General features: G+C 71.8%; 53 protein-coding genes, 2 tRNA genes and 2 pseudogenes (2 of these 57 running past the window's edge). 25 read left to right on the top strand and 32 right to left on the bottom strand.

Annotated features, from left to right (window positions below; genetic code table 11):
- Window positions 1–1,139, bottom strand: partial view of an NAD(P)-dependent malic enzyme gene (locus GUI43_RS09320; RefSeq protein WP_112698557.1) — the 5' portion only. The gene continues 40 nt to the left of window position 1, outside the view; 1,139 of the gene's 1,179 nt are visible here — the first part of the coding sequence; its start codon is at window positions 1,137–1,139; its stop codon lies off the left edge, out of view.
- 145 nt (window positions 1,140–1,284) lie between these two features.
- The gene (locus GUI43_RS09315) at window positions 1,285–1,635 is read right to left on the bottom strand and encodes a S24/S26 family peptidase (protein WP_220090464.1); all 351 of its coding nucleotides are present in this window, start codon (window positions 1,633–1,635) and stop codon (window positions 1,285–1,287) included.
- Between the two features lie 84 nt (window positions 1,636–1,719).
- Between GUI43_RS09315 and sodN the strand changes: the two genes are divergently transcribed.
- Genes sodN through GUI43_RS09300 form a run of 3 tightly spaced genes read left to right on the top strand, consistent with a single transcriptional unit; the run spans window position 1,720 to window position 3,082 of the window.
- The gene (gene sodN, locus GUI43_RS09310; RefSeq protein ID WP_112583661.1) at window positions 1,720–2,124 is read left to right on the top strand and encodes a superoxide dismutase, Ni; all 405 of its coding nucleotides are present in this window, start codon (window positions 1,720–1,722) and stop codon (window positions 2,122–2,124) included.
- Entirely contained in the window at window positions 2,121–2,642 is a 522-nt protein-coding gene (locus GUI43_RS09305; protein WP_112583662.1) for a GNAT family N-acetyltransferase, read from the top strand. Before sodN ends, GUI43_RS09305 begins: the two co-directional genes overlap by 4 nt.
- Before the next feature lie 32 nt (window positions 2,643–2,674).
- Window positions 2,675–3,082, top strand: a complete 408-nt coding sequence (locus tag GUI43_RS09300; protein WP_091406059.1) for an ATP-binding protein — start codon at window positions 2,675–2,677, stop codon at window positions 3,080–3,082.
- Window positions 3,083–3,104: 22 nt separating this feature from the next.
- On the opposite strand, the gene GUI43_RS09295 is transcribed toward GUI43_RS09300, so the two are convergent.
- Window positions 3,105–3,494: a hypothetical protein gene (locus GUI43_RS09295; RefSeq protein WP_112583663.1), complete on the bottom strand. Its 390-nt coding sequence runs from the start codon at window positions 3,492–3,494 to the stop codon at window positions 3,105–3,107.
- A gap of 43 nt (window positions 3,495–3,537) precedes the next feature.
- On the opposite strand from GUI43_RS09295, the gene GUI43_RS09290 reads away from it, so the two are divergent.
- Window positions 3,538–4,488 carry a diacylglycerol/lipid kinase family protein gene (locus GUI43_RS09290; RefSeq protein ID WP_091406065.1) on the top strand — a complete coding sequence of 317 codons (951 nt, stop codon included), beginning with the start codon at window positions 3,538–3,540 and terminating at the stop codon, window positions 4,486–4,488.
- 450 nt (window positions 4,489–4,938) lie between these two features.
- Window positions 4,939–5,196, top strand: a complete 258-nt coding sequence (locus GUI43_RS09285; RefSeq protein WP_088950012.1) for a WhiB family transcriptional regulator — start codon at window positions 4,939–4,941, stop codon at window positions 5,194–5,196.
- Window positions 5,197–5,286: 90 nt separating this feature from the next.
- Here GUI43_RS09285 and GUI43_RS09280 read toward each other — a convergent pair whose 3' ends face one another.
- The 5 genes from GUI43_RS09280 to GUI43_RS09265 form a co-directional block, all read right to left on the bottom strand.
- A complete protein-coding gene (locus GUI43_RS09280) occupies window positions 5,287–6,090 on the bottom strand; it encodes a sirohydrochlorin chelatase (protein ID WP_425271095.1) in 804 nt (267 codons plus the stop codon).
- Window positions 6,072–6,833, bottom strand: coding sequence for a phosphoadenylyl-sulfate reductase (locus GUI43_RS09275; protein ID WP_112600967.1), 762 nt, complete (start codon window positions 6,831–6,833; stop codon window positions 6,072–6,074). The genes GUI43_RS09280 and GUI43_RS09275 overlap by 19 nt, the downstream gene beginning before the upstream one ends.
- Window positions 6,830–6,991, bottom strand: a complete 162-nt coding sequence (locus tag GUI43_RS33800; RefSeq protein WP_165435836.1) for a hypothetical protein — start codon at window positions 6,989–6,991, stop codon at window positions 6,830–6,832. The genes GUI43_RS09275 and GUI43_RS33800 overlap by 4 nt, the downstream gene beginning before the upstream one ends.
- Window positions 6,988–8,700 (bottom strand): nitrite/sulfite reductase, encoded by a 1,713-nt coding sequence (locus tag GUI43_RS09270; RefSeq protein WP_112583665.1) that lies wholly within the window; start codon window positions 8,698–8,700, stop codon window positions 6,988–6,990. The genes GUI43_RS33800 and GUI43_RS09270 overlap by 4 nt, the downstream gene beginning before the upstream one ends.
- Before the next feature lie 292 nt (window positions 8,701–8,992).
- Window positions 8,993–9,904 carry an ArsR/SmtB family transcription factor gene (locus GUI43_RS09265; protein ID WP_112600966.1) on the bottom strand — a complete coding sequence of 304 codons (912 nt, stop codon included), beginning with the start codon at window positions 9,902–9,904 and terminating at the stop codon, window positions 8,993–8,995.
- A 63-nt stretch (window positions 9,905–9,967) separates the two neighbouring features.
- On the opposite strand from GUI43_RS09265, the gene GUI43_RS09260 reads away from it, so the two are divergent.
- Together GUI43_RS09260 and GUI43_RS09255 are read left to right on the top strand one after the other, a co-directional pair.
- Entirely contained in the window at window positions 9,968–10,993 is a 1,026-nt protein-coding gene (locus GUI43_RS09260; RefSeq protein WP_112600965.1) for an aldo/keto reductase family protein, read from the top strand.
- Window positions 10,994–11,029: 36 nt separating this feature from the next.
- Complete coding sequence (locus GUI43_RS09255; protein ID WP_112698556.1) at window positions 11,030–12,538, top strand: glycosyltransferase family 39 protein; 1,509 nt, start codon at window positions 11,030–11,032, stop codon at window positions 12,536–12,538.
- A 398-nt stretch (window positions 12,539–12,936) separates the two neighbouring features.
- Here the strand turns inward: GUI43_RS09255 and GUI43_RS09250 are convergent, their stop codons facing one another.
- Together GUI43_RS09250 and GUI43_RS09245 are read right to left on the bottom strand one after the other, a co-directional pair.
- The gene (locus GUI43_RS09250; protein ID WP_112600963.1) at window positions 12,937–14,529 is read right to left on the bottom strand and encodes a PAS domain-containing sensor histidine kinase; all 1,593 of its coding nucleotides are present in this window, start codon (window positions 14,527–14,529) and stop codon (window positions 12,937–12,939) included.
- 25 nt (window positions 14,530–14,554) lie between these two features.
- Window positions 14,555–15,586, bottom strand: coding sequence for an SIS domain-containing protein (locus GUI43_RS09245; RefSeq protein ID WP_112583670.1), 1,032 nt, complete (start codon window positions 15,584–15,586; stop codon window positions 14,555–14,557).
- Between the two features lie 189 nt (window positions 15,587–15,775).
- Here GUI43_RS09245 and GUI43_RS09240 point away from each other — a divergent pair, with 189 nt between their 5' ends.
- Window positions 15,776–17,617 (top strand): tetratricopeptide repeat protein, encoded by a 1,842-nt coding sequence (locus GUI43_RS09240; protein ID WP_112698555.1) that lies wholly within the window; start codon window positions 15,776–15,778, stop codon window positions 17,615–17,617.
- A gap of 31 nt (window positions 17,618–17,648) precedes the next feature.
- Here GUI43_RS09240 and GUI43_RS09235 read toward each other — a convergent pair whose 3' ends face one another.
- Entirely contained in the window at window positions 17,649–19,235 is a 1,587-nt protein-coding gene (locus GUI43_RS09235; protein WP_091406083.1) for an MDR family MFS transporter, read from the bottom strand.
- Window positions 19,236–19,346: 111 nt separating this feature from the next.
- Here GUI43_RS09235 and GUI43_RS09230 point away from each other — a divergent pair.
- A pseudogene (locus GUI43_RS09230) lies at window positions 19,347–20,066 on the top strand (TetR/AcrR family transcriptional regulator).
- On the opposite strand, the gene GUI43_RS09225 reads toward GUI43_RS09230, so the two are convergent.
- Both GUI43_RS09225 and GUI43_RS09220 read right to left on the bottom strand, forming a co-directional pair.
- The gene (locus GUI43_RS09225; RefSeq protein WP_112583673.1) at window positions 19,967–20,476 is read right to left on the bottom strand and encodes a GNAT family N-acetyltransferase; all 510 of its coding nucleotides are present in this window, start codon (window positions 20,474–20,476) and stop codon (window positions 19,967–19,969) included. The pseudogene GUI43_RS09230 and the gene GUI43_RS09225 overlap by 100 nt on opposite strands.
- Window positions 20,473–20,694: a biotin/lipoyl-binding carrier protein gene (locus tag GUI43_RS09220; protein ID WP_181518367.1), complete on the bottom strand. Its 222-nt coding sequence runs from the start codon at window positions 20,692–20,694 to the stop codon at window positions 20,473–20,475. The genes GUI43_RS09225 and GUI43_RS09220 overlap by 4 nt, the downstream gene beginning before the upstream one ends.
- A gap of 182 nt (window positions 20,695–20,876) precedes the next feature.
- On the opposite strand from GUI43_RS09220, the gene GUI43_RS35115 reads away from it, so the two are divergent.
- Window positions 20,877–20,990 carry a 50S ribosomal protein bL37 gene (locus tag GUI43_RS35115; RefSeq protein WP_370453046.1) on the top strand — a complete coding sequence of 38 codons (114 nt, stop codon included), beginning with the start codon at window positions 20,877–20,879 and terminating at the stop codon, window positions 20,988–20,990.
- A 140-nt stretch (window positions 20,991–21,130) separates the two neighbouring features.
- Here GUI43_RS35115 and rsrA read toward each other — a convergent pair whose 3' ends face one another.
- The 5 genes from rsrA to GUI43_RS09195 form a co-directional block, all read right to left on the bottom strand.
- On the bottom strand, window positions 21,131–21,418 hold the full coding sequence (gene rsrA, locus GUI43_RS09215) for a mycothiol system anti-sigma-R factor (RefSeq protein WP_030490399.1): 288 nt from the start codon (window positions 21,416–21,418) through the stop codon (window positions 21,131–21,133).
- 1 nt (window position 21,419) lies between these two features.
- Entirely contained in the window at window positions 21,420–22,244 is an 825-nt protein-coding gene (locus GUI43_RS09210; RefSeq protein WP_112583674.1) for a sigma-70 family RNA polymerase sigma factor, read from the bottom strand.
- Window positions 22,245–22,478: 234 nt separating this feature from the next.
- Window positions 22,479–23,096, bottom strand: coding sequence for an alpha/beta hydrolase family protein (locus tag GUI43_RS09205; protein ID WP_112698554.1), 618 nt, complete (start codon window positions 23,094–23,096; stop codon window positions 22,479–22,481).
- A 51-nt stretch (window positions 23,097–23,147) separates the two neighbouring features.
- On the bottom strand, window positions 23,148–23,540 hold the full coding sequence (locus GUI43_RS09200; protein WP_091406097.1) for a WhiB family transcriptional regulator: 393 nt from the start codon (window positions 23,538–23,540) through the stop codon (window positions 23,148–23,150).
- A 195-nt stretch (window positions 23,541–23,735) separates the two neighbouring features.
- A complete protein-coding gene (locus GUI43_RS09195) occupies window positions 23,736–24,446 on the bottom strand; it encodes an SOS response-associated peptidase (RefSeq protein WP_112583676.1) in 711 nt (236 codons plus the stop codon).
- A gap of 103 nt (window positions 24,447–24,549) precedes the next feature.
- Between GUI43_RS09195 and aroA the strand changes: the two genes are divergently transcribed.
- The 4 genes and pseudogenes from aroA to GUI43_RS09175 all read left to right on the top strand — a co-directional run bounded on the left by aroA (window position 24,550) and on the right by GUI43_RS09175 (window position 28,835).
- Complete coding sequence (aroA, locus tag GUI43_RS09190) at window positions 24,550–25,851, top strand: 3-phosphoshikimate 1-carboxyvinyltransferase (protein WP_112583677.1); 1,302 nt, start codon at window positions 24,550–24,552, stop codon at window positions 25,849–25,851.
- Window positions 25,852–25,906: 55 nt separating this feature from the next.
- Window positions 25,907–26,983 (top strand): ribosome small subunit-dependent GTPase A, encoded by a 1,077-nt coding sequence (gene rsgA, locus GUI43_RS09185; RefSeq protein ID WP_112583678.1) that lies wholly within the window; start codon window positions 25,907–25,909, stop codon window positions 26,981–26,983.
- A 28-nt stretch (window positions 26,984–27,011) separates the two neighbouring features.
- Window positions 27,012–27,830 carry a histidinol-phosphatase gene (gene hisN, locus GUI43_RS09180; RefSeq protein WP_112600960.1) on the top strand — a complete coding sequence of 273 codons (819 nt, stop codon included), beginning with the start codon at window positions 27,012–27,014 and terminating at the stop codon, window positions 27,828–27,830.
- 59 nt (window positions 27,831–27,889) lie between these two features.
- Window positions 27,890–28,835, top strand: a pseudogene (locus GUI43_RS09175) (DMT family transporter).
- On the opposite strand, the gene GUI43_RS09170 reads toward GUI43_RS09175, so the two are convergent.
- On the bottom strand, window positions 28,793–29,992 hold the full coding sequence (locus GUI43_RS09170; protein WP_112583680.1) for a glycosyltransferase: 1,200 nt from the start codon (window positions 29,990–29,992) through the stop codon (window positions 28,793–28,795). The pseudogene GUI43_RS09175 and the gene GUI43_RS09170 sit on opposite strands and share 43 nt — an antisense overlap.
- Window positions 29,993–30,216: 224 nt before the next feature.
- On the opposite strand from GUI43_RS09170, the gene GUI43_RS09165 reads away from it, so the two are divergent.
- The 3 genes from GUI43_RS09165 (at window position 30,217) to GUI43_RS09155 (ending at window position 32,667) form a co-directional block, all read left to right on the top strand.
- Window positions 30,217–31,215, top strand: a complete 999-nt coding sequence (locus GUI43_RS09165; RefSeq protein ID WP_112583791.1) for an SDR family oxidoreductase — start codon at window positions 30,217–30,219, stop codon at window positions 31,213–31,215.
- Entirely contained in the window at window positions 31,215–32,006 is a 792-nt protein-coding gene (locus tag GUI43_RS09160; RefSeq protein ID WP_112583681.1) for an ATP-binding protein, read from the top strand. Before GUI43_RS09165 ends, GUI43_RS09160 begins: the two co-directional genes overlap by 1 nt.
- Before the next feature lie 88 nt (window positions 32,007–32,094).
- On the top strand, window positions 32,095–32,667 hold the full coding sequence (locus tag GUI43_RS09155; RefSeq protein WP_112583682.1) for a DUF5709 domain-containing protein: 573 nt from the start codon (window positions 32,095–32,097) through the stop codon (window positions 32,665–32,667).
- A gap of 7 nt (window positions 32,668–32,674) precedes the next feature.
- Here GUI43_RS09155 and GUI43_RS09150 read toward each other — a convergent pair whose 3' ends face one another.
- Entirely contained in the window at window positions 32,675–33,328 is a 654-nt protein-coding gene (locus GUI43_RS09150) for a response regulator (protein ID WP_112583792.1), read from the bottom strand.
- A gap of 14 nt (window positions 33,329–33,342) precedes the next feature.
- Window positions 33,343–34,473 (bottom strand): MacS family sensor histidine kinase, encoded by a 1,131-nt coding sequence (macS, locus tag GUI43_RS09145; RefSeq protein WP_112583683.1) that lies wholly within the window; start codon window positions 34,471–34,473, stop codon window positions 33,343–33,345.
- Window positions 34,474–34,592: 119 nt separating this feature from the next.
- Between macS and GUI43_RS09140 the strand changes: the two genes are divergently transcribed.
- Window positions 34,593–35,048, top strand: a complete 456-nt coding sequence (locus GUI43_RS09140; protein WP_112600981.1) for an ATP-binding protein — start codon at window positions 34,593–34,595, stop codon at window positions 35,046–35,048.
- A 111-nt stretch (window positions 35,049–35,159) separates the two neighbouring features.
- Here GUI43_RS09140 and GUI43_RS09135 read toward each other — a convergent pair whose 3' ends face one another.
- The gene (locus tag GUI43_RS09135; protein ID WP_112600958.1) at window positions 35,160–36,098 is read right to left on the bottom strand and encodes a ribose-phosphate diphosphokinase; all 939 of its coding nucleotides are present in this window, start codon (window positions 36,096–36,098) and stop codon (window positions 35,160–35,162) included.
- 101 nt (window positions 36,099–36,199) lie between these two features.
- Between GUI43_RS09135 and glpK the strand changes: the two genes are divergently transcribed.
- A complete protein-coding gene (glpK, locus tag GUI43_RS09130; protein ID WP_112583684.1) occupies window positions 36,200–37,684 on the top strand; it encodes a glycerol kinase GlpK in 1,485 nt (494 codons plus the stop codon).
- Between the two features lie 15 nt (window positions 37,685–37,699).
- Here the strand turns inward: glpK and GUI43_RS09125 are convergent, their stop codons facing one another.
- Complete coding sequence (locus tag GUI43_RS09125; protein WP_112600957.1) at window positions 37,700–38,533, bottom strand: phosphoribosylaminoimidazolesuccinocarboxamide synthase; 834 nt, start codon at window positions 38,531–38,533, stop codon at window positions 37,700–37,702.
- A gap of 138 nt (window positions 38,534–38,671) precedes the next feature.
- Here GUI43_RS09125 and GUI43_RS09120 point away from each other — a divergent pair, with 138 nt between their 5' ends.
- Window positions 38,672–39,991 carry an ABC transporter substrate-binding protein gene (locus GUI43_RS09120; RefSeq protein WP_112583686.1) on the top strand — a complete coding sequence of 440 codons (1,320 nt, stop codon included), beginning with the start codon at window positions 38,672–38,674 and terminating at the stop codon, window positions 39,989–39,991.
- Between the two features lie 57 nt (window positions 39,992–40,048).
- On the opposite strand, the gene GUI43_RS09115 is transcribed toward GUI43_RS09120, so the two are convergent.
- On the bottom strand, window positions 40,049–40,297 hold the full coding sequence (locus GUI43_RS09115) for a hypothetical protein (RefSeq protein WP_030336617.1): 249 nt from the start codon (window positions 40,295–40,297) through the stop codon (window positions 40,049–40,051).
- Window positions 40,298–40,460: 163 nt separating this feature from the next.
- Here GUI43_RS09115 and GUI43_RS09110 point away from each other — a divergent pair, with 163 nt between their 5' ends.
- Window positions 40,461–44,234, top strand: coding sequence for a S8 family serine peptidase (locus GUI43_RS09110; RefSeq protein ID WP_112698553.1), 3,774 nt, complete (start codon window positions 40,461–40,463; stop codon window positions 44,232–44,234).
- Between the two features lie 115 nt (window positions 44,235–44,349).
- Here the strand turns inward: GUI43_RS09110 and GUI43_RS09105 are convergent.
- The 6 genes from GUI43_RS09105 to GUI43_RS09080 all read right to left on the bottom strand — a co-directional run bounded on the left by GUI43_RS09105 (window position 44,350) and on the right by GUI43_RS09080 (window position 50,448).
- Window positions 44,350–44,426, bottom strand: a tRNA-Met gene (locus GUI43_RS09105).
- 135 nt (window positions 44,427–44,561) lie between these two features.
- Window positions 44,562–44,635: transfer RNA gene (locus tag GUI43_RS09100), tRNA-Met, on the bottom strand.
- A gap of 87 nt (window positions 44,636–44,722) precedes the next feature.
- The gene (locus tag GUI43_RS09095; RefSeq protein WP_112698552.1) at window positions 44,723–45,661 is read right to left on the bottom strand and encodes a hypothetical protein; all 939 of its coding nucleotides are present in this window, start codon (window positions 45,659–45,661) and stop codon (window positions 44,723–44,725) included.
- Window positions 45,651–46,160, bottom strand: coding sequence for a SigE family RNA polymerase sigma factor (locus GUI43_RS09090; RefSeq protein WP_112698551.1), 510 nt, complete (start codon window positions 46,158–46,160; stop codon window positions 45,651–45,653). The genes GUI43_RS09095 and GUI43_RS09090 overlap by 11 nt, the downstream gene beginning before the upstream one ends.
- A 190-nt stretch (window positions 46,161–46,350) precedes the next feature.
- Window positions 46,351–49,338 (bottom strand): UPF0182 family membrane protein, encoded by a 2,988-nt coding sequence (locus GUI43_RS09085; protein ID WP_112600954.1) that lies wholly within the window; start codon window positions 49,336–49,338, stop codon window positions 46,351–46,353.
- 96 nt (window positions 49,339–49,434) lie between these two features.
- On the bottom strand, window positions 49,435–50,448 hold the full coding sequence (locus GUI43_RS09080; RefSeq protein ID WP_181518365.1) for a YlbL family protein: 1,014 nt from the start codon (window positions 50,446–50,448) through the stop codon (window positions 49,435–49,437).
- Window positions 50,449–50,563: 115 nt separating this feature from the next.
- Between GUI43_RS09080 and GUI43_RS09075 the strand changes: the two genes are divergently transcribed.
- On the top strand, window positions 50,564–51,898 hold the full coding sequence (locus GUI43_RS09075) for a zinc-dependent metalloprotease (protein ID WP_249037689.1): 1,335 nt from the start codon (window positions 50,564–50,566) through the stop codon (window positions 51,896–51,898).
- Window positions 51,899–51,980: 82 nt separating this feature from the next.
- Here GUI43_RS09075 and GUI43_RS09070 read toward each other — a convergent pair whose 3' ends face one another.
- Both GUI43_RS09070 and GUI43_RS09065 read right to left on the bottom strand, forming a co-directional pair.
- A complete protein-coding gene (locus GUI43_RS09070) occupies window positions 51,981–52,589 on the bottom strand; it encodes a hypothetical protein (protein ID WP_112583691.1) in 609 nt (202 codons plus the stop codon).
- Window positions 52,590–52,775: 186 nt separating this feature from the next.
- On the bottom strand, window positions 52,776–53,309 hold the full coding sequence (locus GUI43_RS09065) for a M48 metallopeptidase family protein (RefSeq protein WP_091406137.1): 534 nt from the start codon (window positions 53,307–53,309) through the stop codon (window positions 52,776–52,778).
- Window positions 53,310–53,822: 513 nt separating this feature from the next.
- On the opposite strand from GUI43_RS09065, the gene GUI43_RS09060 reads away from it, so the two are divergent.
- The 3 genes from GUI43_RS09060 to GUI43_RS09050 all read left to right on the top strand — a co-directional run.
- A complete protein-coding gene (locus GUI43_RS09060) occupies window positions 53,823–53,993 on the top strand; it encodes a DUF5679 domain-containing protein (protein WP_167457767.1) in 171 nt (56 codons plus the stop codon).
- Between the two features lie 222 nt (window positions 53,994–54,215).
- Complete coding sequence (locus GUI43_RS09055; RefSeq protein WP_112698550.1) at window positions 54,216–55,328, top strand: TOMM precursor leader peptide-binding protein; 1,113 nt, start codon at window positions 54,216–54,218, stop codon at window positions 55,326–55,328.
- Window positions 55,325–55,832, top strand: the beginning of a protein-coding gene (locus GUI43_RS09050; protein WP_112698549.1) for an ABC1 kinase family protein. It continues 839 nt past the right edge of the window; the window shows 508 of its 1,347 coding nt (coding positions 1–508); its start codon is at window positions 55,325–55,327; the stop codon falls past the right edge of the window. The genes GUI43_RS09055 and GUI43_RS09050 overlap by 4 nt, the downstream gene beginning before the upstream one ends.

The following is a 55,832-nucleotide window of genomic DNA, read 5'->3' as shown; positions in this document are numbered from 1 at the left end:
ACCGCCTCGGCCACGGCCGGCGCGACGCGCGGGTCGAGCGGGGACGGAACGATCGCGTCGGCGGTCAGGGAATCGGCCACCACGCCGGCGATGGCGTCCGCGGCGGCGACCTTCATCGCCTCGGTGATCCGCGTGGCACCGGCATCGAGCGCACCGCGGAACACACCGGGGAAGGCCAGCACGTTGTTGATCTGGTTGGGGTAGTCGCTGCGCCCGGTGGCGACCACCGCGACGTGCCGGGCGGCCACCTCGGGGTGCACCTCGGGGGTCGGGTTCGCCAGCGCGAACACGATCCCGCCGGGCGCCATCCCGGCCACCGCCGCTTCGGGGATCTGCCCGCCGGAGACCCCGACCAGCACGTCCGCGCCGCGCAACGCCTCGGTGATGTCGCCTTGGCGGCCGTCGGCGTTGGTGCTCGCCGCCAGCTCAGCCTTGGTGCCGGTGAGCTCGGTGCGGTGCCGGCCGATGATCCCCTTGGAGTCACAGACCACCACCTGGTCGGGGTTGACGCCCCCGGCGATCAGCATCTTCGTCACGGCCACGCCGGCCGCGCCCGCGCCGCTCACCGCCACCCGCAGATCACCGAGCTTGCGGTCGAGCAACGTCGCGGCGTTGCGCAGCGCGGCGAGCACCACGATGGCGGTGCCGTGCTGGTCGTCGTGGAAGACCGGGATGTCCAGCGCCTCGTCGAGCCGACGCTCGATCTCGAAGCAGCGCGGCGCGCTGATGTCCTCCAGGTTGATCCCACCGAACGAGGGCGCCAGCGCCCGCACCACCGCGACGATCTCGTCCACGTCCTGGGTGTCCAGGCACACCGGCACCGCGTCCACCCCGGCGAACTGCTTGAACAGCACCGCCTTGCCCTCCATCACCGGCAGCGCGGCCCGGGGACCGATGTTGCCCAGCCCGAGCACCGCCGAGCCGTCGGTGACCACCGCGACCGTGTGCGACACCCAGGTGTAGTCGTCCACCAGGGCGGGGTCGGCGGCGATCGCCTCACACACCCGGGCCACCCCCGGGGTGTACGCCAGGGAGAGGTCCTCCCGGCTGGTGAGCGGCACGGTCGAGGTGACGGCCATCTTGCCGCCCCGGTGCAGCAGGAAGACGGGATCAGCGGGGTCCACGGTGGACGAAGGCATGGTGGTGACTCCAGGATCTGTCGAGCAGATGTGAGGCGGCCGGCCCCGCCGCGAGGTGGGCGGCGAGCGGTGGCACGCGGTGCGGGGGGTCACCCGGGCACTTTCCGAGCATAGTGTCGACACCACCCCTCGGATGTGAGCAGGGTCATAACTGACGACGGGGTACCCGCCCGGGGCGCGGCCAGTAGCGGGCCACCACGCGTCCTCGTACGTCGGCCACCCCGTACGCCCGGGAGTCGTCGGTGATCAGGTCGTTGTCGCCGCGCAGCCACCAGCCGCCGTCCTGCGGCCGGACCGCACGCTTCACCACCAGCAGATCGGGGCGGGTCCGGAAGACCGCGACCACCACGTCGCCGGCTCGGATCGGGCGGCCACCGGGACGAACCAGTACCGCGTCACCGTGCCGCAGGGTCGGGGCCATGGACGGCCCGGTCACCAGAACGGCGGTCAGCGGCCTCCGCAGCCGGGGCACCTCAGCCGGGTGATCGGCGGCCACTGGTTTCACCTCCACCCGGTTCGGGGAGCATTCCCAGGAGTAATGTCGCCTTTGATCATCGCAAACTTCCCATGGAGGATCCCGATGCGACTTCCGCGCATCCTTGCGCCCCGCGTCACCGCGAGCGCTCACTGCGACCTGCCGTGCGGTGTCTACGACCCGGCTCAGGCCCGGATCGAGGCCGAATCGGTCAAAATGATCTGCGAGAAGTACCAGGCGAACACCGACCCGGAGTTCCGCACCCGCGCCATCATCATCAAGGAGCAGCGCGCCGAGCTGGTCAAGCACCACCTCTGGGTGCTGTGGACCGACTACTTCAAGCCGCCGCACTTCGAGAAGTACCCGAACCTGCACAGCCTGTTCAACGAGGCCACCAAGCTCGCCGGCGCCGGTGGCGTCAAGGGCAGCCTCGACCCGGCCACCGCCGACAAGCTGCTCGCGAAGATCGACGAGATCTCGAAGATCTTCTGGGAGACCAAGAAGGCGTGACCTCCCCGGTCATCCCGACGATCCGGCCGGCACGTCCCGAGGACGTGCCGGCCGTCGTCGCCATGGTGCACGAGTTGGCCGAGTACGAGCGTGCCGCGGAGCAGTGCCACCTCACCGCCGAGCAACTGACCTCGGCGCTGTTCACGACTGCTCCGGCGCTCTTCGGTCACGTCGCGGTGGACGAGCGCGACGAGCCGGTCGGCTTCGCGTTGTGGTTCCTCAACTTCTCCACCTGGGCCGGCGTGCACGGCATACACCTGGAGGACCTCTATGTCCGGCCGGCCGCCCGGGGCACCGGAGCCGGTCGACTTCTGCTCGCCGCGCTGGCCGACATCTGCGTACGGCGCGGCTACCAGCGGCTGGAGTGGTCGATGATCGACTGGAATCCGGCCGCCGGTTTCTACGCCTCGATCGGCGCCGAGCAGATGAGCGAGTGGGTTCCCTACCGACTCAGCGGCGCCGCGCTCCGCGAGCTGGCCGGGCACGCCACCACCGCCGGCACGCGTATGGACGGCTGACCGGGTAGAGTCCCCGACCGGGGGGATGAGGCGTGACTCAACTGACTGGCCAGCCAGCAATCGACGACGACGTGGTGCACCTCACGGTGCCCGCCGACGGCGGTTACCTCGGCGTGCTCCGCACCGCCACCGCCGGTCTCGCGGCCCGGTTGCAGTTCGCGCTCGACGAGATCGAGGATCTGCGGATCGCTGTCGACGAGGCGTGCGCCATGCTGCTCGCCATCGCCACCCGCGACGCCGAGTTGGAGTGCCGCTTCGCGGTCACCGAGGACGCGCTGACAGTCGAGGTGACAGTGCCGACCGTGCGCGGTGCCACCCTGCCCGCCGAGTCGTCCTTCGCCTGGAAGGTGCTCACCGCGCTGACCACCTCGGCGTCCGCCACCTCCGCCGACGATCGGGCCACGATCGCGCTGCTCACCCGCCGCTCCGGCGGCTACTGACCGGTCCGACGCACCGGCGCGGTCACTCGAAGCCGAGGGCGCGGGTCGTCGGAGGGCAGATCAGCAGCCAGGCCACGCCCAGGCCGAGCGCCATCAGCGGCACGCCCAGCCAGCCCAGGCCAGCCTGGATCATGAACCACCCGATCGGCAGCAGCATCAGCTGAAGCACGATCGCGGGAGCTCGTGCGCCCGCCTGACGGCGCAGCAGCGCGCGACCCAGGGCCCAGAGCACGACGGCCGCCCCGATGGCGAACGCGGTCACCAGCAACGCCGCCAGCAGGTCGGTACGGGTGGCCGTGAGGTCGGCCCAGACCAACCAGACGGCGATCAGCCCGACGACGGCCGCCTCCGCCCACAGCAGCCGGACCGCCCAGCGGAGCGTGACGGGGATCGGGTCCGAGTCGATGGTCACGCGCGCCACGATACCCGGGCTGCCGGAAGGTACAGTGCCGCCCATGCGGGCCGTCCTGGTGGTCAATCCGAAGGCCACCACCACCAGCGAACGCAGCCGGGACGTGCTCGTCCGGGCGCTGCGCAGCGAAGTCGATCTCAGCGTGCGCTACACCCGTCGGCGTGGGCACGCCGTGGCGCTGGCCCGGGAGGCAGCCGCTGAGGGCGTCGACCTGGTCGTCACCCTGGGTGGCGATGGCACCGTGAACGAGGTGGTGAACGGCCTGATGACGGCCGAACCGCCGACTCGCGCCGGCGACGCGCCGATGGCCGAGCGACTGCCCGCGCTGGCGACCGTTCCCGGTGGCTCGACAAACGTGTTCGCCCGTGCGGTGGGCCTGCCCCGGGAGTGGCCGGAGGCGACCAGCATGATCCTGGAAGGACTGCGGCTGGGCCGGAGCCGGACGGTGGGGCTGGGCCTCGCCGACGACCGCTACTTCACCTTCTGCGCCGGCTTCGGCCTGGATGCCGCGGTGATCCACCGGGTGGAGCAGGCCCGGCGGAAGGGGCGGGTCTCCACACCGTCGCTCTATCTGCGTTCGATCATGAATCAGTACTTCTTCGCCTCGGACCGGCGGCACCCGGCGATCGTGCTGGAGCGTCCGGGGGAGCCTGCGGAGGCCGAGCTGGCCACCGTCATCATCCAGAACACGGCCCCCTGGACGTACCTGGGCGACCGGGAGGTCAACCCGAACCCGGCGGCGTCGTTCGATCTCGGGCTGGATGTGCTGGCGTTGCGTCAGCTCCGGGTGGCTAGCACAACCCGGACAGTGACGCAGTTCCTGTCCCGGCAACCGGATCCACGCGGTCGGCAGGTGTTACGACTCCATGACACGGCGGAGTTCACGCTGGTCTCCAGCCGTCCACAGGCGTTCCAGCTGGACGGGGACTATCTCGGCGAGCGGGAGAAAGTCAGATTCACCTCCGTTCCGGCCGCACTGAGAGTAATCTGCTAGGTCTCGGGTACTGCCCTTGGTCGACACGGTGGCCACAACCGATCGACCTGGTCGCCGCCACACCGAGGGGCAGGTGCCGGAAATGTCAGCAATGTCACGCGGACTGTACTATATTGATCCTCGGCTGTGGCACGGCGGGTAACCAGGAAAGCACTGGAACCCGGACAAAGGGGTTGTGGGCTTGCTCACCGACCGGAGTTTTTCCGAGCGTCACCCTTGACATCGCGACTGTTCGTGAAAGTATTCACAAGCGAACTTGAGTTACCGGGACATTGCCTGGATATGCTCGTCAGGTTGAGCTGTTCCAGCAGGTCCCCGGCGCTGAACGCCTGCTCACGCACTGCCGAATGGACGGACGCTAACTGTCACCATCGGCACTGCGGATGCATATAGGAAAAGCACGACCAAGCAATTGTTCGCCACCCATCCAGAATGAGGAGTGTTGCCGCCATGGACTGGCGTCACCATAGTGTCTGCCGCGACGAAGACCCGGAGCTGTTCTTCCCGATCGGGACGTCTGGACCGGCTCTGCTGCAGGTCGAGCAGGCCAAGGCCGTCTGCAGGCGCTGCTCCGTGACCGACCAGTGCCTTCAGTGGGCACTCGAGTCTGGTCAGGACGCCGGCGTCTGGGGCGGAATGAGCGAGGAGGAGCGGCGCGCCGTCAAGCGGCGTGGCGGTCTCCGGGTGCTGCGCGCTCACTCCGCCTGATCCCCAACACACAGCTGTACGCCCCGGTGGGTTCGCCCACCGGGGCGTTCTGCTGTCCGGCACCGGATCACACAGTGCCAGCACGGGTTATCAGCCCGTAGACGCCAGCACGGGCCGGTCGTCGACCCGACGCAGCACCAGCTCGACCAACTCCGGTGCGTCGGTCAGCGGCGCGGCGACCGCCACCGCACCCGCCGCCCCGGCCGCCTCGGTCACCGCGTCGTGGAACAGCCCCGGCGCCAGGAAGTACGCGGCCACCGCGACCCGGCGCGCGCCGGACGCCCGCAGCCGGGACACCGCCACACCGGTCGCCGGTGGAGCCGCCGAGGCGTACGCCACCCGGCAGGGCACCCCGAACTCCACGCCGAGCGCGTCGGCGACCCGGCCCACCGATCGTCGCGCCCGCGCGTCCCGGGTGCCCGCCGCGGCCAGCACCAACGCGTCGAAGCGGCCCGGACGCGTCTCACCCAGCCGCCGGCACAACCCGGCCAGCAGCGCAGGATCGGGCGTGTCGTCCGCCGGGCCGAGCACATCGGTCACCCGTACCGACAGCGGTGGCCCGGACCGCGCCGCTGCGGCGACCGCCGCCGGGATGTCCACCCGATGGTGGTAGGCGGCGGTCAGCAGCAGCGGCACCAGCACCGCCCGGCGATGGCCGGCCACGGCCAGGTCGCGCAGCACCTGGGTCGGCCCCGGCTCGGTGTGGTCCAGCCAACTCGCCCACACCGGTGTGCCCGGCCGGGCCGCCGACACCGCCCGAGCCAGCGCCCGGGTGGCATCGGCCGCCCGCGGGTCACGGCTGCCGTGCGCGACCAGCACCACCGGGGCCGCCCCGCCAGCGGCACCGGAGCCGGTCAGGGTCGCCGCCGGGGAGGTCAGACGTGCAGCCCGCACTCGGTCTTCTCGAACATGGCCCACCGGCCGGCCCGCGCGTCCTCGCCGGCCTTGGTACGGCGGGTGCACGGCCAGCAGCCGATCGACCCGTAACCCTGCTTGAACAGCTCGTTGACCGGCACGTTGAAACGGGCGATGTAGGAGTCCACATCCTTCTGCGACCAGGCCGCGATCGGGTTGACCTTGACCTTGCCCCGACGCGCGTCGAAGGTCACCACCGGTGTGTTGGCCCGGCTCGGCGACTCGTCCCGACGCAGGCCGGCAGCCCAGGCGTCGTACCCGGTCAGAGCCCGTTCCAGCGGCTCCACCTTGCGCAACTGGCAGCAGTCGTCCGGCGACTTGTTGAACAGCCGGGGCCCGTACTGGCCGTCCTGCTGGCCGACGGTGAGCCGGGGCCGGATCGACCTGACGTTCACCGGCAGCGTCCGGGCGACCTCGTCGCGTACCCGCAGCGTCTCGGGGAAGTGCAGGCCGGTGTCGAGGAAGACCACGTCCACCCCGGGGGCCACCCGGGAGACCAGGTGCGCCAGCACGGCGTCGGCCATCGAGCTGGTCACGCAGAACCGCTCACCGAAGGTCTGCGCCGCCCAGCGGGCGATCTCCAGTGCCGGGGCGCCCTCCAGGTCCCGAGCGGCCTGCTCGGCCAGGGCCCGCAGCTCCTCCGGGTCGCGCCGGGCCGGGTCGGCCGGCGTCGAGCCGCCCGGGCCCACCAGTCGCAGGCTCGCGGCCGAGACGAGACTCATGAGGTCACCGCCCGACTCAGCAACCCGGTGAACTTCACCGAGAAGACCCGGGTGCAGGCGTGGCACTCCCAGGCGCCGTGACCCGCCTCGTGCGGCCGCAGGTCCTCCTCGCCGCAGTACGGGCAGTACAGAGGTGCCGCTCGGTTCTCGCTGCTCACCGCAGTTCCTCCTCGTCGACTCTGATCACCCAGTTGGCGAACGTCTCGCCCTCGCTCCGACCGGCCAGGTAGCGACGGGCCAGCCGTTCCACGTACTCCGGAAGTTCGTCGGCGGTGGTCTTCAGGCCGCGAAGCTTGCGGCCGAAACCGGCGGTCTGCCCCTGGGCCATGCCCAGCCCGCCGCCCAGGTGCACCTGGAAACCCTCGACCTGCCGGCCGTCCGGGCCGACCACCAGTTGACCCTTGAGCCCGATGTCGGCCACCTGGGTGCGTGCGCACGCGTTCGGGCAGCCGTTGATGTGGATCGAAATGTCCGCGTCGAAGTCGCGCAGCCGCTGCTCCAACCGGGCCACCAACTCCTCGCCGCGGGCCTTCGTCTCGACGATGGCGAGCTTGCAGTACTCGATGCCGGTGCACGCCATCGTGCCGCGCCGCCAGGCCGACGGCCGGGCCTCCAGACCGATCCCGCGCAGCGCGTCGATCAGTGACTCCGTCCGCTCCGACGGCACGTCGAGCACCAGCAGCTTCTGGTACGGGGTGAGCCGCACCCGATCGCTGCCGTGCGCCTCGACCACGTCGGCCAGCTGGCTGAGCTGCGCGCCGGAGACCCGCCCCACCACGGGAGCGGCGCCCACGTAGTGCCGCCCGTCGGACTGCTCGTGCACGCCCACGTGGTCGACCGGCTTCGACGGCAGGACCGGCGGCGGGCCGTCGAGCAGCGTACGACCGAGGTAGTCCTTCTCCAGAACCTCGCGGAAGCGCTCCACGCCCCAGTCGGCCACCAGGAACTTCAACCGGGCCCGGTTGCGCAGTCGGCGGTAGCCGTAGTCGCGGAAGATCCCGACCACTCCGGCCCACACGTCCGGCACCTCGGCCAGCGGCACCCAGACGCCGAGCCGCTTGGCGAGCATCGGGTTCGTGGAGAGGCCCCCACCGACCCAGACGTCGAAGCCGGGCCCGTGCTCCGGGTGGTCGACACCGAGGAAGGCGATGTCGTTCGACTCGTACGGGGTGTCCACCAGCCAGGAGATCGACGTCTTGAACTTGCGGGGCAGGTTGGAGAACTGCTTGTCGCCGACGTACCGGGAGACGATCTCGTCGATCGCCGGAGTCGGGTCGAGCAGCTCGTCGCGGGCCACCCCGGCGACCGGGCTGCCCAGCACGATCCGCGGGCAGTCGCCGCACGCCTCGGTGGTCTGCAAACCGACCGACTCCAGCCGACGCCAGATCTCCGGCATGTCCTCGACCCGGATCCAGTGGTACTGGATGTTCTGCCGGTCGGTGATGTCGGCGGTGTCCCGCGCGAACTCCCGGGAGATGTCCGCGATCACGCGCAGCTGGGCAAGGCTGAGCTGCCCGCCGTCGATGCGGACCCGGAGCATGAAGAACTCGTCCTCCAGCTCGTGCGGCTCCAGCACGGCGGTACGCCCGCCGTCGATGCCCGCCTTGCGCTGGGTGTAGAGGCCCCACCAGCGGAACCGGCCCCGCAGGTCCTGCGGGTCGATCGAGGCGAAGCCGCGGTGCGCGTAAATGGTCTCGATGCGGGCCCGGACGTTGAGCGGGTCGTCGTCCTTCTTGATCCGCTCGTTGGGGTTGAGCGGCTCGCGGTGGCCGAGCGCCCACTGACCCTCACCCCGTGGCCGGCGCGGCGCTCGGGTCGGGCGAGCCGTCGGGTCCTCGGAACGGGCCGGGATGCTGCTGACCGCCATCGCGGCGTCCTCCGTTGTCTGCTGTGCCTCGGGATACGCGGGGCGCGGCGGCCGGCCCGGCGAAGCGGGCGGGACAACGGTGTCTTCAGACAGCCGGCGCGGAGCGCGCCCGAGACAGAATGGTCGGGCGTCGTCAGTAGGCCGGACAGATCGCGCTGCGCACGCGGCCGTAATCGACGTGGCGACGTGCCACGAAGCGGCGGACGACTGCGGCGGTCATGGGCCCATGCTGCCACACCCCAAGGGGGCCGGCCAATGTCCGCGTGCTGGATCCCACATCACGGGCCGCGGCTCAGCCGACCAGCTGGTCACCAAGGGCAGTTCGGGCATAACGCACCACCCGCCCCTGTCGTACGCCGACGATCAGGCCGTTGTCCCGCAGCGTGGTGAGGTGGTGCGACGCTGTCGCCGGCGCGAGACCCAGCATCGCGGCCAGCTCCCCGGTGCTCAGCGGCGAGTCGAGCAGGGAGAGCGCCGCCGCCCGGGTACCGCCGAGCAGGGCGCCGAGCGCCGCGCTGGGCGCCGGCGAATCCCACAGCCCGCCCAGCCCGGTCGGCGGATAGCAGAGGGCGGGCCCGGCGTCGCCCTCCATGATCGCGTGCACCGTCGGCCCGGAGAACGCGGTGGGCAGCAGCGTCCACGGGCGTCCGTCCAGGCCGGCCGGCACTGTCGTGCCGACGGCGACCCGCAGCGCCGCGCCGTCCCACCGGATCAACGGGTGCACCTCGCGAAGCAGGGTCCGCCCGCCCTGCTCGGCGGCGAGCAGCGTCCGCCGCCGGATGTCGGCCAGCGCGAGCGCCCGCAGCCGGGGCCAGTCCGGTGCGATCAGCACTGTGAAGTACCTGTGGAGTTGCGTGACCAACTCGTCCGGGGACAGCCGGGGTGCGCCGGCCCGCTCCAGTTGCCGGCGCATCCGGGACGGATCGGTGCCGGCGACCGCCCGCAGCTCGGCGGCCAGGTTCGGTGCCACTCCGATCGGGGTGAGGAAATCCGGCACGTAACCGTTGGACGACCTGAGCACCGCCAACAGCGGTTCCAGGCCGGCATCCGGCAGCAACCGCTCCGCACGCTCCCGCCATGGCCGGTGCATCCAGTACTTCGCCGGCTTGCGTAACGCCCAGGAGCTGGCCACCAACTCGGCCAGGGGCGAGTGCACGAACCTGACCCGGCTCAGGTCGTCGGGCGAGAACCGGACCTCGATCACCCACCGATTCGACCACGTTCGAACGGTTCGGCGACAGCGCCGGGCGGCCCGACGATTCTCGCCATGGAGTACAGGCAACTGGGCCGGTCGGGCCTGCGCGTCAGCGCGGTCGCGTACGGCAACTGGGTCACCCACGGCAACCAGCTCGACGACGACGCGGCGGCCGCGTGCGTGACCGCCGCCCTGGACGCGGGCATCACCACGTTCGACACCGCCGACCGGTACGCCCAGGGGCGGGCCGAGCAGGCGTTGGGCAAGGCGCTGAGGGGCGTCCGGCGCAGCTCGATCGAGCTGTGCACGAAGGTGTGCCTGCCGGTCGGGCCGGGGGCCAACGACGCCGGGCTGTCCCGCAAGCACATCATCGAGGGCTGTCACGCCTCGCTGAGCCGGCTGGGCACCGACTACCTCGACCTCTATCAGGCGCACCGGTACGACGACAGCGTGCCGCTGGCGGAGACGATGCTCGCCTTCGCCGACCTGGTCCGCCAGGGCAAGGTGCTCTACGTCGGCGCCTCCGAGTGGACCGCCCCGCAGCTGCGCGCGGGCCTCCGGCTCGCCGCCGAGCTGCACATCCCGTTCATCGCCAACCAGCCGCAGTACTCCATGCTGTGGCGGGTGGTGGAGGCCGAGGTGTCGCCCGCCTGCGCCGACCTCGGCCTGGGCCAGCTCGCCTGGTCGCCGCTCGCGATGGGCGTGCTGACCGGTCGGTACGAACCTGGCCGACGCCCGCCCGCCGGCTCCCGGGCCACCGACGGTTTCGGTGGCTCGTTCATCGCCCGCTACTCGTCGGATCTGCTGCTCTCCCGGGTACGCCAGCTCCGGCCGATCGCCCAGGCCGCCGGCTGCACGATGGCCCAGTTGGCGGTGGCGTGGGTGCTGCGCCGGCCGACCGTGGCGGGCGCGATCGTCGGCGCGTCACGGCCCGAACAGCTCGCCGAGACGGCCAAGGCGGCCACGGTACGGCTCGACGACGAGCTGATGGCCGAAATCGACGCCGTTCTCGACGAACTCGTGGAGCGTGATCCGGCGAAGACCGCCCGGCCGAACGACGTGATGCCCGCCTGGCGCCCGCCACCTGCCGCCGGCTGACGCCCACGGAGGGGGTGGCCGTGGCAGGCTCGGACCGTGGGGCAATTGTCCGAGAGGTCGGCCGGAGCGGCGTGGGAGCACCTGCGCCGCCTGCCGGTCTGGCTCCCCCCGGCGCTGTTGACAGTGGCGGTGACAGTGACCGGGCTGGGATCCGCCCAGCTCTGGCGCGACGAGCTGGCGACGTGGAGCGCGGCCACCCGGTCGCCCGGCGACCTGGCCCGACTGGCCGGCACCATCGACGCCGCCACCGGGCCGTACTACCTGCTGATGCACCTCTGGGCGAGGGTCTTCGGCGACTCCACGATCGCCCTGCGCGTACCGGCAGTGTTGGCGATGACAGTGGCCGCCGGGTTGCTCGCCGTGCTCGGCGCGCGGCTCGTCGACCGGCGCGGCGGCCTCTTCGCCGGGCTGCTGTTCGCGGTGCTCCCCGGCACCTCCCGTTACGGGCAGGAGGCTCGCCCGTACGCGCTGGCCACCATGCTCGCCGTGCTCGCCACAGTGCTGCTGGTGACCGCGCTGCGTCGACCGAGCTGGGCCCGTTGGGCCGGTTACGCCGCTGCCGTCGCCGCTCTCGGGCTCATTCACCTGATCGCGCTCACAGTGCTCGCCGCCCACGCGCTGGTCGTTCTCATCGCCTGGTGGCGGGGCCCGGCCCCGGCCGGCATCGCCACCCCGTACCAGCCCGACGCCGGGCGGGACCGGCGGGTGTGGCGGTGGCTGGTCGCCGTGGTGCCGGTCGCGCTGCTGACCGGCCCGCTGCTGGTCAAGGCCCGGGCCCAGCAGTCCCGGCAGTTGAACTGGGTCCACCTGGCCCGGCTGGACGACCTCACCGCCTTGCCCGGCGGCGTCACCCAGAGCAGTGTGGTCGGTGGACTGCTGGTCGGGGTCGCCGCGCTGGGCGCGGCCCGACTCGGGCGACGCGCACTGCTGCCGGTCGGCGCGGTGCTGCTGCCCGTACTGCTGCTCTTCGCCGCCGGCACTGTCGTACCGCTGTGGGTGCCCCGGTACCTGGTCTTCGTGGTGCCCTTCGCGTGCCTGCTGGCGGGCGCGGCGCTGGCCGCCGTGGCCGCTCCCGCCGCGCTCGTCGTGGTGGTCCTGGCCGGGCTGCTCGGCCTACCCGACCAGGCCGCGCTGCGACGGACCCACGAGTGGCCACGCAGCGCGCCGGTGGACTACGCGGGGGCGGCCCGGGTGATCGCCGACGGTCAACGCCCGGGGGACGCGGTGGTCTACTCGCCCCGGCACAGCTGGCTCTTCCTCGATCTCGGCATCGAGTACCACCTCAGCGACCCGCCACGCGACGTGCTGGTCACCGAGGACGAGGTCCGCCGCGGCGATCTGTGGGCCGCCGAGTGCTCACAGCCAGCACAGTGCCTGGCCGGTACGACACGGGTGTGGCTCGTCGTCTCCGGCCGGCCCACCGAGCCGCTGGCCGCCGTGCCCGGCGCCAAGGGCGACGCGCTGCGCAGGGACTTCATCGTCACCCAGGTCTGGCAGCGCCCCGGCCTCACCGTCGCCCTGCTGACCAGCCGCCCGGACCGTTGACCCGTTGACACAGCCCCGGGTTGCCGCCTCGGGCCCGTCGCTGCTCGGGCCATTCCCACTCGGCCCGTCATTCCCTCGGGCCCATCACCGCCTGGGGCGGCCGCGGCCGATCACCCGGTCTGGCGGCGCAGCCCGGCCGGCGGTCCGCCGGAAACCCCGGCCGGTCGCCCCGCCAGCCGTCAAACCGCCACCACTTCAGTAGCCGATATACCTGTGGGTCATAAATATGACCCACAGGTATATCGCTCACAACGGCAAGACCGCTCGGGCCCGACACGCCGCCACGTCGGGCCCGCGAACGCGTCGCGCGCTGCCAGCGCTCTGGCTACGGCTAGGCGCGCCTCCGCCGGGCCGGCCGCCGGTCCGCAGCACGCGGAAGGAGGCGGGCGGCGCGGCGGTCAGGCCTGCGAGCGGCCGTCGTGGGTGCTGCGGGCCAGCGGGACCACCAGCATGGCCTCGGTGCCACCGTTGGCGCCGGCGCGCAGTTCGATGGTGCCGCGCAGCTCCCCGGTGATCAGGGCTCGGACGATCTGGAGGCCGAGCCGGCTGCCGCGTTCGGCGTCGAAGTCCGGGGGAAGGCCGCGCCCGTTGTCGGTCACCGAGACGTGCAGCATCTTGCGGAACCGGTGCGCGGAGACCACCACCTCGGGCCGCAGCGACGGGTCCACCTCGGGAGCGGCGACCGGCACCATGCCGGAGGCGGCGGCCACCGGCGCCTCGTCCGCCTCGTCGGCCGGCGGGAAGCCGTGCTCGACGGCGTTGAGCAGCAACTCGTTGAGGACCATCACCAGCGAGGTGGCGATCTCCGCCGGCAGTACACCGAAGCTGCCCCGCCGGCGCATGCCGACGCTCACCTCGGTCGCCGCGACCTCGGTCGCCGCGCTGGCCACCCGGTCGACGATCCCGTCGAACTCCACCGCCTCGTCGCTGGACATCGAGAGCGTCTCGTGCACCAGGGCGATCGAGGCGACCCGACGGACCGATTCCTCAAGCGCGACCCGGGCCTCCGGCATCGCCACCCGGCGGGCCTGCAACCGCAGCAGCGCTGCCACCGTCTGGAGATTGTTCTTCACCCGGTGGTGGATCTCCCGGATGGTGGCGTCCTTGGTGATCAGTGCCCGGTCCCGGCGGCGGACCTCGGTGATGTCCCGGACCAGCACCAACGCTCCGATCGGCACCCCGGCCGGCATCAGCGGCAGCGCCCGGGTGAGCATCGTGGCACCTCGTGCGTCGATCTCCCGGCGGGGTGGCGCCTCACCGCGCAGCGCGGCCAGGATGCCGTTCGAGGCCTCGGTGCCGTCCAGCGGGTCACCGGCCAAACGGCGGTGCAACGCGGCCAGGTCCTCCCCCACCAGGTGCGAGGCGTAGCCCAGTCGGCGGTACGCGGACTGCGCGTTCGGGCTGGCATAGGTGACCTTGCCGCCGGCGTCGAGCCGGACCAGGCCGTCGCCGACCCGGGGTGCCGAGGTGGTCTCGCCCGGATGCCTCGGCGGCGGGAAGGTGCCGTCCGCGATCATCTGCGCCAGGTCGTCGGCCGTGGTGAGGTAGTTGAGCTCCAGCTGGCTGGGCGTACGCGCGGTGGAGAGGTTGGTGTCCCGCCCCACCACGGCGATCACCTCGCCGGCCTCCCCCTCGGCGGTACGCAGCCGAACCGGGATCGCCTCGTGCCGGGCAGGCACGTCGCCGTACCAGACCGGGTCGCCCTCGCGCCAGATACGGCCCTGGGAGTACGCCACCCCCAGGTGGGCCACCTCCGGCCCGCCGACGATCCGACCCACCTGGTCGTCCTGGTAGGCGGTCGGTGCGGTGGTCGGGCGCACCTGGGCGACGCAGAGGAACGTGCCGTCGGCGTCGACCGGCACCCAGAGCAGCAGGTCAGCGAAGGACAGGTCGGAGAGCAGTTGCCAGTCGCCGGCAATCCGGTGCAGGTGGTCGATGTCGGCCGGACGGAGATGGGTGTGCTCCTCGGCGAGGTCGCGCAGCGTGGACACGGTGACCAGGGTGCCACGCCGCGTCTCACATCGTCGCGGTGACCTTCTTCAACCCGCGCGGCGCGTCCGGGTCCTCGCCTCGGGTGAGTGCCAGTGCCAGCGCCAACCGCTGCATCGGCAGGATGTCCAGCAGCGGGGCGTACCGCTCGTCGACCTCGGGGACGGCCAGCCGGGTGGCGCCCGGCACGTCGGCGGAGCCGACCACCACGACGTCGGCGCGGCGTTCGCCGAGGCGGGGCAGCACCTCACCCATCGACCGGCCACCGGGGCCGGAGCCGACCACGGCGAGCACCGGGACCTCCGGGTCGGTCATCGCGAGCGGGCCGTGCAGCAGGTCGGCACCGGAGAAGGCGAGCGCCGGCAGGTACGAGGTCTCCATCAGCTTCAGCGCGGCCTCCCGGGCGGTCGGGTACGCGTACCCCCGGCCGGTGGTGACCAGCTGACGGGCGAACCGGTAACGCGGGGCGAGCTGGGCCGGGGTGCCGTCGGCCAGGGTGCGGGCGGCCAGCTCGGGCAGTGCGTCGAGCGCCTCCCGTTCGGCCTTCGGGAGCACGCCGTCGCCGGCCCGGATCCCCTCCACCAGCATCAGCAGGGCGAGCAGCTCGGCGGTGTACGTCTTGGTGGCGGCCACCGCCCGCTCGTGCCCGGCGGCGATGTCGACGCTCAGCTCGGCCACGTCGACCAGCGGCGAGTCGGGGGCGTTGGTCACCGCGAGGGTCAGCGCACCGGAGGCTCGGGCGGCGCGCAGCACCTCGGCCAGGTCGGGCGAGCCGCCGCTCTGGCTGACCCCGACGACCAGCGCATCGGAGAGGTCGGGGCGGGCCCCGTACAGGGTGACGACGCTGGGCGACGCCAGCCCGGCGGGCAGGCCGAGCCGGATCTCGGTCAGGTACGCCCCGTAGAGCGCCGCGTGATCGGAGGTGCCCCGCGCGGTGAAGACCACGTGCCGTGGCCGACGTTCCGCGATGACCGCCGCCACCCGGGCGATCTCGGCGGCGTTGGCAGCGGAGAGCAGGCGCGCGTAGCCAGCTGGCTGCTCGTCGATGTCGGCGGCCATTCCAGCCCCTGCACGTGTCACGGAAACCCCTCCCCCTGCGCGGTTGCCGCGCGATTCTTGCTCAGTCTTGCACTTTTGAGCGTATCTCAGCAATCGAACGAGCAGGACTGCGCAGGTGATCACCAGTTGATCTCAATATCAACTAGGCTTTACCCGTTGTGCCCGGTCTAACTGCCACGAGAGGACGACGTGCCCGAGGGAACGGACGATCCCGCGCTCTCCGCGACGGAGGAGCTGGCGCTGGCCCGGCTGGCACTCGACGAGGGCGACCTGCACCACGCCGCCGGCCACCTCGCCGGCGCTCTGGCACGGGCCCCCACCCTGCCGGAGGTGCACGAGACGCTGGCCCGGCTCGCCGCGACGAGCGGCGGCGGCCTCGACCTCTTCCCGATCAATCACCACACCTTCGTCGGTGCGGTCGTCGCCCGCGCCCACCTCCTCGCCACCGCCGGGCGCCCTGCCGAAGGGCTGGAGCTGCTGGCCGCGGCGACGTCGTACGCCCCCGGCACCGAGTGGGCCGGCGTGCCCTGGGTCACCGCGCCCGAGCTGGCCGAACGACTGGACCCGGAGCACATCGCCCGCGTCCTCATGCAGGTCTGCGCCGCACTGCCCGACCCGGTGCCACGGATGGGCCGGGCCCCGCTGACCCCGTACCTCACGCTCGCCCGCAACGCCGCCACCGTGCACCCCGAACACGGCCTGCTGCTGGGCGCGGCGTCCGCGCTGGCCCGGCGCCTCGGTGAGGTCGAGCTGGCGGTCCGCTGGGCCACCCGAGGGGTACGCGCACAGCCCTCGAAGATGGGCGAGGTGTGGCTCGGGTACGCGTACCGCAGCTCGGGCCGGACCCGCGACGGCCTCGCGGCCCTCGGTCGGGCCGTCGAGCTCGACCCCGACGACCTGGCGATCTACGCGGACATCGCCGGCACCCTGGCTGAGATCGGCCGGCTGGACGAGGCGTTGGAGTGGACCGAGCGGGCGCTGGCGCGCGATCCGTCGTTCGACTGCGCTGTGCACACCGCCCACCGCCTGCGGCACCTGCGCGACGGTGACCTCGCCCACCTGGTCGCGCTCGCCGACTTTGTGCGGGACCATCCGGACGACAGCCACGAGCACGGCGACCTGGCCCAGTGCTGCCGAGGTCGGCCCTGGCTCGGCCAACTCACCCCGGCCGGTGGGCCCCTGGTCGACGCGATGCGCCAGGCGGTGGCCGATGACGACAACGGTCTCGGCGGTGCCGTCCGCCTACCCGCCGCCGCCCCGCCGAGCGCGGTCGGGACGGCGATCTCCACCGCCCCCGGGCTGCGGATCGAGGTCGTCGGCGCGCCGGAGCCCGACCCGCGCGAGCCCCGGCGGGAGACCGCTGCGCGGTTGTGGCACTACGCGGACGCGGTCCCCACACCCGCGCTGGCGGCGCCATCGGCGACGGCGGTCGAACGGATCGGGCAGATCGCTCACCCGGCGTGGGCACACCCACCGGCGGCGTACGACGCGGCGGTGGGCCTGGCCGGCCTCGACCTGGGCGACCTGCTCGGCCTGTTGGTGCACCCGCCGGCGGCGCCGGCCAACGCGGTGGGTCGGCTGCTGGCGGCCCACGACCCGTCGGTCTGGGTCCGTGGCGTGCAGGTGTGGGCCTGTCTGGGGCTGCTGCACCACCGCACCGACGAGCCGTGGGAGGGCTCGACCCGGCGTCGGGTGCTGCTCGATCTGATCTGGGGCGTCGAGGACTGGGTCACCGAGGCGGCACTGTTCGCCCTGGTCACCGCCGCCTGGGTGGACCCGTCGGTGCGGTCGGACGTGGCCCGGGTTGTGGCGGAGCGGCTGGCCGACGCGGCTGCCGTGGCGCGGAGCCGACCGGTCCCGATCGCCGCTTCGCTGGCTCACCTGGCACTCGCCGCCCCGCAGTTGGATCCGGCGACGGCGGCACTGGCCACCGAACTGCTGGCCGCCCACTCCCCCCGGCTCCCCCGCCCCCGCAACCCTCTGCGCCGCCTCTGGCAACGCCTGAGCAGGCGCGCGCCGCGCCGACCGTGACGGTCGACGCGGCGCGTGTCGCGCGGTTGGGTCAGGCGACCGGGGCCTTGCCGAGGGCGACCTCGGCGTCCTCCTCCGGGGTGGCCTGCGGCGGCGCCTCGTTCGCGGTGCGCAGCGGGATCTCCTTGATGAACCAGGCGAGCACCGGGATCACGATGGTGAAGAGCACCGCCCAGAGGAAGACGTGCGAGATGGCGTCGGAGAGGCCACCGAGCACCGCCTCGCGCGCCTGAGCGGGCAACTCCTTGAGCTTCTCCAGGTCCATGCCGGCGCCGGCCTCGCCGCCACCGAAGGCCCGACCGCCCTCGGAGCTGGCCAGCCGGTTGGCGAAGATCGCGCCGAACAGCGAGATGCCGAACGAGCCGCCGATCGACCGGAAGAAGGTGGCCGCGCCGCTGGCAGCGCCAAGGTCCTTCTGCTCCACGCTGTTCTGCGCGATCAGCATCGACGTCTGCATGAGGAAGCCCATGCCGACGCCGAGCACGATCATGTAGAGCGAGGACATCAGCTTGCTGGTGTCGGTGTCGAGCATGGACAGCAGCGCCATGCCCGCGGTCATCACCACACCACCGATGATCGGGTACGCCCGGTACCTGCCGTTGCGGGTGATCGCCCGGCCGATGACCAGCGAGACGACCAGCATGCCGAACATCAGCGGCAGCAGCAGCAGACCGCTGTTGGTGGCCGATGCCCCCTGCACGGTCTGCTGGTAGAGCGGCAGGAAGTTCATCGCGCCGAACATCGCGAAGCCGAGCAGGAAGCCGATCACCGAGATCAGCGCGAAGTTGCGGTTGGCGAAGAGCGCCAGCGGCAGGATCGGCTCCTGGACCCGGCGTTCCACCAGGCCGAACGCCACCAACGCGACGACGGCCAGCACGGCCAGACCGAGGATCTGCGGCGACGTCCAGTCGTACTCGTTGCCGCCCCAGGTGGTGATGAGCACGATCGCGGTGATGCCGACCGAGAGCAGCCCGGCGCCGAGCCAGTCGATCCGGTGCTCGGTGCGGTACTTCGGCAGGTGCATGGTGGTGATCAGCACGAGCAGCGCGATTCCGCCCAGCGGCAGGTTCACGTAGAACGCCCAGCGCCAGGAGAGGTGGTCGGTGATGAATCCGCCGGCCAGCGGGCCGGCGACCATGGCGATGGCCATGATGCCGGCGATCATGCCCTGGTAGCGCCCGCGCTCGCGGGGCGGGACCAGGTCACCGATGATCGCCATCACGCCGACCATGAGGCCGCCGGCGCCGAGGCCCTGCACGGCCCGGAAGGCGATGAGCTGGACCATGCCGTCCTCCGGACCGCCGAGCATCCCGGAGCCGGCCATGCCACAGAGGGCGGAGCCGACCAGGAAGACGACGACCGAGGTCAGGAAGACTGACTTGCGGCCGTAGAGGTCACCGAGCTTGCCCCAGATCGGGGTGGAGACGGTGGTGCCCAGGACGTACGCGGTAACCACCCAGGTGAAGTGGTTGAGCCCGCCGAACTCGCCGACGATCCGCGGTAACGCGGTGCTGACGATCATATTGTCGAGCATCGCGAGCATCATCGCGATCATCAGCCCGAACAGCACGACCCGGATGTTGTTGGGTCGCGTGCCGGCCTGGGTTGCCTGAGTCATGGGTAAGCTCCCCCCGAAGATTGCCGTACTTACTTGCCGCCCGGCTAGTCACCTTACTAGCCGCACGGTAAGTTGGGTACGAGTAACGGTCAAGCCATTTGGAGGGCGTGCGTGAGCGAGAGCACAGGCGGCGGAACGCGGGAACGGATCAAGGCCGTCGCGCTCGAACTCTTCACCGAGCAGGGGTACGAGAAGACCTCGCTCCGGGAAATCGCCGAGCGCCTCAACGTCACCAAGGCCGCGCTCTACTACCACTTCAAGAGCAAGGACGACATCGTCGCCAGCTTCGTCGAGGACCGGCTGGAGGGGATGGACGCACTGATCGCCTGGGCCGCCACCCAGCCCGCCACCCTGGCCACCCGGCGCGAGCTGATCTCCCGGTACGCCGACACGATGTTCGACGGCACCCAGCCGTCGGTGATGCGCTTCTTCGAGCAGAACCAGACCGCGCTCAAGAGCCTCTCCTCCGGGCAGAAGATGCGCGGTCGGATGTTGGAGCTGGCGGACGCGCTCTGCCGGGGCGATGAATCCCCCGCCGCCCAGCTACGCGCCGCGCTGTCAATCTTCGCGGTGCACACCAGCTGGTTCGCGGTCCGCGCGCCGCACATCAGCGACGACGAACGCCGCAAGCTCGCCCTGGAGGTGGCCGACGAACTGCTGGCCGCCATCGGCACGCAGCCCAACGCCTGACCGGGCGTGACCGCGCCGGCCCGGGCTCGTCGGTCGCCGGCTCAGCCGCGCGTCAGCTCCAGCCGAAGGCCGAGCAGGTCCACACCCGGCAGCGGCGACCAGTCCTTCTCCGGCGAACGGACGAAACCGCGCCGCGAGTAGAGCCGGTGCGCCGGATCAGCCATCCCGGCCCGTACGCAGATCACCACCGCCGTGCAACCCAACACTGTCGCCCGGTCGACACACGCCTCGACCAGCGCGGCACCCACACCCCGCCCCTGAGCGCCCGGGTCGACCGCGAGCATCCGGAACTCCGCCTCGCCCGGCCCGGCCAGCTCGGCGAACGGGGTGCCCGGCAGCACGAACGTCACCGAGCCGAGCACCGCCCCGGTCACCTCGTCGACCGCGACCAGCACCTCGCCACTGGCGGCTCGGGTCGACACGTCGGCCAGCACCTCGCCGTACCCGTGCTCGCCCTTGAGCTGGCCGTCCGCCTCGTACGCGGCCACGGTCAGCCGGGCCACCGCCGGGAAGTCGGCCGACTCGGCCGGACGGACCCGCAACCCGGTCAAGCGATCACGGCGATCAGGTCACCGTCCTGCACGACGTCGCCCTCGTTGACGACGAGCTGCTGGAGCACACCATCGGACTCGGCGACGACCGGGATCTCCATCTTCATCGACTCGAGGATCACCAGGGTGTCGCCCTCGGTCACCGTGTCACCCGCCGTGGCGACGACCTTCCAGACGTTGGCCACCATCTCGGCGCGGATCTCCTCGGCCATGTCCAGGCCCTCCCTCTTCGCGACGTGCCTGCCGATGTATCCAATCATGCGTCGACCGGTGGTGGGCGCGCAGCGGCACAGCCGGGATGGCAGGCCCGCCCTGGGGAAGGCGGCGGGTGTCGACAGCACTACCATCAGCGGGTCGGACCCGACGCCGGACCGCCGGTGGCCGCATCCGCGCCGAGGTCGTGCGCAGGACGGATCCGACCCATCACGAGGAGGTCAGCATGGCGAAGAAGTCCCGGAAGAAGAAGGCTCGTAAGAAGAACGCCGCGAACCACGGCAAGCGTCCCAACTCCTGAACGGGTCGACGGGCCGGTTGCCCGTCGCCGCTCAGCTCGACCCGGCCGGAGGCCGGGCACACCGGTGGCCCGGGTCAACATCGACCCGGGCCACCGGTCTTGCCAGCTCGTGCCGACGCTCGGTCGGCCAGCTCAGACGATCAGTCGGCCAGCTCACGGGAGTCGCTGGTCTCGAAAACGACCAGCTCGGTGAGCTTGACCCGCAGCCGCTCGCGCAGCTGATCCGGCGCGGTCTCGTTGCCACAGCAACGCGCCACCAACGCCCGCACCTCCTGCTCCAGCCCGTACTCGCGCAGGCAGGGCCCGCACTCGTCCAGGTGGTGCCGGATCAGTGAGCGGCGCTCGTCGGCGCACTCCAGATCCAGGTAGAGATACACCTCCGCGAGCACTTCGCGGCAGTCCGTCTCGTGCGGCTCCCCACAGCTCACGTCACACCTCCCGGCCGGCAGCGGCGGTCGAGCCCTTCGCCGAGCGGGCCGCACTGAAGCCCCGCTCTCCCGCGTAACGCTCGAGCAGCTTGCGCAGATTACGACGGCCCCGGTGCAGACGCGACATCACGGTGCCGATCGGCGTGCCCATGATGTCCGCGACCTCCTTGTAGGAGAAGCCCTCGACATCGGTGAGGTAGACGGCCAGCCGGAACTCCTCCGGCAACTGCTGGAGGGCCTCCTTGACGTCACTGTCCGGCAGCCGGTCCAGTGCCTCCGTCTCGGCCGAGCGCAACCCGCTTGAGGTGTGCGACTCGGCCTCGGCGAGCTGCCAGTCGGTGATCTCCTCGGTGGGCGCCTGGATCGGCTGGCGCTGCCGCTTGCGGTAGGAGTTGATGTAGGTGTTGGTCAGGATCCGGTAGAGCCAGGCCTTGAGGTTCGTGCCCTGCTCAAACTGGTGGAAGGCCGCGTACGCCTTCAGGTACGTCTCCTGGACCAGGTCCTCGGCATCCGCCGGGTTGCGTGTCATTCGCAGCCCAGCAGCGTAGAGCTGATCGACGAATGGCATCGCGTCCCGCTCGAATCGGGCCCTGCGCTCGTCCGTCTTCTCGGTGGTCAACCGCACATCCCCTCGCGTCGGATGCTTTCCCGCCGAGGATACGCGCACGGACCTGCCCGCAGATTCACTTCCGGCCGGTGTGCCCGTGCTCACCGCACCCACCCCGCCCGGTCCCGCCGTCGCGGGCCACTCCGGGCCATCCAGCAGCCGCTTCAGCTGCCGGGCGTCCCGCTCGTCCCGTTCCAGGCTTCGTGTCTCGGTTGGCACCGGTCACCCCCTCACAGAAAAGTCGTCCGGGGGTAGTAACGCGAGATGACCACTGGGGCATTCCGTCCGCCCCTCCCCGTTCCTGGTCCCGGCCCCGACGGCGGCCGGCGCTGGGACCAGGAAGGGCCTGGGAGGACTGGTGTCACCGGCTCTGCTCGGGCCGGCGGCACCATCGGATGCAACGACCCGTGCCCGCCCCGGAAACGGTTGCCACGGCGAGCCGGGCGCGACCGGTCAGTTGGCCGCCCAGCCCTGGGCGGACAGCCAGTCGCGAACGGCGGCGGCGGTGCCGGCCGGATCCCGGCGCAGGTCGTGCGTCTCACCGGGACGGCTCACCACCTGCACGGCCGGTCCCGGCTCCGGCGTCCCGAACGGATCCCGGTCGCCGTTGACGACCAACGTCGGCAGGCCGGTGCCCAGTTCAGCGGCGCGCGATCGTTCCGGCCGGCCGGGCGGGTGCAGTGGAAAGGCCAACGCGACCACGCCCACCGCGCCCACCGCACGGGCCGTCCGACAGGCGACCCGTGCGCCGCTGGAACGCCCACCGACCACCACCGTCGGCACGTCGGCGTGCCGGTCACGCAGCTCGGCGAGCACCGCCGTCCAGGCCTCGTCGAGGTGACCTGCCGGTGCCGGCGCACGTCGCCCGGCGACCCGGTAGGGCTGCGTCACCCGGACCACCGCCAGGCCGGCCGCCACCGACGCGTCCCGGACCGCGAGCAGGTCGGGCGCGTCGACGCTGCCGCCCGCGCCGTGCCCGAGGACGAGCAGGGCGGTGACCGGGCGGACCGGCAGGTCGGTGTCGATCCGCGCCGGACCGCGCGGGGTGTCGATCTCGTTGCTGGCTGGCACCGGCCTATTCTGCGCCGCCGGACGGGCGTCGGGTGCGAACCGGGCCGCCGATCAGCTCAGCGGAACCAGGGCGAGCAGGCGATCGCGCACCGGCGGGCCGGCATCGTCGATGGCGTCCGGATCGGGTTCGACCTCGCCGCGCCAGGCGACCAGCATCGCCCGTCGTTCCCGCGGCGTGGTGCCGCCCCACACGCCGTGACAGTCACCGACGTCGAGGGCCCAGGCCAGGCAGGACCCCTGCACGTCACAACTGCGACACAGCGCGACGGCGGCGTCCGCCGGCTCGTTCGGTGCCGGAAAGAATGTCTCCGGATCGACGCTCTGGCAGGTTCCTCTGGTGCGCCAAGCGTCGTCCTGTCGCCGTTCTCGCACGGCCCGCAGCAGTCGCGGATCTCGCCGCGCCGCTGCCACCTCGTGCGGGCGCGGCATACGTGCCCGTGTCATCCACCCACCTCCCCCGTGGGACCGGCAAAAGCTGTGGACGTCGTCCGCCCCGTGCGGACCGACAGCCACTACCGGCGCTGTGTTCTATCGCACTTAACAACACCGGGACAAGGGTCTGCCGGGAACATGACTGAACAGCCAGGAGACGAATCGCGCGGAACCTGGCAAATCGGCGGCCGACGATGCACGGCGGCGTCAGAACAGGGTCAGCTCCTGCGGTGACACCGTCGGCGCCACCGCCACCCGCGCGGTCAGCTGTGGCCCGTCGTTGCGAACGTCTCCCACCGCCGCACCCACCGGGCGGATTTCCAGCCCCGCCAACTGCTCCGCCGACGCCGGAGTGAGCAGCCGCCCCGGCTCGTCGGTCGGCGCGAGCCACGACGACCACCGCTCAGGGGGCAGCAGCACCGGCATCCGGTCGTGCACCTCGGCCAGGTCGCCGAGCGCCGCGGTGGTCAACACGCTGAAGGTGAGCCGGGTCTCGGCGTCGGACTCCCAGACCGACCAGATGCCGGCCAGCGCGAGCACCGAGCCGTCCCGGGGGGTCATGAAGTACGCCTGTCGCCCGCCGTCGGGCAACCGGACCCACTCGTACCAGCCGTCGGCCGGGACCAGGCAACGGCGACGGGAGAAGGAGCCGGCGTACGCCCGGCTGGTGGCCACCGTCTCCGCCCGCGCGTTGATCATCCGAGCGGCTCCCGAGGCGGACCGGGACCAGTGCGGCAGCAGACCCCAGCGGCCGACACAGAGGCTGCGGTGCCCCTCCGGGCTGACCCGGACCAGCGGCACCGGGTCGGTCGGCGCGACGTTGTGGTCCGCCCGGACCAGGCCGTCGGAGTCGTCGGACGACTCGAACAGCGCGCTCAGCTCGCCGGAGCTCCGGGTCGTCGCGTACCTGCCGCACATGGGGCACACGCTAACGCGTCGGAGGCCCCGTCGGCTGTCCCGCCAACCGGGAGTACGAACGCCGGGCGCCGCCGCCCGCCCGCCGACACGGCAGAATGTAACCGTGGGCAACCTGACCGCGACCCGGCCGCCGCAGCCGTGGACCGCACCGACCGCATCCGACCCGGTGGCGGCGACGCTGCGCCTGCCCGGTTCCAAATCGATGACCGCCCGGGCCCTGGTGCTCAGCGCGCTGGCCGCCGGCCCGTCGACGCTGGCCCGGCCACTGCGCGCCCGTGACACCGAGTTGATGGCCGCCGGCCTGCGCGCGATGGGTGCGCACGTCTCGATCAGCGACGACGAGCGCTGGCTGGTCCGACCGCACCCGCTGGCCGGCCCCGCCCACGTCGACGTCGGGCTGGCCGGCACCGTGATGCGGTTCGTGCCGCCGGTGGCGGGCCTGGCCGACGGGCAGGTCACCTTCGACGGTGACCCGTACGTGCGCACCCGGCCACTCGGCCCGCTGGTCGGCGCGCTGCGCTCGCTGGGCGTCCGGATCGACGTCACCGGCACCGGCAGCCTGCCGCTGACAGTGCTCGGCACCGGCCGGATCACCGGTGGCGAGGTCGTGATCGACGCGTCCGCCTCCAGCCAACTCGTCTCCGGGTTGTTGCTGGCCGCCCCGCGCTTCGACCGGGGCGTCGTGGTCCGCCACGTCGGCCCGCCGGTGCCCTCCGCGCCGCACCTTCGGATGACGGTGCAGATGCTGCGGGCCGCCGGCGCGGCTGTCGACGACAGCACCCCCGACGTCTGGGCCGTCGAGCCCGGCCCGCTCACCGGGCGCGGCTGGGACATCGAGCCGGACCTCTCCGGTGCCGTGCCGTTCTTCGCCGCCGCCCTGGTCACCGGCGGCGAGGTGACCCTTCAGGGTTGGCCGCACAGCAGCGCGCAGCCGGTCGAGAAACTCCGCTCGCTGCTGCAGCGGATGGGCGGTGAGGTCACCCTCTCCACCGACGGGCTGACCGTCCGTGGCAGCGGCGTGGTGCACGGTCTGACCGCCGACCTGTCCGACGTCGGCGAGCTGACCCTCGTGCTGACCGCGCTGGCCATGCTGGCCGACTCGCCGTCGGTGTTCACCGGCGTCGGGCACATCCGTGGGCACGAGACCGACCGGCTCGCCGCGCTCGCGCGCGAGTTCGGCGGGCTCGGCGCGGACATCACCGAAACACCGGACGGGTTGGAGATCCGGCCCCGACCGCTGCGCGGCGGGGTCTTCCGCACCTACCACGACCACCGGATGGCGCACGCCGCCGCGGTGGCCGGGCTGGCCGTTCCGGGCGTCGAGGTGGACGACGTGGGGTGTACCTCCAAGACCATGCCCGAGTTCCCGGCACTATGGTCAGCGATGGTGACCGGCAAGAGCTGACGCGAGAAGAGGACAGGTCCTGGCGACCAAACGGCGGGAGTACGACGAGGACGACGTGCGGGTCCGACCCGGAAAGTCGTCGCGCCCGCGTACGCGCACCCGCCCGCAGCACGCCGACGCGGTCGACGGGTTCGTCATCGCCGTCGACCGGGGGCGCTACACCTGCGTGCTCTCCGGGGCCGAACGCGGCGTGGTCGGCGCCGAGCTGCCCACTGTCACCGCCATGCGGGCCCGCGAGTTGGGCCGCAAATCGGTGGTGGTCGGTGACCGGGTCAGCCTGGTCGGTGACACGTCCGGCGCGGAGGGCGCTCTCGCCCGCATCGTCCGGATCGCCGAACGCCGCTCGGTGCTGCGCCGCACCGCAGACGACGACGAGACCACCGCCGAGGGCCGGCTGGAACGGGTCGTGGTGGCCAACGCGGACCAGTTGGTGATCGTCAGCGCGTTGGCCGACCCACCGCCGCGCACCGGGTTCATCGACCGCTGCCTGGTGGCCGCGTACGACGCGGACGTCGAGCCGCTGCTCTGCCTCACGAAGGCCGACCTGGCCGGGCCGGAGGAGGTGCTCGGCTACTACACCGAGCTGGAGCTGCCCTACGTGCTCAACCGTCCCGACTCCGACCTCGACGCGCTCCGCGCGCTGCTGAGCGGCAAGGTGTCGGTGCTGGTCGGGCACTCCGGGGTGGGCAAGTCGACGCTGGTCAACCGCCTCGTTCCGGACGCGCTGCGCGCGGTCGGCGTGGTCAGCGCGATCGGCCGGGGCCGGCACACCTCGACCAGCGCGGTGGCGCTGCGGCTGCCACCGGTGCACGGGATCGACACCGACCCGGGCTGGATCATCGACACCCCCGGGATCCGCAGCTTCGGGTTGGCGCACGTCTCGGCCGACAGCCTGCTGCACGGCTTTCCGGACCTGGTCGAGGGCACCGTCGACTGCCCACCGAACTGCCCCCACACGGCCGACGAGGCCGAGTGTGGGCTGGACGCCTGGGTGGCCGCCGGTAAGGCCGACCCGCGCCGGCTGGCCTCGTACCGTCGGTTGCTCGCTTCCCGCGCCGGCGAGGGTGACTCGCGCGGCGACAGCGACCAGCGCGGCCCCGGCGAGGGTGACCGGCGCGGCCCCGACGAGTGACCCGACGGGTGTGGGCTAGGTTGCCGGCATGACCGGGTACGCCGACGACCTCGCCCTCGCCCATCTGCTCGCCGACCGGGCCGACGCCATCGCCACAGCCCGGTTCCGGGCGCTCGACCTGCGCGTCGAGGCGAAGCCCGACCTGACCCCGGTTTCCGACGCGGACACCGCCGTGGAGCGGGAGATCCGCGCCCTGCTGGCCGAGCACCGACCGGCCGACGGGCTGCTCGGTGAGGAGTACGGCGCGCAGTCGTCCGCCAACCCGAACGGCCGCCGGTGGATCATCGATCCGATCGACGGCACCAAGAACTTCGTCCGTGGCGTGCCGATCTGGGCCACCTTGATCGCGCTCTACGACGGCGACCGGCCGGCGGTCGGCGTGGTGTCCGCACCGGCGCTCGGACGACGCTGGTGGGCCAGCGCGGGTGCGGGCGCGTACGCCGGGCCGGGCCCCGCGGCCGGCGAGCGGATCGGTGTGTCCGCGGTGCGTGGGGTCGCGGATGCCAGCTTCTGCTACTCGTCGCTGAACGGGTGGGAGGAGGCGGGGCGGCTCGACGCCGTGCTCGACCTGATGCGGGACAGCTGGCGCAGCCGGGCGTACGGGGACTTCTACGGCTACATGCTGTTGGCCGAGGGGGCACTGGACGTGATGGCTGAGCCGGAGTTGTCAGTGTGGGACGTGGCGGCGCTGGTGCCGATCGTCACTGAGGCGGGTGGCACGGTCACGGATCTGGCCGGACAACCGGCCCCCGCCGGGGCTCCGGGCACCGACAGCAGCGTGGTGGCCACCAACGGTGTGCTGCACGCCGACATCCTCGCCCGCCTCAATCGACCAGCCGAGCGCTGACCCCCGGCAACCTCTATCCTCGCCAGGTGGTCTCCTCCGGTTGGTGCTTTCTCGCGGCGATGATCGTCGCGTACGGCTTCGCCAACCTGCTCCAGTCGGTGGCGGCGGCGCGCACCACGGTCCACCACACCTTCGATCCGGGCCTGCTGCTGCGCCTCGCCGGGCACCGGACGTACCTGATCGGCCTCGGCTGTCAGATCGGCGGTTTCGTGCTCGCCTTCCTGGCCCGGCGGGACCTGCCGCTGTTCCTCGTGCAGGCCAGCGTGGCGGCCGGGCTCGGGGTGACTGCCATCCTCGGGGTGCTGGTGCTGAAGTGGCGGCTGCCGGCGGCGGAGGTGGTGCTGTTGGCGCTGCTCTTCGCGGGGATCACCGCGCTGGTGCTGTCCGCCCGGCCGGCGCCGTCGAAGCAGCTCGGCACCGCCGGCTCGATCGCCCTGCTGGTGGCGCTGGGCGTGATCGCGGTGCTCGGTTTCTTCGCCGTCCGGCTGCACGGGGCACCGGGTTCGGTGGCCCTCGGCTCACTGGCCGGGCTGGCGTTCAGCTCGGCCGCGGTCGCCGCCCGGCCACTGGCATCCGCGCCGTCCGCCGAGGCGTTCCTCGCCGACCCGCTGTTCTACCTGCTGATCGCCCACTCGATAGTGGGTCAGCTGCTGCTCGGTCTGGCCATGCAGCGCGGCTCGACGACCGCGGCGGTCGCCGCGATGGACGCCGCCGGCGCGGTGCCGGCCGCGATCGTCGGCCTGCTGCTGCTCAACGACAAGATCTGGCCGGGGCGGGAGTGGCTGGCCGCGGTCGGCTTCCTGGTGACCCTGGCCGCGGTGATCGGCCTGACCCGGTACGCCGAACCGCAGCAGCACCGCTCGGTGGCACGCCGTCGGGACCCCGCCATGGTCGGTGCCGGCCGGCCGGGCTGACCGTCCGGCACCGCATCACGGCAGAGGTGTCGCAGCAGCACCGCCGACTCAGGCCTCGACCGGCTTGCGGCGACTCACCACCCGTTCGTAGAGGCGCTCCAACGCACCGGCGGTCCGCTCCCAGGTGTAACTGCTGCGCACCCGGTCCACCGCGGCGTGCCCGTACGCGAACCGACCGGCGTTGTCGGCGAGCAGACGGCGCAGCGACACTCCGAGCGCCCGTACGTCACCGGGGGGCACCAGGCGACCGGTGACCTCGTCGACGACGGCGTCCGCCAGGCCGCCCATCGCGTAGCCGATCACCGGCACCCCGCAGGCCATCGCCTCCAGCGAGACCCGCCCCGCCGAGGAGTAGTGCGGCGTGCAGGCGACAACGTCCGCCGACCGGTACCAGGTGGCCATCTGGTCGTGCGGCACCGCCCCGACGAGCCGTACCTGGTCGACGACGCCGAGCTGTTCGGCCAGCTCGCGCAGGCGTCGTGCCTCAGCATGGTTGGCCAACTGGTCGACCGGCGGCCCACCGGCGATCACCAGCTCGGCGTCACCGACCAGCCGCATCGCCCGGATCAGGTCCTCCTGGCCGTGCCCGGCGGCCAGCGAGCCCACCGAGAGGATGCGGGGCCGCTGTTCGCGCGGTGCTGCCTCGCCGTCGGGGTGGAACAGGTCGATGTCGACGCCGGCCGGCACCAACGCGACCGAGCTGCGTTGCAGACCCATCCGGGTCAGCTCGTCGACCTCGTCGTTGGACTGGGCCACGGCGATGTCGACCGCCCTGGTCAATGCGCGCTCCAGCGTGATCCGCTGGCCCGGCCCGTCGTAGTGGCCGCCCAGGTGACGCAGCTGCTCGATGCCGAGCGAGTGGAACGTCTGCACCACCGGAATGTCGGTCTCCCGGACGGCGTGCGCGGCGGCCAGGCCACCGACCCAGTAGTGCCCGTGCACCACCTCGGGCCGCCAGGAACCCGACCACTCGTCGGCCAGCCAGCGGCCGACCTCCGTCACGTACGGGATCAGCTCGACGGTGGGTAGCGGGGTGGGCGGGCCGGCGGGCACCTGGTGCACCTGGTAGCCGTCGACGTTCATCGTCGCCGGCAGCGTCGGGTCGTCCCGGCGTACGTAGAGCCGGACGTCATGGCCTCGCTCGGCCAGCTCGGCGGCGACCCTCGCGGTGTGCTGTCGGGTGCCGACCGGCGGGCCGTCGGCGTGGCGGTAGGAACTGGCGTGCGCGCAGACGAGGCCGACGCGCATGGGTCACCTCCCTGCGATCTTTCCTCGGCGGTGGTCCTCCCGGTCAGAGCGTCCCATTAACCCCGCGACGCTGAGCCGAAACCTGGCAGATCAGGAAGAGTCAGCGCGAGTGCCACCGACACTTGCGCCACGGCAAGCACAGGCGGCACACGACAGTGGGGTTCGACGATGATCGACAAGCCGTGGCCGGTGTGACCAGGGCCGGCCGGGGGTACCGCTCAGGAATGCCGCTGACCCGCAGTCTCGACGATTCGACCGTGGTGATCACCGGCGCGTCCAGCGGGATCGGCACGGCGACCGCGTACGCATTGGCCCGCCGGGGTGCCGCCGTTGTGCTGGCCGCCCGCAGCGAGCCCGCCCTGCAACAGGTCGCGCAGCGCTGCCGGGAGTTGGGCGGCCGGGCGCTGGTCGTACCGACCGACGTCACCGACCTGGAGTCGGTGCGGCGGCTGGCCGAGCAGGCGGCGGCCGAGTTCGGCCGGATCGACGCCTGGGTGAACAACGCCGCGGTGAGCGCCGTGGGGCTGTTCGACGAGATCCCGGTCGCCGAGTTCCGCCGGGTGCTGGAGGTCAACCTGCTCGGGGCGGTGCACGGCATCAAGGCGGCACTGCCCTACCTGGGCGCCGCCGGTGGTGGTGTGCTGGTCAACAACGCCTCGGTGCTGGCCGAGGTGGCCATGCCGTACCAGTCGGCGTACAACGCCTCCAAGCACGGCATCCGCGGGCTGGCCGACACCGTCCGACAGGAGCTGCGGGTCACCGGTCGCGGTCACATCTCCGTCTGCACAGTGCTGCCGGCCACGATCGACACCCCGTTCTTCCGGCACACCGGCAACCACAGCGGCCGGGAACTGGTGGCGCCTCCGCCGATCTACCCGCCGGAGATGGTCGCCGAGACCATCGTCCGGTTGCTGCGCCGGCCCCGCCGCGAGGCGTACGCCGGTGGCGCGGCCCGGCTGATCGGCCTGCAGTGGCGGCTGGCGCCCGCGCTGGTCGAGCGGACCCTCGGCTGGTACGCCCACCGCACCCAGTTCGGCCCGGGCGCCCGGGTGGACAGCAGTGGCAACGTGTTCGACGCCGATGCTCTGGCACGCCAGGACGGTGGCTGGCACGGTCGGCGGCGGCAGTTGGTGCGGATGACCGCCGCGTTCGGTCTGGCTGCCGCCGGCACCGCTGTCGGCACCCTGGCGGCCATCAACCGCCGCTCCCGGTCGGACCGCTGATGGCCGATGTCGAGCGCCCGAATGCGCTCACCGTCACCGGCGCGCACAATGGGGCGATCATGTCGAGCTGTCTCGTGGAAATCGACGAGTCGTCAGCGGTGGTCCGGCTGACCGGTGTGCTCGATGCCGCTGGTGCCGAGGCGCTACGCGGCGCGCTGCTCGCCCGTCTGCTGGCCCGGCCCGGCCCGGTGGTGGCCGACGTGACCGGCCTGCGGGTCGTCGACCCGGCCGGGCGCGGTGTCTTCGCCGACGTACGCCGGGAGGTCGCCGACTGGCCCGCCGCGGACCTGCTGCTGTGTGACCCAGCGGTCGACGGGCCCGCCCATCCGGACGCCGCGCTCGCCGGGGTGCCGGCCTGGCCGACGCTCGACGGGGCGCTGGCCGCTGTGGCGGCGACACCACTGGCGGCGGTGCTCACCGCCGACCTGGCTCCGGCGGTGGGAGCCGCCCGGCAGGCGCGCGAGCTGGTCACCACCGGTTGCGAGCGCTGGGGCATGCCGACGCTCACCGACCCGGCGTGCATCGCGATCACCGAGATGGTCAACAACGTGGTGGCGCACGCCCGGACCCCGATGACGGTTCGGCTGGCGCCCCAGGAGACCACCCTGCACCTGGCGGTTCGCGACCACTCCCCGCGTCAGCCGACCTTCGCCGGGATCTCCCCGCCGAATCGCGCCGGCGGCCGGGGCCTGCTGCTGATCGACACTGTGACCCGCCGCTGGGGCAGCAGCGCCGTACCGGACGGCAAGGTCGTCTGGTGTGTGCTGCACCCCGACGACGAGGCTCTCTGACGGGGCTTTCGCCATCGGCGCCCGGTTCGGCGACGTACCTCCGGAGGCCGCCCGGTTACGGCGGCAGGGCAGCGGGTAGTGATCAGACATGCGCGACAACGAGTACCCGACCCCCGTGTCCGACACCGAGGCGCAAGGGCTGCCCGACACTGCCGATGACGACTCGACCGCCAACGACGACGTCCTCACCGGGCGCGAGGCGGACGGCCCGGACCCGGCCCAACTGCCCGGCGATCGGACGCCGGTGGCGGTGGACCGGTTCGGAACGACCGCCGAGGAGCAGCTCGACGGTGAGTCGTTGGACTACAAGCTCGACCGCGAGGTCTACGAGCGCCCGGCGGACGACCCGCTGGCCGGCACCATCGACCCGAAGATCGCCTTCGAGGCGGACAACCTGGAAGCCGCGGCGGAGGCTCAGCTGGACGCCGACGTGATGGATCCCGGGCCGACCTCGGACCCGAACTCACCGGTCTCCCTCTACGACCACGGTCAGCTCGGCACTGTGGCCGACGCCACAGTAGGCCGGCTGGTGGAACCGGACGAGGGGTCGCACACCGACCAGGAGACCGATTCGGTGGCGTACGACGCCGGATCGGCCGGAGGCGGAGCGACCGCCGAGGAGCTGGCCATCCACGAGACGGAGCCGCCGCGCTCGGTCTGACGTCCGCTCAGTCGTCCAGACCACGTTCGATGGCGTACCGGGTCAGCTCGACCCGGTTGTGCAGTTGCAGCTTGCCCAGGGTGTTCTGCACGTGGTTCTGCACCGTGCGGTGCGACAGGCCGAGCCGCTGGGCGATCTGCTTGTACGACATCCCCTTCGCCACCAGCCGCAGCACCTCCGTCTCCCGTTCGGTGAGCTGGGGCGTAACGGGTTCGGCAGCGCCGGCCGGGCCGGTCCCCCGCCCCGGTCCGGCGGCCAGCCGGCGGTACTCGCCGAGCACCAGCCCGGCCAGGCCGGGGGTGAAGACCGCGTCGCCGGCCGCGGTGCGGTGCACCGCCTCCAGGAACTCGGCGGGCGCTGTCGACTTCACCAGGTAACCGGTGGCTCCGGCCTTGACCGCGTCCAGCACGCTCTGCTGTTCGCCGCTGGCACTGAGCATCAGCACGCGTACGGCGGGCAGTGCCGCGCGCAACCCCAGGATCACCTCGACCCCGGAGATGTCGGGTAGTTGCAGGTCGAGAACGACGACGTCGGGCCGGGCGGCGGCGGCCACCCGGATGGCCTGTCGTCCCTCGCCACTGGTCGCCACCACCAGGAAACCGGCCTCGGTCAGGTCGCGGGCGACGCCCTCCCGCCACATCGGATGGTCGTCCACCACCATCACCCGGATCGGGTTCACCGCGTTGACCTCGGCACGCTCAGCTCGATCTCGGTGCCCGCCTCGGGGGCGGACACGATCCGAACCGTGCCGCCCACGTCGGCCACCCGGCCCCGGATCGACTGGGTCACGCCGAGCCGACCCTGGGCGGCCGCCTCGTCCAGCCGACCGTCCGGGATGCCCGGCCCCTCGTCACGGATCGACACGGTCACCGTCGCCCCCTCGTCCTCGATCAGCACCCAGGCCCGCCCACCGGCGTGCCGCCCCACGTTGTCCAGTGCCGCGCCGGTCGCGGCCGCCAACTCTCCGGCCACCCGTCGGGGCAGCGGCACCGGGGTGGCCGGGGCGGAGAGCGCCACAGCCGCGGAGGCGTACCGGCCGAGCAGGGTCCGCAGGTCCACCGCCTCGCCGCCGTCCGGGAGGCTCGCGGCCGGGCCGGCGCCGGCGATCAGCGCCCGCAGGGCAACCTCCTGCTCGCCGGCCAGCCGGGCCAGCTCGCCGGCCTCCCCGGGCAGGTCCGCGCCGCGCCGCTGCACCAGCGCCAGCACCTGGAGCACCGAGTCGTGGATGTCCCGGGCCAGCCGCTCCCGCTCCCGGGTGGCGGCCTCCAGCTCCACCGCGCGCTGCAACCGCTCCTCGGCGCTCACCGCGAGCCGGGCCACGTGCCCGACCACCACTCCGGCGAGCAGCATCAGGATCACCCCGGTGAACGAGGACTGGCCGATCCGCTCCCGGGTGGCCAGGTCCGCGCCGGCGACCAGCAGCGCGGCGACAGTGCCCCGTCGCCGGCCACCGGAGACGGCCCAGGCCAGCACCGGGCCGGCCATCCAGGCCACCCCCAGGGTGGGTACGCCGTGGGTGAGCGCCGTCCGGCCGACCACCCACGGGGTCGCCAGCACGATGGCCATGACCACCCCGAGGTCGGCCAGCAGCAGCGGCCAGCGCCGCCAGGCCGGTCGGGCGTACCCGATCGCGGTCGCGCCGGTCCAGGCGATCATCAGCAGGATCAGGGCGCCGACGGCGTACGGGTGGGCGTACCGGTCGGCGTCGCGCACCGCGAGCGCGCAGACGTACGCCAGGGAGGCCAGCCTGAACACGGTGAGCGCACGCCACAGCGGCACCTCGAACCCACCCGGCGGCGACGGCATGGCGGTCAGGATGCCACAACCGGGCCGGCGCACGGCGAGCAGCGAGTGCGGTTCGGGAAACCCTGACGTACGGTGGAAAAGCCGCGAAATACTCCGAGATGCGCCGCCGGGACGGGCCCATGACGAACGCAGACCCGCACGCACGGCGTACGGTTGTGCCCATCGAACCTGCCCTCCTGATCGCCGAAGCCTTTGACCAGGCCCAGGTGACCGAGATTCGACACTCGGTCACCTCCTGCGCGCATGCCTCGGGTCTGAGCGGCCAACGGCTGGACGACTTCGTGCTCGCGATCAACGAATTGATCACCAACGCGGTGCGACACGGTGGCGGGCGCGGCTGGCTGCGGCTCTGGCACGAGTCGGGTGTGCTGGTCTGCGAGGTCGCCGACCACGGGCACGGGATCAGCCCGCAACGGCTGGGCGACCGCAGTCGGCCCGCCCCGGACACCGCCGGCGGCTGGGGCCTCTGGCTGGCCCGCGAGCTGACCGACGCGATGGAGGTCGTCACCGGCACCGCCGGCACCACCGTCCGCATCACCACGGGTCTCACCAACCACAATCACACCCCGCGCTGACCCCCACGCGCCCCCTCTGCGCAATCTTGCACTTACTGTCCCGACGACCGCCTAAAACCGCTCATTCTGACGCAGAAACTGCAAGATCGCGGGGGCAAGGAGCGGGGCGGTTCAGGCGAAGAGGGCGGAGACGGACTCTCCGTTGTGGATCCGGCGCGTCGCCTCGGCAAGGGCGGGGGCCACCGACAGGACCTGCAACTTGGGGACCCGCTTGGCGGCCGGGATGGGCACCGTGTTGGTGCAGACGATCTCCAGGACGCCGTCCTGGTCGCTGAGCCGCTGCAACGCGTCGCCGGAGAAGAGGCCGTGCGTGCAGGCGAGCCGGATCGACCGGACCCTCAGGCCGCGCAGGTGCTCCATCAGCTCGACCACCGTGCTGCCCTTGGCGATCTCGTCGTCCAGCACGATGACATCCCGGTCGGTCACGTCGCCGATCACCGCGCTGATCTTGACCAGGTCGTCGCTGAACCGCTGTTTCGCCCCGGCCGCGACCGGCGTGCCGAGCAGCCGGGCGAACGCCGCTGCCTCCTTGGCGTTGCCCAGGTCGGGCGAGACCACAACGGTGTTGCTGAGGTCGTAGCGCCGGAAGTGGGTGGCCAGCTCCCGCAGCGCGTGCAGGTGATCCACCGGGACGCTGAAGAAGCCGTGCACCTGCGGCGAGTGCAGGGTCATCGCGAGCACCCGGTCCGCCCCGGCCGAGGTGAGCAGGTCAGCGACGAGCCGCGCGCCGATCGAGATCCGTGGCGCGTCCTTCTTGTCCGACCGGGCGTACGCGTAGTGCGGCAGCACCACAGTGATCCGACCGGCGGAGGCGCCCCGGGCGGCGTCGATCATCAGCAGCAGCTCGACCAGGTGCTCCTGCACCGGCGGGACCAACGGCTGGATCAGGAAGACGTCCCGCTCCCGGCAGTTGGCCTGCAACTGGACTTCCAGACAGTCGTTCGCGAACCGGGAGACCCGCACCGGGTGCAGCGGCACCCCCAGGTGGGCGCAGATCTCGGCAGCCAGGTCGGGATGGGCGGTTCCACTGAAAACTGCGATGTCGCGCACGTTCGCACATCGTAGGGGAAGCGGACGGCCGCCGACGGCGGCGGGCCGGAACCCGCCGTGACGCCTGTCGCGCCGCGCCGCCGTCCGGGTACGGTGCTGCGGTGACCCCCCAGTACGTCGCCGCCATCGACCAGGGCACCACCTCTTCGCGGTGCATCGTCTTCGACCGGGCCGGGGACATCGTCGCCGTGGCCCAGCGCGAGCACCGGCAGATCTTCCCCCGACCGGGGTGGGTGGAGCACGACGCCGAGGAGATCTGGGACAACGTCGAGCAGGTGGTCGCCGAGGCGCTGCGGGCCGCCGGCACCGACGCGTCCGGGCTGGCCGCCGTCGGCATCACCAACCAGCGGGAGACCACAGTCGTCTGGGACCGGGCCACCGGCCGCCCGGTGGCCAACGCCATCGTCTGGCAGGACACCCGGACCGGGCCGCTGCTGCGCGAGCTCGCCTCGGCGTACGGCGAGGAGCGGTTCCGGGCCCGCACGGGCCTGCCGCTGGCCACCTATTTCGCCGGGCCGAAGCTGCGCTGGCTGCTCGACGAGGTCGACGGCCTGCGCGAGCGCGCCGAGCGCGGCGAGGTGCTTTTCGGCACCATGGACAGCTGGCTGATCTGGAAGCTGACCGGCGAGCACGTCACCGACGTGACAAACGCCAGCCGGACCATGCTGATGGACCTCACGACCCTGGACTGGGCCCCGGAGCTGCTGGACGCGATGGGTGTTCCGGCGGCGATGCTGCCGGAGATCCGCTGCTCCGCCGAGGTGTACGGCACAGCCGACGGGGTGCTCGCCGGGGTGCCGGTGGCGAGTGCGCTCGGCGACCAGCAGGCCGCCCTGTTCGGGCAGACCTGCTTCCAGCCGGGTGAGGCGAAATGCACCTACGGCACCGGCAGCTTTCTGCTGCTCAACACCGGCGCCAGCCCGGTCCCGTCGACGCACGGCCTGCTCACCACTGTCGCCTACCGGATCAAGGACCAACCACCGGCGTACGCCCTCGAAGGCGCCATCGCGGTCACCGGCTCGCTGGTGCAGTGGCTGCGGGACAACCTCGGGCTGATCTCCACGGCCGCCGAGGTGGAGGAGTTGGCCCGCACCGTGGACGACAACGGCGGCTGCTACGTGGTGCCGGCGTTCTCGGGACTGTTCGCCCCGCACTGGCGCAGCGACGCCCGCGGGGTGATCGCCGGCCTGACCGGTTACATCACCAAGGGGCACCTGGCGCGTGCGGTGCTGGAGGCGTCGGCGTGGCAGACCCGCGAGGTGGTCGACGCGATGAACGCCGACTCGGATGTGGCGCTGCGCCGTCTCCGGGTGGATGGCGGGATGACCGCGAACGGCCTGCTCATGCAGTTCCTCGCCGATGTGCTCGACGTGCCGGTGGTCCGTTCCCGGATCACCGAGACCACCTGCCTGGGTGCCGCGTACGCGGCCGGTCTGGCGGTCGGCTTCTGGCCGGACCTGGCCACCCTGCGGGCGCAGTGGCGCTCCGACGCGCAGTGGGAGCCGGCCATGGCCCCGGAGCTGCGCGAGAAGGAGCTGCGCCAGTGGCGCAAGGCCGTGCAGCGCACCCTCGACTGGGTGGAGTGACCGCCGCTGCGGCGGTCACTCCCAGCGGTTGCCGGTGAGCTTCTCGTAGACGTCGATGTAGCGAGCCCGGGTCGCCTCGACCACCTCGGCCGGCATATCCGGGGCGGGGGCCTGCTTGTTCCAGCCGCTGCCGGTGGCCCAGTCCCGCACGTACTGCTTGTCGTAGGAGAACTGCACCCGGCCCGGCTGGTACGACTCGGCGGGCCAGAACCGCGACGAGTCGGAGGTGAGCAGTTCGTCGGCGAGGACCAGCGTGCCGTCCGGTGCCCAACCCAGCTCGAGCTTGGTGTCGGCGATCAGGATGCCCCGGTCGGCGGCCAGCTCGGCGCCGCGCCGGTAGATGTCGAGGGTGATCTGCCGCAGCCGCTCGGCGGTGGCCTGACCCACCTTGTCCACGACGTCGTCGTACGTGATCGGCTCGTCGTGCTCTCCCATCGGCGCCTTGCTCGACGGTGTGAAGATCGGCTCGGGCAGGATCGACGCCTCGCCCAGCCCTCGCGGCAGTGGGACGCCGGAGACCGCGCCGGTCTGCTCGTACTCCCGCAGGCCGCCGCCGGTCAGGTAACCGCGAGCGACGCACTCGACCGGAACCATGTCCAGCCGCTGGCAGCGGATGGCCCGCCCGGCGAACTCGGCGGGCACGTCGGTGGCCGAGATGACGTGGTTCGGCACGAGGTCGGCGAGCTGCTCGAACCACCAGAGCGAGAGCGCGGTGAGCAGGCGACCCTTGTCCGGGATCGGCGTCGGCAGCGCCACGTCGTAGATCGAGATGCGATCCGAGGCCACCAGGATCAGGTCGTCGCCGTCGGCGTAGACGTCCCGGACCTTGCCCGAGTGCAGAAGTTCCACGCGCCCTAGTACACCACGCGACAGTGGAACGGCCTGATTCGACCACCCAGCCGAGGGTGACCGGACGGACGTTGACACCTTCGTGCGCTGCCTGCGTGAATGGTCCGACCGCCACCCCCGTAGGTCCAGGAGAGCCCCGTGCCCGTTGTTCGACCCCCGCTCGACCGCCTCGGTGCCGACCCGGGCCGGCGCCGACTGCTCGGCGCGCTGCTCGGCGCACCTCTGCTCGCGTCCGGCGGGCTGGCGGGGTGCACCGACGGCGCCGCCACCTCGACCCAGGACGGGCCCGTCGAGCTGTCGGTCTTCTGGTGGGGTGGCACCAAGCGGGCCGAGCTCACCGAGAAGGCGCTGCGGCTCTACTCGGATCGCAACCCCCGGGTCACCTTCCGGGTCACCTGGCAGGGTGCCGACGGCTACTACGACCGACTGGCCACCCAGGCGGGCGGCGGCAACGTACCGGATCTGATCCAGATCGACGACGCCATGTTGACCGAGTACACCCAACGTCAGGTCATCCTCGACCTCACCGACCACCACCTGGATCTTCGGGGCCTGCCGGAGGGTCTGATCCGCTACGGCACGGTGGAGGGGCGGACGATGGCGGTGGCCGCCGGGCAGACCCACGCCGTGGTGGTGTTCAACCGGGACCTGCTGCGGGAGCTGGAGATGCCGGAGCCCCGCGCAGGGATGACCTGGGCCGACTACATCTCCTGGGCCACGCAGGTCACCGAGGCCAGCGACCGCCGGGTGGCCGGCACCATGGACGGGTCGGGCGACTACCGGGCGCTCTGGCTCTGGCTGCGGTCGCAGGGCGGCGAGTTCTACCGGGGCAACCAGCTCGGCTTCGGCGCGGACGAGCTGATCGCGTGGTTCGAGTTGTGGCAGCGGGCCCGCCGGGGCCGAGCCACGCCGAGCGCGGCCCTGGTCGAGCAGGCCGACAGCGGCGAGCCGGCCCGGCAACTCGTGGTGAACGGGGTGACGGCGGCGTCCTTCGCCTGGTCGCACCAGCTACCGGAGCTGCAACGACTCACCGAGTCCGAGTTGGGCATCGTCGGCATTCCCGGCCCGCCGGGGGCTCAGTGGGCGCGAGCGTCGATGTACTGGGCGGCGTTTCGGGGCACCCGCCACCCGGACACGGTCGCCGACGTGATCAACTTTCTGACCACCAATGGTGAGGTTGGCGCCGTTCTCGGCCACGAGCGGGGGCTGAACGCCAGTGCCCAGGTCCGCCGCTACGTTGAGGGCAGCATCACCGACCCGGCGCAGCGACGTGCCGCCGAGTTCGGCGCCAGCATCGCCGACCTGCTCGGGCCTGCACCGGCGCCGCCGCCCAAGGGGCACGCCAAGGTGCGCACCCTGCTGGTCACCGCCGCGGAGCGCATCCGCGTCAAGCGCGACGGCACCCGCGAGGCCACCGCGCGCTTCCTGTCCCAGGCCATCGCGGCCCTGGCGGTGTGAGCACCGGCGGCCGGCACGGAGCCGGCCGCTGGTGACCCGTCGACGCCTCGGGCCCGGTCAGCGCGGCGGGCCACCCCGGCGGTTGCGCATCAGACGCAACACCAGGAACACGACGATCGCGACCACCACCAGGCAGCAGAGCAGCGGGAGCACCCCGAAGCCACTGCGGCCCCGCCGCCGGGCGGCCTCGACCACGAGTTCGCCGGTGCCCGTGGACGCCCAGGCCGCGACGGGCACGAACACCGCCAGTACGACCGCACCGAAGACCGCGCTCAGGCGGCCCCACCACTTACCGAATGAAGACATGTGCCCATCCTCGCCGAAGGGCGCAACCTCGGCACGTCGGTCCACGCCGAATCACGGGACCGGATCGTCCGGAAGCTCTCCGGCCGGGGCGCAACGCGCTCGCAACGTCCCGGCAAAGATGATGATCTTTACATGAATCTCTCGAGGTGATCGGATTCGCCTCATGCTCAACTCTGTAGACAGTGCGCGGATCTCTCGCACCCGAAGATCTGCGGCGGCAGCGGTCGGCGTCACCCTCGTCGCCGCTCTCCTCACCCCCACCGCGGCGCACGGCGCCCCACCGCCCCCACCGCCGCCGACGAGACCCGCTCCGAGCGGCGACGCGGACCGCACACCCGTCACGGTCACGCTGATCACCGGCGACCGGGTGACGGTGACCCCGGGCGTCCACGGCGCAACCGGATCGGTGGATGTCAAGCGCGCCCCGGGCGCCACCGGCTCCGTACGCGTCTCCACTGAGGGCCGGGACACCTACGTGTACCCGGACGAGGCGTTGCCGTACCTCGCCACCGGTCGACTCGACAAGCAACTGTTCGACGTCACCCAGCTCATCGCCCAGGGCTACGACGACGCTCGGACCGCTGAACTCCCCCTGATCGTCACCCGCACGACGGGTGCGGCGAAGCTCAGGGCCGGCACCACGCTGCCGGGCGCGCGGACCACGCTGGAGCTTCCCTCCGTCAGTGGTGCGGCGATCCGCACCCGCCGATCGCAGGCAGCGGACTTCTGGTCGGCCCTCACCGATGGACAGTCGCCGACCGGCCGCAGCGCCGCCACCCCGGCACCCTCCTTCGCGGCCGGCGTCGACAAGGTGTGGCTCGACGGCAAGGCGAAGGCCACCCTGGCCGACACCACCGCCCAGATCGGCGCGCCCGCGGCGTGGGCCGCGGGTGGCACCGGCAGCGGTGTCCGGGTCGCCGTCCTGGACAGCGGAGTGGACACCACCCACCCGGATCTCGCCGACCAGGTGGTGGCCTCCCGGAGCTTCATCCCCGGCCAGGACGTGATCGACCGGAACGGGCACGGCACCCACACCGCCTCCACCGTCGGCGGGACGGGCGCCGCCTCCGGCGGCAGGGAACGGGGCGTGGCCCCCGACGCCGACCTGGTGATCGGCAAGGTCCTCGACGAGTACGGCAGCGGGTCCATCTCCGGGATCATCGCGGGCATGGAGTGGGCGGCGCGGGCCGAGCACGCCAAAGTGATCAACATGAGCCTCGGCGTGAGCGCCTGGCACACCCAGGACGACCCGTTGAGCCAGGCCGTCAACCAGCTGACCGCCGAGACGGGCGCGCTCTTCGTCGTGGCCGCCGGCAACAGCGGACCAGACCCGTACACCCTCGGTGCGCCGGGCACCGCGGACGCCGCGCTGACCATCGGCGCGGTGGACACCTCCGACCACCTGGCAAGCTTCTCCAGCGTCGGACCCCGAATGAACGACGAGGCCCTCAAGCCGGACATGACCGCTCCCGGGGTGGATGTGCTGGCGGCACGCTCGCAGCACATCTCCTGGGGTGAGGGCTACTACTACGCCGACAGTGGCACCTCGATGGCAGCGCCGCACGTCGCCGGGGCGGCCGCCCTGCTGGTGCAGAAGCACCCGACGTGGAGCGCGCGGCAGATCAAGGACGCGCTGATGAGCACCAGCGTCCGCACGCCCGACTACGACGCCTACCAGGCCGGCAGCGGTCGGTTGAACGTCGCCGCCGCCTACCACCAGGACCAGGTCGTCGCATCCGGGTCGGTGGACGCCGGACTCGTCGGCTGGGGCAGCACACCACAGCCGATCAAGCGGACGATCACCTACACCAACACCACTGACAGCCCGATCGCGTTGGAACTCTCCGTCGACCACGGCACCTCCCCCGCGCAGACGTTCACGGCAACCGCCGACCGCGTCACGGTGCCCGCCCGGGCCAGCGCGACTGTCGACGTCGTGGTGGCCCCGGCCGGCCTTCCCGCCGGCAGGTACTCCGCCCAGGTCACGGCCCGCTTCGCCGCCGGCGAGGTGCACACCGCAGTCGGGGTCGCCGTCGAGTCCAGGAAGTACGACCTCACCATCCACCTGAAGGACCGCGCCGGCCGGCCCATGAGCGGCGAGGTCGAGGTCGTCAACGCCGAGACCGGCTCCGCCTTCATGTGGGTGCCGGACGGAAAGCTCACCGCCCGCCTGGCGCCCGGCTCCTACACCGTCGTCACGGCGGCGGACGTGGAGGGTCTGCACGGGCCCCGCTCCCTCGGGCTCGCGATGCTGACCGCTCCCGAGGTCGACCTGACCACCAACCGGGTCGTGGAACTCGACGCCGCGCGAGCCCGCCAGGTGAAGGTGGCGACACCCCAGCCGACCGCCGTCGTCAACAGCAGAATCGACGTCTACCGCTCCTTCACCTCGAGCGAACCGACACCCGCCGACTGGAGCGCCCTCCGCGAGACGTTCTGGCCGGGCGCCGCCTACGACAGCCTGTGGGCCCTGCCGACCACTGACAAGGTGCGCAAGGGCAGCTTCGTCTTCACCACCCGGATCCGCGCCGAGCAGACGCCGCTGGCGATCAGCTATCACGGCCGGCACCTCAGCGACCCGCTCGCGCAGCCCGGTTCCCCGCCGCTGCCCGACGGCACCTCGCGTCTGGACACCGTCTTCGCGGGCGTCGGCGGCGCCGCCGACTACGCCGGCGTCTCCGCCCGCGGCAGGGCCGTGGTCGTCCGCGCCAACGACTCGGTGACCCCCACGGACCAGGCAGCGGCGGCGCACACCGCCGGTGCGGCGATGCTCGTCGTGGTCAACGACCGGGCGGGCCGCAGGAGCGACTGGTACGGCAACCCCGACGCCGTGACGACCGGACCGATCCCGGTGGCCTCGGTGACCATGGACGAGGGCGAGGCGTTGATCCAGAAGATCGCCGCCGCGGGCCGCAACCCGGTACGACTGGTAGTGGTCGCCCACCCCAGGGCGAAGTACCTGTACGACCTGGTGGATTACCACAGTGGCGGGGTGCCGAAGGACCCGTCCGCCAAGACCGACCCGCGCAACCTCGCCCGGATCGATCTCACCTTCTCCCCGCCCCCGGGGAAGCAGTCCAGCGAGACCCGAATGGACTTCCCGCCGTACGAGTACGCGGCGGCACGGCCGTTCCCGTTCGAGCCGGTCGAGCCGGGGCCGCGTACCGACTGGGTCTCCGCGGGTGGCGGCATCAAGTGGATGCAGTACGCCGACGTCGCCGACTGGGCGCGGTCCAACACGGAGGCCATCGCGTACCGGCCGGGCAGCGTGCAGAAGGACCGCTGGTTCGGGCCCATCACCCGGCCACGGCTGCTCAGCACCGAGATCCCGTTCCGTGGTGAGACCGCCATGAGCGCCTACATCCAGGGGTTCGGCGACGCGGGCGCCGCCCACAGCGGCGGGGCCAGCATGTCGCAGATCGCCACGTTCTATCAGGGCGACAAGCAGCTGACCCAGTTCGACGGCTGGCCGGAGGTCGGCGCGGGTGACCTGTCACCGGAGAAGCTGCCGTACCGACTGGTCGTCGAGACCACTGGCAAGCCCGAGTTCAGCCCGTACTCGACCGCCACGCACACCGAGTGGAGCTTCGTCTCCGGCGGCAGCACCGAGGTGCAGGCCATCCCGCTGGTCCAACTGGACTACGGAACGGACGTGGACTTCGCGGGTCGGACGAAGCGCCGAACCGACTTCTCGATCACGCCAGTGGTGGTGGGCAGCACCGCGGCTCGGGACGCCGTGTCGTCACTCCAATTGGAGATCTCCTACGACGACGGGGTGAGCTGGCAGCGACAGGACCTGCGGGAGAAGAAGGGCACCTGGCAGGCGTCGCTGAACGCGCCGCACCTTGCCGACTTCGTGTCGATCCGGGTAACCGCCAAGCAGCGCAACGGTGGCGGTGTCACCCAGACCGTCACCCGGGCCTTCGGCCTGCGGTAGACCCCCCGGGGCCGGTGCCGACGAGGTGCCGGCCCTCCGGGGCCCATCATTGCGACAGCGGCGCCAAACAAGTCCGGCCCCCACAGTGTGGGGGCCGGACTCATATCACTTTCAGTGGTAGCGGGGACAGGATTTGAACCTGCGACCTCTGGGTTATGAGCCCAGCGAGCTACCGAGCTGCTCCACCCCGCGTCGACTGGTTAAGACTAACTCACCCGTTCTGGACGATGATCAGTGGGGTCTCCATCCCCTGTGGCCGGCACCCCGGAATGCCGAAAGCCCGCCTCCGGCAAACCGGAGACGGGCTTTGAACTGGTGTTTCTCTCGTAGCGGGGACAGGATTTGAACCTGCGACCTCTGGGTTATGAGCCCAGCGAGCTACCGAGCTGCTCCACCCCGCGTCGGCTCGATAACCGTAGCGCACCGACCCGGGACACCGCAAAGCGACTGCGATACCGCCGACACGGACAGCTCTGACCTGGGCATTGTCAGTCGAGCCAGTTCTCGATCGCCGCGACCGCCCGTCGACTGTCAGCGTCGACCTGGGACCGAACGACCGCCGTGTGCTCCCAACCCTGCTCCCAGAGCACTGTCACCACGTCACCGACCCGGACCGCCCGGACCAACCGAACCTCCTCCGTACCCGGTTCGCCCATCCCGTCCGGCATCGGGGCTCGCATCTCGAACAGCACCGACTCGTCCCCGTACACCCCCGAGGCCAGCAGCCGCTGTCGCCACGTCCTGCTGTCGTCGGGCAGCTTCTGGTCGGGGCAGCCGCGCACGGCCTGCCGCAGCTCCCGCAACGCGTCGTCGGCGCGGCCTGGCCGGTAGATGGTGATGGTGTGCCGGTAGCTGCCGTCCGGCACGTGCCCCGTCGGCGTTTCCGGCAACTTGTAGGCCAGGTAGCGGCCACGGCGTTGGACCATGGCCGAGTCGCTGGACAGGCGCGTCCCGCACAGCGTCGGCAGTGCCGGACCGTCCCCCGAAGATTCCAGCCCGGTCCGGTTAGGGGCCGCCAGCACGAAGAAGGCACGGTCCGGGATCGATGTGGGCGGCCGAGGTGCCGCCGGTCCGGTGGCCGGCTGCGACGGCGTACCGCTCGTGGTGGTCCGCGACGGCGGCGGGGACGAGAGTGTCGACGCCGGGGTCGGCGTGGGTGACGGCCCGGACGTCGCGGGCGCCCCGGTCGGCACCGGGCCAGGGGTGTCGGCGGGCGGCGGCAGCGGCGCGGAGCCGTCCGCCGGGTACGCCAGTCGGCCACCGACGGCCACCCCGCCCACGAGCAGCGCCACCGCGAGCGTCGAGCCGGCTATCCGGGCTCGGGCCCGCCGGTCGGCGAGCCGCCGAAGCGACTCGGGATGGGTCAGCTCCTGCCCGTCCGCGACGGTGCTGAGCGACCGGTACAGGTCAGAGAGTTCAACTGACATCGTTCGCCTCCAACTCCACGGCGCAGAGGTCGGGCAGCAGCGCGGCCAGCCGGGACCGGCCTCGGGACAGCCAGGACTTCACTGTGCCGACCGGGACGTCGGTCTCCCGGGCGATCTCCTCGACGGACATGTCGAAGAGGTAGTGCAGGGCCAGCGCCTGCCGGTGCGTGGCGGGCAACTGCCGGAGCGCCCCGACCAGGAGCACCCCGTCCTCACTGGGCGGGGGTGCGACCGCTGGTGGTCCGGTACGGCTCAGCACCACCCGCCAACGGTGCAGACGCCGCCAGCGGTCCGTCGCCAGCCGGGCCACCACGAGCCGTAGCCACGCCTCCGGCGCCGGATGCGACGACAGTCGCCCCCACTGCCGCCAGGCCCGGGTGTACGCCTCCTGCACCAGGTCCTGCGCCTCGATGTGGTCGCCGGCGACCGCATAGCCGTACCGCAGCGTCCGCCGGGCGGTGCTGCGGTAGAAGTCATCGAAGCTCTGCGCGTCCCGCACGGCCGACCCCCCTCGTTCCCACCCCGTCGCAAGGAGGACGGCGGACCGGCGTCGCAGGTTGCGGTGGTGGAGGGTGCTGTCGGCGACGTGACAGATGCGCACAGATCAGGACATGGCCGAGCCCCCGCCGTTCGGACCTGATGCGGTCCGAGCGACGGGGGCTCGGGGAGGAACTGCGCGCGGTGGCGGGTCAGCCGCCGGCACTCGGGCTGGCACCCGGCGCACCAGCGGCCTGCTGCGCCTGCTGGAACGCGGTGAGCGCCTCGTCGAGGGCCTTCAGCGCCCGCCCGTACCGCTCGAAGTCGCCGGACGTCTGCGCGGCCCGGACCTCGGTGATCGCGGTCTGCACCCGGTCCGCGGCGGCGGCCAGGTCACCGGTCGGCGGCGGTGGGGTGCCGGGGCTCGGGGTCGCCGTCGGTGCTGGCGTCGCCGTGCCCGAAGGCGTTGGCGTGGGCGTCGTCGGGTTACCCCCGGTCGTCGGCGGCGGCGACGTGCCCTGCCCGGCCTTCTTACCCTGCTCGACCAACTGCTTGATGCCGTCGTTGATGTTGTCGGCGAGCGCCACGAAGGAGCCACCGTCACCGTACGAGAGCAGCACCTTCTGCAACAGCGGGTACGCGTCCTGCTGGTTGCTCTTCACGTAGACCGGCTCGACGTAGAGCATGCCGTCGGCGAAGGGCAACGAGAGCAGGTTGCCGTACTGCACCTGCGCCTGGTTGCTGGAGAGCAGGTTGAGCTGCTGACGGATGTTCGCGTTGTTGGTCATCTGCTGGTGCACCTGCACCGGGCCGGAGATCCGGGTCTGGTCCGGCAACTCCAGCACCTCCAGGCGGGGCTTCCCCTCGACGTACGACCCGGAGATCAGCGCGGCGAGGTTCTGCCGGCCGTTCGGGGTGACCGCCGAGGTGAGCTGGAACCGCGGGCTCTCCTGCCCCGGGAACTGGGTGAACAGGTAGTACGGAGGCTGCTTCTGGCCGCTGTCCGGGGCGTCCGGCACGTTGGGCACCTGCCAGAAGTCCTGTGCGGAGTAGAAGTCACCCGGGTTGGTCACGTGGAACTTGGTGAGCAGGTTGCGCTGCACCTTGAACATGTCCGCCGGGTAACGCAGGTGCTCGGTCAGCTCGACCGGGATCTCCGCCTTCGGCAGCACCAGGTCACCACCGAACGCCTTGTTCCACGCCTTGAGCACCGGGTCGGTGTCGTCGTACTCGTAGAGCTTCACAGTGCCGTCGTACGCGTCGACCGTGGCCTTCACCGAGTTACGCATGTAGTTGACGTCCTCCCGGGCCAGCTGGAAGGTGCCCCGGTTCGTCAACTCGTCGGTGGTCTCGGTCTGCAGGTTGACCTTCTCCGCGTACGGGTACGAGGCCGCCGTGGTGTAGCCGTCCACGATCCACTGCACCCGACCGTCGACCACCGCCGGGTACGGGTCGCCGTCCAGGGTGAGGAACGGCGCGACCTTCTCCACCCGGTCGCGCGGGTTGCGCACGTAGAGCAGCTTGGAGTCCTTGTTGACCGCCTCGGAGAGCAGGAAGTTCGACTCCTGCTCTTTGATGGCGTACAGCAGTCGCCGGGTGAAGGAGCCGATCTCCACACCGCCCTCACCGGTGTAGGTGTAGGACTCGCCGCCGCCCTCACCGACCGGCCTGTCGAACTCGGCCTTCTTGTTCGGGTCGGACTGCCCGACGATGGCGTAGTCGTCGGCCGCCATCCGCTCGCCGTAGTAGATGCGCGGCTGCTTGGCGGGGATCTGCTCGGTCTGCGAGGAGCACGCCTCCTGGGTCTTCTCGCCGAGGAAGCCGGAGACGAAGAACGGCTGCCCGCCGCAGACCACCTGGTTGGCCGGGGCGGCCACCAGCCCGTACCCGTGGGTGTAGACGGTGTGCCGGTTGATCCAGGTGTTCTGCTGGTCGGTCAGCTCGCCGTAGTTGATCTCCCGGACGCCGACCACGTAGTCGGAGACCTTGCCGTTCACCCCGTACCGGTCGATGTCCAGCTTCGGACCGAAGTCGTAGAAGCCACGCACCTGCTGGAGCTGGGTGTACGTCTCGCTGACCAACTGCGGGTCGAGCAGTCGCACGTTCGACACCACCGAGGTGTCGGTGGCCAGGTTCGCCGGCGGGGTGAGGTTGTTCGCCGCGTACGGTGTCGTCTCGGTGGCCCCCAACCCGAACGCCGCCCGCGTCGCGTCGATGCTGCGCTGGATGTACGGCGCTTCCTTGTCCTTGGCGCTCGGCTTGACCTCGAAGGTCTGCACCGCCCAGGGGTAGATGCCGCCGATGGCCACCGCGGACACGCCGAGCAGCGCCAGCGAGATCCCCGGCCAGACCAGGTTCCGCATCCAGGCGTTGGAGAACACGAGGATCGCGATCGCCACCACGATCGAGATGTAGGCGAGGATCTCCTTCGCCGGCAGCAACGCGTTGACGTCGGCGTAGCCGGCGCCGTACAACTTGGCACCCTCGTTGTACTCCAGCAGCATGGCCCGCCGGTCCAACACGTACGCGATCGCCTTCAACAGCACGAAGACCGCGACCAGGGTGCTCAGGTGGGCGCGGGCCGCGTTGCTCATCCGGTCGCCGACGCCCTGCAGGCGGACCCCGCCGAAGAGGTAGTGCACCGCCAGCGCGCCGATCACGGCCAGCACCACAGCGGTGAAGGCGACCCCGAGCAGGTAACGCCAGAACGGCAGTTGGAAGACGTAGAAGCCGATGTCGACCCCGAACTCCGGGTCCTTGATGCCGAAGTCACCGCCGTTGCGGAAGAGCAGCCACTGGTTCCACCGGTTCTGCGCGGAGAGACCGGCGAAGAGCCCGACCACCGCGGCGGTCAGCGAGATCCAGGTGCCGAGACGCGGGCTGAGCACCATCCGGTAGCGCTCCAGGGTCGCCTGCTCCACCGAGTGCGGACGCAGTCGCGGGCGCAACCGGTAGGCCAGCCACAGGTTGCCACCGACGATCAGCGCCATGCCGAGGCCGATGGCGAGGAAGAGCACCAGCCGGGTGAGCAGGACGCCGGTGAAGACCTCGGTGTAGCGGACCTCGTCGAACCAGAGCCAGTCGGTCCACGCCTGGACACCCCAGCCAAGCAGGGTGAAGAGCACGAACACCCCGACCAGGACCGCGATGGTGACGCGCCCGCGCCGGCTCATCCTCGGGAGGGGGCTGCTGCTTCGCATGACCACTGTTGGCTCCGCACGCTCGATATGATCGGCTCCGACCAGGCACCCAGAGTACGGGGTGTTCCTGAGCGTGTCGGGGCACGGTCACACCGGTCAGCAACGCGTCGGCTGACCACCCGCGCGCAACGTCTCCAGGGCGGTCATCGCCTCGTCCAACGAGCCCACCCGCAACAGCGGCAGATCGGGCTGCGGATTGCGGACCGCCTCGGCGCAGTTGTCCGCCGGCACCAGGAAGACCTTCGCCCCGGCGCGCTTGGCGCCGACCAGCTTCTGGGCGATCCCGCCGATCGGGCCGACGGCACCCTCGTCGTCGATGGTGCCGGTGCCGGCGATGATCTGGCCGCCGGTGAGGTCGGCCGGGGTCAACTTGTCCACGATCCCCAGGGCGAACATCAGACCGGCGCTCGGCCCACCGATGTCCCCCAGGTCGATGCCGAGCGTGAACGGGTGCGGCTGCTGCTGATCGATCTCGACACCGATCCGCGGTCGGCCGTCCTGCTCCTGACTGGTCACGGTCGCGGTGGCCGGCACGCCGTCACGGGTGTAGCCGATGGTCAACGCCGTGCCCGCCGGCTTGGCCCGGACCAGCTCGGTGACCTTCGCGGCCACCGGCACCGGCTGGCCGTCCACCGAGGTGATCACATCGCCGGCCTTCAGCGCCCCGGCCGCCGGGCCGTCCCCGGCCACCGTCTTGATCACCACCTGCACCGGAAAGCCCAGCTCCCGCAGCGCGGCGGTCTCCGCGCTGGTCTGCGACGCCTTGAAGTCCTCGGCGTTGCGCTGCTCGACCTGCTCCGTCGACTCCCCCGGCGGGTAGACCAGCTCACGCGGCACCACCGCCTCGTCGTCAGAGAACCAGCCAGCGATCGCCCCCCGCAACCGCACCGTGGGCTGCACCCCCACCGTGGTCAGCCGCAACTGGCCGGCCGAGGTCGAGGTCTCCCGACCGGAGACCTGGATGACCTCCTTACCGTCGGTCGTACCGAGGGTGTTGACCGTCGGCCCCGGGCCCAGCACCACGTACGGAATCGGCACCCGGAGCACCCCGATGCTCAGCAGGGCGGTGAACAGGGCACCGAGCAGGACCGTCAGGCCACGACGTCTCATGCCGCAGAGCGTACCGACCGGCTGCGGGTCACCCGCCGGATGCGCCGCGCGACTTCGCCCTCAGCGCAACGCCAGCGGCGGCTACCTGGGGCGCGGTCCGCGTACCGTAGATGTCGTGCCTGATATTCCGTTCGGTTTCGCGCTCCCGGGTGGGCAACCACCAGACCCCAACGATCCCGCGCAGATGCAGCAGTTCATGTCGCAGTTGCAGCACCTGCTCTCCGCGCCGGGCAGCGGGCCGGTCAACTGGGACCTGGCCCGGCAGGTAGCAGCCAGCCAGCTCGCGGCCGCCGGTGACCCGGCGGTGTCGATGTACGAGCGCAACGCGGTCGAGGAGGCGCTGCGCCTCGCCGACCTGTGGTTGGAGCCCGCCTCGGCGTGGCCCTCCGGCATCCAGAACCCCGTTGCCTGGAACCGCAACGAGTGGATCTTCAAGACGCTGGACGTGTGGCGCAAGCTGTGCGACCCCGTCGCCAGCCGGATGGTCGGTGCGATGGGCGACCTGGTGCCACCGGAGGCGCGCGCCCAGCTCGGCCCGATGCAGTCGATGGTGGCCTCCCTCGGCGGCGCGCTCTTCGGTGGCCAGCTGGGCCAGGCCCTCGGTTCGCTCGCCGCGGAGGTGCTCTCCGCCGGCGACATCGGGCTGCCGCTCGGCCCGGCCGGCACGGCCGCGCTGATCCCCGCCAACATCCGGGCGTACGGCGAGGGCCTGGAACTGCCCGAGGACGAGGTCCGCCTCTACGTGGCGCTGCGCGAGGCCGCCCACCAGCGGCTGTTCCAGCACGTCCCGTGGCTGCGTGGGCATGTGCTCAGCGCGGTCGAGATGTACGCCTCGGGCATCCGGGTCAACCGGGAGGCGATCGAGGAGGCGATGGGTCGGGTCGACCCGACCGACCCCGAGTCGATGCAGGCGATCGCCCTGGAGGGCATCTTCACCCCGGAGGACACCCCGGCGCAGAAGGCCTCACTGGCGCGCCTGGAGACCGCACTCGCCCTGGTCGAGGGCTGGGTGTGCCACGTCGTCGACAGCGCCGCCAGCGACCGGCTGCCCAACGTCGTCCGGCTGGGCGAGGCGTTCCGCCGTCGTCGGGCCGCCGGCGGTCCCGCCGAGCAGACCTTCGCCGCGCTGGTCGGTCTGGAACTGCGCCCCCGCCGACTTCGCGAGGCCGCGGCGCTCTGGGCCGCGCTCACCCAGCACCGTGGCATCGAGGGCCGCGACGCCGTCTGGGGCCACCCGGACCTGCTCCCGTCGGACGACGACTTCGCCGACCCGGTCGCCTTCGCGATGAACGACATGGACCTCAGCGAGCTGGACAGCTTTGACTTCACCGCCCCCGGCGGGGTGGAGGAGAAGGCCCCCGGCCAGTTGGATCAGCCCGGTCCGTCGGGTCAGTCGGGGCAGCCCGGTCCGTCCGGCGAGACCGACGGCGAGGGCGACACCAAGTCCTGACGCCCGCACATCGACGGCCTGCGCCGCGGGTGCCCGCAGATCGGCAGCGGGCACCCGCGGCGCGTTCGGCGGTGCCGACGGTTCAGATGGGTCGGCCCGACCCGGAGAGCAGGGCGCGGGTCGCTTCCCAGCCCTCGAAGGCCGGGTCCAGCGTGGCCAGGTCAGCCGGACCGCGCAGTCGTCGCCAACCCGTGGTGACCGCCACGTCACCCGGGCGCGGGGCGTTGGCACGCGCCTCAGCCGGCGTCGCCGTGTCCAGCTCCAGCGTCGGCAGCCAGTCCGGCGCGGGCAGTCGTACCGCGACCCCGAGCAGACCCGGGCCGCCGCCCTCGACCGGGGCCACCGCGACCGGCCGGCTGGTGAGTGGGCGGAGCAGCTTGCCGACGGTCAGGGCGGGCAGGTCAGGCACGTCACTGACCAGCACGGCCGCTTGGTCGTACCCCTCCAGCGCGGCGAACACGGCGTTCGGCGTCGGCTCGGCCACCTCGTACACCGCCGTACCGGGCCACACCAGCGCATCGGCCAGGGCCCGGTCGGCTGGGGTCACCGCGACAGCGACCTCCACCTCGTTGAGCGTGGCGAACAGGTCGATGACGTCTTCCGCGAGCGCCGCTCGCCACTGCGCCAGGTCGACGCCGGGCGGCGACCAGTGCACCGGCCCGAGCAACGCCACCACCACCCGTCGCGCCATCCCCCGACCCTAGCGCCCCACCCCACACAGCCACCCCACCCGGCCCGCCCCCGGAGCGCCCTGGCGCGGCTCGACGGCATGATCAACCCGGCTTCATTGAAGTCGCGGTGTCCCAGCAGCGCGGATAGCGCGTTTTTCAGGAAGGCGAGTGGATCTAGGTCGATCACGCGCGTCGGGGGGTGTGGATCAGGTGGGAAGCGGTGCGCAGGAGGAGGCGGCGGCGACCCCTTCGAGGTAGCCGCGGGCGCGTTCCGCCTTGGGATAGCGACCGACCAACGCCCAGAACCGGGCGTTGTGGCTGGGCACGATGAGGTGCGCCAACTCGTGCAGCAACACGTAGTCGATCACCCATTCGGGCATCTCCTGGACGCGGTGCGAGATTCGGATGCTGCGGTCCGCCGGTGTGCAGGAGCCCCACCGGCCGTTCTGATTGGTGACCCACCGGACGCTGGCCGGCACCGCCTTCGTGGCGTACCCGGCGAGGTAGAGGTCGATGAGCCGATTGGCGCGGGCCAGCAGCTCGTCGTCGGAGCGGGCGAGGCGCCCCTCCCGGGCGGCGAGCCGGGCGAGCATCCGATCGACCCACTCGCTCTCCTCGGCACGGGAGAACTGGTCGGGGATGAGGACGACCACTCGCTCACCGTCACGGTACGCGGACACCGTGCGTCGTCGACGCTGACTGCGCCGCACCTCGACGACCGGCTTGCGCGTCCCCGCCATCACTGGCCCGCGCAGCCTCGACTACGTGTCACGAGGGAAAGCTAATGCCCACTGACCAGGGGTCCGCAAGAGTCAACCGCACGACACGCGCCCAGAAAATGGTGATTGGTCGCCAGCCGTCCCGAAAATTTCTTGACCGCAGCGTCATCGCGCCATCTCGTCACCCTTGGTGAACGCCGATGGCGCCGGTGCGCGGCACGTCTCCACCGTAGGTGATCACCGCCCCGGATGCCGCCGCGGGGGCACTCGCACGGGTGGCTGTCAGGGTTTGGTCGGCGTGTCCCCGCCAAACTGACTTATCCGACCTATTTCGCCATGCACACTCTCGACGTCGACTTGCTCACAGTGTCGATGCACAGCTGACATGGAACTGCCCAGACCTGGGTAGGGTCCGCGAACCAGCGGTCACGAAGGTGGCCGCGGAGTGAGACCCAGCGCCGGCGCCCCGTGTGGCCCGCCGCCGGGCACCCCGCCGGAACGGCATTGACCGGCGGACGAGACGAGGAGGGCACCGTGGCCGACCAGGCCCAGACGACCTACAACGGTTACTGCGTGAAGTGCAAGGAGAAGCGGGACTTCGAGGGGCACGTCGAGGTCTCGAAGACCGGGATGAACATGGCCAAGGGCAAGTGTCCGGTATGCGGTACAACAGTGAACCGCATCCTGGGCAAGGCCAAGGTCTGACCCGAACGGGTGAACGGGGGTGGGGTGGCCGGGTGGCCGCCCCACCCCCGTTGCCGAATCGGGAGTGCCTGCCACCGCTGCCGTAGCGCTGTCGGGTGACCGACAGCAGGCACGAAGGGCTGTGGAAAACCCGTCAAACCCTGTGGATAGCGCTGGACAGCGGCCTGACCGCCTGTGGACAACGATCGACCGAACGCGAGGTTGCGATCACGATTCGTGACCATGAGCCGCACCGTACTGCCCCGCCCCACCCTGCTGCCCGGCCTCAACCGGCTCTGGCGGGACCGGCACACCCTTCAACTCGGCGTCGGCCCTGGGCCGGCCGCCCTACTGGAGTTGGCCAACCCCCGCGCCGCCCACCTGCTCGATCTGCTCGACGGCACCCGCAGCGAGCGCACCGTGCTGGCCCAGGCGGCGTCCGCCCAGGTCAGCGTCGACGACGCGCTTACCCTGCTCGACACCCTGCGGGGCGCCGGCCTGTTGGTGCCCGCGCACAGCCTGCTCCCCCGCGACCTGACCGGCCCGGTCCGCGCCCGGCTCGCGGCGGAGGCCGGCGCGCTGGCCCTGGCCGCCGCCCGACTGCCCGGCACCCCCGCGCAGGTTCTACGTAGGCGGCGGGCGGCTCGCGTCCTGCTCACCGGCGCCGGGGCGCTCGGCGGGCCGCTGACGGTGGCGTTGGCCCAGTCCGGCGTGGGGCAGGTGATTCCCCAGCTCACCGGCTCGGTACGCCCCGTCGACCTGATCGGCACGGGCATCTCCGCCGCCGAGCTGGGTCGGCCGCTGGCACCGGCGGTGCGGGCTGCGGTCAACCGCGTCGCACCGGGCACCGGCACCCGGCCGAGCCGCGCCGGGCGGATCGACCTGGTGATCCAGCTCGGCACGGACCGGCCTCCGGCGCTGCTCGCCGCCGGTCTCGCCCAGCGCCGGCAGCCGCACCTGCTGGTCACGCTGCGCGAAGGCGTACCGGTGATCGGGCCGTTGGTCCGCCCACCCGCCGGGCCCTGCCTGCACTGCGTCGAGCTGCACCGGGCCGATCGCGACCCGGACTGGCCACGGCTCGCCGCTCAACTCGCCGCCGCCGACCCGGTGGCCGCCGGAACGACCGGCACGCTGCTCGTCGCCTGCGGGTACGCGGTGGCCGAGGCGCTGACGCAGCTGGACGGCGGCCAGCCGGAGACGCTGGGTGGTGCCATGGAGATCACCGGTGCCGGTCGTTTCCGTCGTCGGGGTTGGCCGCCACACCCGGCGTGTGGGTGCTCGCGAGGCCGAGTGTCCGCACCAGCCCAGCCGCAGAGCAGCAGCGGGGCCCTCCGGTCGGTAACAATGACCGTGTGACCGACATCCCGCGCCGCGCCGTGTCCCGCACCGCCAAGCTCGCCGCCCTGCCGCTCGGCTTCGCCGGCCGGACCGTTCTCGGGATGGGAAAGCGCGTCACCGGGCTCGCCTCCGACGTGATCTCCGCAGAGATTCAGCAGCGCACCGCCGAGCAGCTGTTCAGCGTGTTGGGCCAGCTCAAGGGCGGGGCGATGAAGTTCGGCCAGGCGTTGTCGGTCTTCGAGGCGGCATTGCCGGAGGAGATCGCCGCCCCCTACCGGCAGGCGCTGACGAAGCTGCAGGAGGCGGCGCCACCGCTGCCGGCCGCCAGCGTGCACAAGGTGCTGGCCGAGCAGCTCGGCCCCGACTGGCGGGACCTGTTCGTCGAGTTCAACGACGTCCCGGCCGCCGCCGCCAGCATCGGCCAGGTGCACCGGGCGCGCTGGCGCGAGCCCGGGTACAACGAATCGGGTGCACCGCACAGCCGCGACGTGGCAGTCAAGATCCAGTATCCGGGGGCTGGCG

Origin of the sequence: Micromonospora noduli (genome assembly GCF_003264365.1) — a bacterium.
Lineage (GTDB): Bacteria > Actinomycetota > Actinomycetes > Mycobacteriales > Micromonosporaceae > Micromonospora > Micromonospora noduli.
Note: the sequence above shows the minus strand (reverse complement) of the source record. Positions and strands in the feature narration are given on the sequence as shown.

What these genes read in the sequence shown, in the direction of transcription:
- hisN (WP_112600960.1), top strand. Translation starts at nt 27,012, where the DNA reads ATGACCGGGTACGCCGACGACCTCGCCCTCGCCCATCTGCTCGCCGAC.
- GUI43_RS09200 (WP_091406097.1), bottom strand. Translation starts at nt 23,540, where the DNA reads ATGACACGGGCACGTATGCCGCGCCCGCACGAGGTGGCAGCGGCGCGG.
- GUI43_RS09235 (WP_091406083.1), bottom strand. Translation starts at nt 19,235, where the DNA reads ATGACTCAGGCAACCCAGGCCGGCACGCGACCCAACAACATCCGGGTC.
- GUI43_RS09195 (WP_112583676.1), bottom strand. Translation starts at nt 24,446, where the DNA reads ATGTGCGGCAGGTACGCGACGACCCGGAGCTCCGGCGAGCTGAGCGCG.
- sodN (WP_112583661.1), top strand. Translation starts at nt 1,720, where the DNA reads ATGCGACTTCCGCGCATCCTTGCGCCCCGCGTCACCGCGAGCGCTCAC.
- GUI43_RS09150 (WP_112583792.1), bottom strand. Translation starts at nt 33,328, where the DNA reads ATGGTGGTGGACGACCATCCGATGTGGCGGGAGGGCGTCGCCCGCGAC.
- GUI43_RS09055 (WP_112698550.1), top strand. Translation starts at nt 54,216, where the DNA reads ATGAGCCGCACCGTACTGCCCCGCCCCACCCTGCTGCCCGGCCTCAAC.
- GUI43_RS09095 (WP_112698552.1), bottom strand. Translation starts at nt 45,661, where the DNA reads ATGTCAGTTGAACTCTCTGACCTGTACCGGTCGCTCAGCACCGTCGCG.
- GUI43_RS09140 (WP_112600981.1), top strand. Translation starts at nt 34,593, where the DNA reads ATGACGAACGCAGACCCGCACGCACGGCGTACGGTTGTGCCCATCGAA.
- GUI43_RS09245 (WP_112583670.1), bottom strand. Translation starts at nt 15,586, where the DNA reads ATGGCCGCCGACATCGACGAGCAGCCAGCTGGCTACGCGCGCCTGCTC.
- GUI43_RS09285 (WP_088950012.1), top strand. Translation starts at nt 4,939, where the DNA reads ATGGACTGGCGTCACCATAGTGTCTGCCGCGACGAAGACCCGGAGCTG.
- GUI43_RS09070 (WP_112583691.1), bottom strand. Translation starts at nt 52,589, where the DNA reads ATGGCGCGACGGGTGGTGGTGGCGTTGCTCGGGCCGGTGCACTGGTCG.
- GUI43_RS09065 (WP_091406137.1), bottom strand. Translation starts at nt 53,309, where the DNA reads ATGGCGGGGACGCGCAAGCCGGTCGTCGAGGTGCGGCGCAGTCAGCGT.
- GUI43_RS09110 (WP_112698553.1), top strand. Translation starts at nt 40,461, where the DNA reads ATGCTCAACTCTGTAGACAGTGCGCGGATCTCTCGCACCCGAAGATCT.
- GUI43_RS09270 (WP_112583665.1), bottom strand. Translation starts at nt 8,700, where the DNA reads ATGGCGGTCAGCAGCATCCCGGCCCGTTCCGAGGACCCGACGGCTCGC.
- macS (WP_112583683.1), bottom strand. Translation starts at nt 34,473, where the DNA reads ATGCCGTCGCCGCCGGGTGGGTTCGAGGTGCCGCTGTGGCGTGCGCTC.
- GUI43_RS09290 (WP_091406065.1), top strand. Translation starts at nt 3,538, where the DNA reads ATGCGGGCCGTCCTGGTGGTCAATCCGAAGGCCACCACCACCAGCGAA.
- GUI43_RS09260 (WP_112600965.1), top strand. Translation starts at nt 9,968, where the DNA reads ATGGAGTACAGGCAACTGGGCCGGTCGGGCCTGCGCGTCAGCGCGGTC.
- GUI43_RS09275 (WP_112600967.1), bottom strand. Translation starts at nt 6,833, where the DNA reads ATGAGTCTCGTCTCGGCCGCGAGCCTGCGACTGGTGGGCCCGGGCGGC.
- GUI43_RS09155 (WP_112583682.1), top strand. Translation starts at nt 32,095, where the DNA reads ATGCGCGACAACGAGTACCCGACCCCCGTGTCCGACACCGAGGCGCAA.
- GUI43_RS09160 (WP_112583681.1), top strand. Translation starts at nt 31,215, where the DNA reads ATGGCCGATGTCGAGCGCCCGAATGCGCTCACCGTCACCGGCGCGCAC.
- GUI43_RS09170 (WP_112583680.1), bottom strand. Translation starts at nt 29,992, where the DNA reads ATGCGCGTCGGCCTCGTCTGCGCGCACGCCAGTTCCTACCGCCACGCC.
- GUI43_RS09115 (WP_030336617.1), bottom strand. Translation starts at nt 40,297, where the DNA reads ATGTCTTCATTCGGTAAGTGGTGGGGCCGCCTGAGCGCGGTCTTCGGT.
- GUI43_RS09080 (WP_181518365.1), bottom strand. Translation starts at nt 50,448, where the DNA reads ATGAGACGTCGTGGCCTGACGGTCCTGCTCGGTGCCCTGTTCACCGCC.
- GUI43_RS09165 (WP_112583791.1), top strand. Translation starts at nt 30,217, where the DNA reads ATGCCGCTGACCCGCAGTCTCGACGATTCGACCGTGGTGATCACCGGC.
- GUI43_RS09085 (WP_112600954.1), bottom strand. Translation starts at nt 49,338, where the DNA reads ATGCGAAGCAGCAGCCCCCTCCCGAGGATGAGCCGGCGCGGGCGCGTC.